Here is a 57,671-nt window from a genome sequence, read left to right as displayed (position 1 = left end):
CAGAGGCCCGCATCGGGATCATAGGGACCATCGGCGCGATAGCTGTAGCGTGCGCCTGCCCTCACACCCGCCGCCTCGACCCGCCACAGGCCATCGGCGTTGCGCGCCATCGGCAGGCGTGTTTCGCGATTTTCCGCGTCGAACAGGCAGAGCCAGAGCCGTTCCGCATCCGGTACCCAGACGGAAAAGCGCGCGCCCTCTCCAGTGAGCAGAGGCGCGCCCGGCCCCTCGCTCACGCCGCTGCGGCCAGCAGGGCGCGATAGAGCGTGGCATAGCGGATCGCGCTATGCCGCCAGGACACGTCCGACCGCATCGCCGCGCGCTGCATCGCCTGCCACACCGCCTTGTCGCGATACAGGTCCACCGTCCGCGCGAGCGCGCCGTGCAGCGCCAGCGGATCGGACGGCGCAAACATGACGCCCGTCGCCGCCCCTGCGCTCACCGCCGCCTCATTGGCGTCGATGACCGTGTCGGCGAGGCCGCCGACCCGCGCCACCACCGGCAGGCAGCCATAGCGCAACCCATAGAGCTGCGTGAGGCCGCACGGCTCGAAGCGGGAGGGGATGAGGATCGCATCGCCGCCGGCCTGCATCAAGTGCGACAACGGCTCGTCATAGCCGATCTGCACGCCCACTCGCCCGCGATGCCGGTCGGCCGCGCCCAGAAACGCGCCTTCCAGCGGATGGTCGCCCGACCCCAGCAGTGCCAGCTTCGCGCCCAGCCCGACCAGATGATCGATCGCCCCGATCATCAGGTCCATGCCCTTCTGCCAGGTCAGCCGGCTGACGATGATGAAGATCGGCGCATCGTCCCGATCCAGCCCGAACTTCTTTTCCAGCGCGCGGCGATTGGTGGTGCGTCCCGCCAGATTGCGCGCGCCATAGGTCTTCGCGATCAGCGGATCGGCCGACGGGTTCCAGATGTCGATATCGACCCCGTTCAATATGCCATGCAGACGGTCGACCCGTCCGTTGATCAGGCCGTCCAGTCCCATGCCATGGACCGGCGAGCGGATTTCCTGCGCATAGGTGGGGCTGACCGTCGTGATCGCATCGGCGGAGACAAGGCCGGCCTTCAGATAGCCGATGCCGCCATAATATTCGACGCCGTCGACGCCCCAGGCTTCGGGCGGCAGGCTCAGCCCCGCGAAGATGTCCGCGCCGAACCGCCCCTGAAAGGCGAGATTGTGGATCGTCACGACCTTGGGCACGTCCGCGGCCGGGCCGAAGCGCATATAGGCCGCGGTCATCGCCGCCTGCCAGTCATGGACATGGACGATGTCGGGCCGCCAGCCCTTGAGCGCCCCTTCGGCGATGTCCGCCCCGACTCGCGACAGCGCCGCGAAGCGACGCCAATTGTCGCCCCAGTCATTTCCGCCATGATCGCCATAGGGGCCGCCCTCGCGCGCGTAGAAAGCCGGCGCATCGAGTATCAGCAGGTCCAGCCCCTCGACCTTCGCCGCAAGCACCGATGCGGGCGCACCGAACAGATCGTCATAGCGGCGCACCGCCTTCGCCTTGCCCAGCCGCGACAGGACGGAGGGATAGCCCGGCACAAGCGTCCGGCTGGACACACCTTCTCCTTCCAGCGCGCCCGGCAGCGCACCGACGACATCGGCGAGGCCGCCGGTCTTGATCAGCGGATAGATTTCGGACGCGACCGACAGCAGCTTCATCGTCATGGGTCCGTTCAGGCCGCCAGCCGGTCGATCATCGCCTGCGTCACCAGGCACACCCCGCTGTCGGTCCGGCGGAAGCGTTGCGCGTCATATTGGGGATTTTCGCCGATGATGAGGCCGGGCGGAATGATGATGCCCGAATCCACCACGCATTTGTGCAGACGGGCGCCGCGCCCGACCTCGCAATCGGGCATGATGATGCTTTCGGTGACGGACGAAAAACTGTGGGTGCGAACGCCGGAGAAGAGCAGGCTGCGATGCAGCGAGGAACCCGAAACAATGCAACCGCCCGCGATCAGCGAAGACGTGGCGGAACCGCGCCGGCCATCCTCATTATGGACGAACTTGGCCGGCGGCGTGACTTCCGAATAAGTCCAGAGCGGCCAGCTCCGGTCATAGAGGTCGAGCGAGGGCACGACATCGGTCAGGTCGATATTGGCCTGCCAATAGGCGTCCACCGTGCCGACATCGCGCCAATAGGGCACAAGTTCGCTTTCCGCGCGCACGCAGCTGCTGGAAAAGCGATGCGCCACGGCTTTCCCATGCTTGACGATATAGGGAATGATGTCGCCGCCGAAATCGCGCTTGCTGTCCTTCTCATCGGCGTCGCGCAGCAGTTGCTCGATCAGGAAGCGGGTGCGGAAGACATAGATGCCCATCGACGCCAGCGCCATGTCGGGCTGGCCGGGGATGGACGGCGGATTCCTGGGCTTTTCAACGAAGTCGGTGATGATGTCCTGTTCGTCCACATGCATGACGCCGAAGCCGACCGCCTCCTCGCGCGGCACTTCCAGACAGCCGACGGTGACGTCCGCGCCGCTGTCGACATGCTGCTGGAGCATCAGCTCATAGTCCATCTTGTAGACATGATCGCCCGCCAGGATGACCATATATTCGGGCGCATAGCTTTCGATGATGTCGATATTCTGGAACACGGCGTCGGCCGTGCCCTCATACCATTGGCTTTCCGAAATACGCTGGCTGGCGGGCAATATGTCGAAACTCTCGTTGCGTTCGGGGCGCAGAAAATTCCAGCCGCGCTGGAGGTGCCGGATCAGCGAATGCGCCTTATATTGCGTCGCGACGCCGATGCGGCGGATGCCGCTGTTGAGCGCGTTGGACAGCGCGAAATCGATGATCCGTGCCTTGCCGCCGAAATGGACGGCGGGCTTGGCCCGCCGATCGGTCAGTTCCGCCAGCCGGCTGCCGCGTCCCCCCGCCAACACATAGGCCATGGCATCACGGGCGATCGGCTGATATTTGGTCTGCATCGAGCCTCTCCTCACTTCGCCCACGATCGCCTGCACGCGCCGTCGGTATTCAATAATCCAGTTCCAGCATCAAGGTTGCGAAGGGCGGAATGGTGATATTGGCCCAGCCTTCCTCGTCCGCCCGTACACTCCCCAAATTGCCGGCCCCGCTGCCGCCATAATCCTGCGCATCGCTGTTCAGTATCTCGCGCCAGCGTCCGCCCGACGGCAGGCGCATCCGATAATTATGCCGCAGCACCGGGGTGAAATGGCTGATGACCAGGACCGGCATGGCGCCCGGTGCGCGCCGCACCCAGGCGAAGACCGAGTCCGCCGCCGCATCGACCAGCACCCATTCGAACCCCTCCGCCTCGCAGTCGCGCGCATGGAGCGCGGGCCGGTTGCGATAGAGGCGATTGAGGTCGCACAGCAGCTTCTGGACTCCACGATGCGGTGCATGTTCCAGCAACTGCCAGTCGAGCGCGCGCTCCTCGCTCCATTCGGCGCGCTGGGCGAATTCCTGCCCCATGAACAGCAGCTTCTTGCCCGGATAGCCCCACATGAAAGCATAATAAGCGCGAAGATTCGCGAATTTCTGCCAATCGTCGCCCGCCATCTTGTGCAGCAGCGACGCCTTGCCATGCACCACCTCGTCATGGCTGAGCGCCAGCACGAAATTCTCCGTGAAGGCGTAGAGCAGGCCGAAGGTGATGTCGTCATGATGATGGACGCGATGCACCGGGTCGCGTTGCAGATAGCGCAACGTGTCGTGCATGAAGCCCATATTCCATTTGAACCCGAAACCCAGGCCACCGCTGTGCGCGGGGTGCGACACGCCTGGCCAACTGGTCGATTCCTCCGCGATCGTCATAACGCCGGGATGCGCGCCATAAAGCGCCTTGTTCATCTGTTGGAGGAAGCCGACCGCCTCCACATTTTCCCGTCCGCCATGGTCGTTGGGGATCCACTCCCCCGCCTTGCGCGAATAGTCGAGGTAGAGCATCGACGCGACCGCATCGACCCGCAGCCCATCGACATGATAGCGCTCGGCCCAGAAGAGCGCATTGTTCAGCAGGAACTGCGCGACTTCGCGCCGGCCGAAATTATAGATGGCGGTGTTCCAGTCGGGATGGAACCCCTTGCGCGGGTCGGCATGTTCGTAAAGCGCCGTGCCGTCGAAGCGGGCCAGGCCATGTTCGTCGGTCGGAAAATGCGCCGGCACCCAGTCGAGGATGACGCCGACGCCCGCCCGGTGCGCCCCATCGACGAAACGCGCGAAGCCCGCCGGATCGCCGAAACGCGCGGTCGGCGCATAGAGGCCCAGCGTCTGATAGCCCCAGCTCGGATCATAGGGATGCTCGCTGATCGGGAGAAACTCGATATGGGTGAAGCCAAGGCCCACGACATAGGGGATCAGCCGGTTGGCCAGTTCGTCCCAGCTCAGGAACCCGCCATGCTCGTCCCGCTGCCAGGAGCCGGCATGGACTTCGTAGATGGATATGGGTTCGCGGCGCGGATCGGCCCTGGCCCAATGTTCGGCATGGCGCGCATCGCCCCAGACATGATCCGGCGGCGGCGCGACGATCGAGGCGGTCGAGGGGCGCAGTTCCGCCGCGAACGCGAAGGGATCGGACTTGAGCGGCAGCACCTCGCCATCCGCGCCGACAATCTCATATTTATAGGGGCTGCCCGCTTCCACTTCGGGCAGGAAGATTTCCCACACGCCCGCATCTGCCCGGCGCCGCATCAGGCCGCGCCGCCCATCCCAGCGGTTGAAGTCGCCCACCACCGACACGCGCTTCGCATTGGGCGCCCAGACCGCGAAATGGGTGCCGGTTACGCCTTCATGGCTGATGACATGGGCACCCATCTTGTCGAACAGGCGGGCGTGCGATCCTTCGGCCAGGAAATAATCGTCCATCGGTCCCAGCACCGGGCCGAAGCCATAGGGATCGACCAGCGCATAGTCGCCGCCATCGGCATATTGCGCGACATAGCGCAGCGGCTGGCGCTTGCGCACCGCAACCTTGCCGAAGAACAGCCCGTCGGGGTGCAGCCGCTCCAGTTCGCCGACAGGCTTGCCCGCCAGCGTCTGCGCGGTGACACCGACCGCCTCGGGCAGCATCACGCAGGCGGTAAAACCCTTTTGCGCGGGATGAACGCCAAGCGTGGCAAAGGGATCGTCCTCGCGGCCCTGCACCAGCCGGTCGATCTGCTCCGGCGTCAGCACGCGCCTATTCTAGCCTCGCTCATCCACCCATCTTCCAGATATCATTCGCATATTCGCGGATGGTGCGGTCCGACGAGAACCAGCCCATGCGCGCGACATTGTGGATCGCCTTCTTCGCCCAGAGCGCCTGATCCTCCCATATCCGGTCCACCTTGCGCTGGGCGGCGGAATAGCTGTCGAAATCGGCGGCGAGCATGAACCAGTCATGGTCATAAATGCCCTGGATCAGCCCTTTGTAGCGGCCTGGATCATCGGGCGAGAAGACACCGCTTGCAATGGCGTCGAGCGCCTGCCCCAGTTCCCGGCTCCGCCCGATCACCTCGCGCGGCGCATAGCCATTGGCGCGACGTTCGTTCACCTCCTGCGCGGTCAGGCCGAAGATGATGATATTCTCCTCGCCCACATGGTCGCGCATTTCCACATTGGCGCCATCCAGCGTCCCGATGGTGAGCGCGCCATTGACCGCGAACTTCATGTTGCCGGTGCCGGACGCTTCCATGCCCGCGGTCGAAATCTGTTCGCTGAGGTCCGCGGCGGGGATCATCATCTCCGCCATGGAGACATTGTAATTGGGCACGAACTGGACCTTCAGCAGCCCCTGCACCGCCGGGTCATGATTGACCGCGCGGGCGACGTCATTCGCCAGTTTGATGATCAGCTTGGCATTATGATAGCTGGGCGCGGCCTTGCCGCCGAACAGCTTGACGCGCGGCACCCAGTCCTTTTCCGGGTGTGATCGTATCTGGTCGTAGAGCGACACCGCCTCCACAATGTTGAGCAACTGGCGCTTATATTCGTGGATGCGCTTGATCTGGATATCGAACAAAGCGGCCGGGTCGATCCGCGCGTTGACCCGCTTGCGCAGCAGGTCGGACAGCGCCGCCTTGTTGGCGCACTTCACGGCCCGGAACTTTTCCTGAAACGCACTGTCGTCGGCAAAGCGATCCAGATCGCGCAGCGCCTCAGCATCGTCCATGAACCGGTCGCCGATCGCTTCGCGGACAAGCATGAACAGGCCATGATTGCATTGCATCAGCCAGCGGCGGAAGGTGACGCCATTGGTCTTGTTGTTGATCCGCGCCGGATAGAGTTTGTGCAGATCGGCAAAGACCGTGACCTTCATCAGGTCGGTATGCAATGCCGACACGCCGTTGACGCTGTGCGACCCGGCAAAGGCCAGATTGCCCATGCGCACGCGCCGCCCACCATGCTCGTCGATCAGGGAGATCGCGCCGATCGCGCCGTCATCGAACTGCCCGGATCTCCGTGCCTCCGCCAGCAAGCGGCTGTTCACGGCATAGACGATCTGCATATGCCGGGGCAGCAGACGCTCGAACAGGGGCACCGGCCAGCTTTCCAGCGCCTCGGGCAGCAAGGTGTGGTTGGTATAGCTGAAGGTGCGCCGCGTGATCTCCCACGCCTCGTCGAAATCCAGCCCATGATCGTCGAGCAGGATGCGCATCAATTCCGCCACGGCAACGGCCGGATGGGTGTCGTTCAACTGGATCGCCGCCTTGTCCGGCAATGTCCTGATGTCGTCGAAATATTGGATGTGCCGCCGCACAATGTCCTGCAAGGAAGCGGAGGAAAAGAAATATTCCTGCCGCAGCCGCAATTCCTGTCCCGCCGGCGAAGAGTCGGCCGGGTAGAGAACGCGGGTCAGCGCCTCTGCCCTGTTGCTCTCCGCCAGCGCCCCCAGATGGTCGCCGGCATTGAACTTGTCGAGCAGGATCGGGTCGATCGGTTGCGCTTCCCACAGACGCAGCGTATTGACCCGCTTACCCCGCCAGCCCGCGATCGGCGTGTCATAGGGGGTCGCGATCACCCGCTCGCTGGGCTTCCAGAGCATCTGGTGCGCCCCGGCCTCCTCGCCTTCGGCCGGATCGACGCGCCCGCCAAAACCGACCTCATAGCTCGCTTCGCGCCGCTCGAATTCCCATGGGTTGCCGTGCGCCAGCCAGTTTTCCGGCAGTTCCACCTGCCAGCCGTCGCTGATCTCCTGCCGGAACATGCCGTTCACATAGCGGATGCCATAGCCATAGGCGGGCACATCGACCGTCGCCATGCTTTCCATGAAGCAGGCGGCCAGCCGCCCCAGGCCGCCATTGCCCAGCGCCGCATCCGGCTCCAGCGCGGCGATCAGGTCTAGGTCGACGCCCAGCGAGTCCAGCGCCGCCTGCAAATCGTCCAGCATCTCCAGATTGGACGCCGCATCGCGCATCAGCCGGCCGATCAGAAATTCCAGGCTCAGATAATAGACCCGCCGCCCCTGTTCCTCATAGGTCTTCTCGGTCGAGGCGATCCAGGCGTCGATCACCCGGTCGCGGATTTCGAGGATCACCGCGTGCAGCCAGTCGTGCGGCTTGGCGGCGGCGGCGTTCTTGCCAATGCGGTAGGTCAGCCGCTCGACAATCTCCTGCGCCAGCACTTCCGGGTCCACCTGTCTCGGGGCGGGCTTGGGAAGAATGGTCGGGCCTTGGAGAGTCATCGCGCGGTCCCCTCATGAGTCATCGCGAATGATGGCACAGGCTTTTCCCCTGCGCCATGGCGATTTTGCGATGCAGCAATGGCAAGCGCATCCGCTTTTCGATCCCGTCAGCCGAGCCGTTTCGCCACGATCGCGTCCGCCACACCCTGCCGCAATTGCGCACGCACGGGATAGGCGCTGGACGGCAGCAACTGGGTCATGAAGATGCCGATCAGCCGTTCGACCGGATCGATCCAGAAATAGGTCGAGAACACCCCGCCCCAATAATATTCACCGCCCGCCAGCCCCATGGCGAAGCCGAGGCCGAAGCCCACGCCCTGATAGTCCGCCTCGCTGAACATGCCGCTCGACATGGTGGACAGGTCGCCCCCGCCGGGCAACTGGTTGCTGCGCATCTGCGCGACCGTCTCCGGCTCCAGCAGCCGCGCCCCGTCCAGTTCACCACCGCGCAGCAGCATTCGCGCAAAGCGATGATAATCCGCCGCGCTGGACACAAGCCCCCCGCCCCCCGACAGGAAGCGTTCCCGCCGCCAGCCGCTGCGCGCGCCATGATCGCCGACGGTGCGAACCCCGTCCGGCCCAAGCCGCCAGGCGTCTGTCAACCGATCCGCCTTGTCGGGAGGCAGGAGGAATCCCGTGTCCACCATGCCGAGCGGCTCGAAGATGCGCGTGCGGAACAGGGTTTCGAGGTCAAGGCCCGTCAGCCGCTCCACGACCACGCCCAGCACATCGGTTGACACCGAATAATTCCACCGCTCGCCCGGCGAAAATTCCAGCGGCAGCGTGGCGATATCCGCGATGAACTGGTCCGATGTCCGCTTCTGCTGAAATTCGTCCAGCCCCAGCTTGCGATAGCGCGCATCGATCGGCGTCTGGCGTTGCAGGCCGTAGGTCAGGCCCGAGGTGTGGCGCAGCAGATCGATCATGAGCATCGGCCGCTTCGGTCGCGCCCGATTGGCCCGTCCGACTCGCAGGTCGGCAAATTCGGGGATGACCTCCGTTACCGGCGTATCCAGCGCGACCTTGCCCTGCTCGACCAGCATCATGAAGGCGACCGACGTTACCGGCTTGGTCATCGACGCGACGCGGTAGAGGGCATCGTTACGCAGCGTATCGCCCTTGGTGCGCGCTTCGCCGCGCGCCACCGACAGCAGCGGCACGTCATCGCGCGACAGCAGCAAGTGCATGTGCGGCAGCTTGCCGGAGGCGACGTAAGTCCGGTCCAGAAAGTCGACCAGCGCCTCCAGCCGGTCCGGGTCCATCCCCGCCGCCCGCGCCGCCACCCTGTCCAGACCTTCGATCATGTGCGCCTATGCTCCTGCCTTCCTCGCCCCGCGCTAGAGCAGCCATGCGCGCAGGTAAACAGCTTGCCGATTGCCAAGACCCCTCCCTCCCCTCTATGGCAACCCGCCTGATCGCCACGCATTGGACAAAGACAGGCATGGCCACCGGCCTTTCCGCGATATTCATGGCAAATCGTCCCGCCCTGCTGCGCTTCCTGCGCGCGCGCGGCGCGGGAGACGATGCGGAGGATCTGTTGCAGGATATGTGGATGAAGCTGGAGGCCAAGGATCTCGGCCCGGTGAGTGATCCGCTGCCCTATCTCTATCGCATGGCCAACAACCTCATGTTGGACCGCTACCGCTCCGCCACCCGGCGCGAGCGGCGCGAACAGGATTGGGCGGAGGGCGCGGGCGGGGTCATGGCCGACCCGACCGAGGACATCGCGATCGACGACCGCATGATCCTGAACCAGAAGCTGGATGAAGCGCGCGGCGTGCTGCGCGACCTTGGCCCCCGCGTCGAACTGGTGTTCCGCCGCTTCCGCATCGAGGGCGTCGGGCAGAAGATCATTGCCGCCGAACTTGGCGTCAGCCTGACCACCGTCGAAAAGGATCTGCAAAAGGCCTATCGTGCGATGCTGGCGCTCAAGCAGAAAATGGATACGGAATGATCGGGTCGGCGGCGTCAGGCTCTGTAAGGGGCAAGATATGAACAGGGCTGGAGCCATGATGGATCAGGAGGCGCTCGCGTGGGTCATTGCCACGCGCGACCCCCAATTTGACGACTGGGACGCCTTCACCCTCTGGCTGGAGGGCGATCCCGCACATGCGGCGGCCTATGACGCGCTGATGGCGGCGGACGCCGATCTCGATACGATCATTCCACCGGAATCCGTGACCATGCCGGTCGCGGCGAACGATGTCGCGCCGCGCCGCCGTCCGTGGCGCTGGGTCGGCGGCGGCGCGATCGCGGCGGCGCTGGTCGCGGCCGTCTCCATCGGCACATTCAACCGCGCCGACATCTATACCGTGACGACACGGCCGGGCGAGACGCGCAGCATCGCGCTCGACGACGGCACGAAGATCGAACTGAACGGCGGCACCAGCCTGCGCCTCGATCATAAGAATGCGCGCTTCGCCGCGCTGGACAGCGGCGAAGCGGCCTTCACCGTGCGTCATGACGCCGCCAATCCCTTCCGCGTGACGGTGGGCGACGCCGTGTTCGAGGATGCCGGGACGGTGTTCAACATCGTCCATGCCAGCGGCGCCACCCGCATCGGCGTGTCAGAAGGCAAGGTGATCTATAACCCGCAGGCCGAAGCCATCGCCCTCCCCGCCGGTCGGGGCCTTGCCGATGATGCCGACGGACTGCGCGTCATGGACGTCGCGCCCGCCGCCGTCGCCAGCTGGCGTCAGGGCAATCTGGTCTATGCCAATGCGCCGGTGAGGCAGGTGGGCGAGGATATCGCCCGCTCGCTCGGCGTCACCGTGCATTTCACGCCGCAGGCCGGAGCCAGCCGTTTCACCGGCACCATCCGCCTCGACAGGGACGCGGTGCGCTTCTTCGCGGGCGCCGCGCCGCTGATGGGCCTGTCCGCCGTGCGACAGGGCGATGCGTGGCTGCTGAAGGAAGGGCCAATCAAGGAAGGAAATGGGCCGCAGAGCTGAGCTTCTTCTTGTCACCGCCCTCATCATAGCGAGCACGACGCCCGCGCAAGCGGCGGACAGACAGATGATCCGCATCGCCCCCGGCCGGCTGGGCGAGGCGACGATCGCGCTCGGCCGTCAGACAGGCGTCAGCATCGGCATGTCCGATCAGTCATTGGCGGGTATCGCGACCGCTGGCGTCGAAGGCAAGTTGTCGGTCGACGCCGCTCTCAGGCGGCTGTTGAAGGGAACGGGCGCGACGGCGGTGCGGATCGACGCCACCACCTGGCGCATCGTCCGCGCGCGTCCCGCACCCACACCGATCGCCGCTGCCCCAGCGCCGATACCGGCCGCTCCCCCGCCCGATCCGCCGCCCGCCGAAATCATCGTCACCGCCTCCAAGCGCGATACGCCCCTGCTCCGCTATGCCGGCATGGTCGAGGCAATGGACAACCCCGCCTTCACCAGCGGCGAGGCGGCGAACGGCACCGCCACCCTGCTGGCGCGCATTGCCAGCCTCAGCTCGACCCATGCCGGCAATGGCCGCAACAAGCTGTTCATCCGCGCCATCGCGGATTCGGGCGTCGCCGGACCGACCCAGGCGACGACGGGCCAATATCTGGGCGACATGCGTCTGAACTATGCCGCGCCCGACCCGGATCTTAAGCTCTACGACATCGGCCGGGTCGAGGTGCTGGAAGGACCACAGGGCACGCTTTATGGCGCGGGGTCGCTGGGCGGCATCATCCGTATCATGCCCAACGCCCCCAATCTGGCCGAATATGGCGGGCAAGCATCGGCAGGACTGACCGCGACCCAGCATGGCGATCCCGGCGGCGATGTTTCGGCAACCCTCAATATCCCCATCGTCGCGGAAAAACTCGCGCTGCGGGTCGTCGGCTATGGCGTGCAGGAAGGCGGCTATATCGACGACGTCAATCGCGACAAGGACGACGTCAACCGGGTGCGCACCTGGGGCGGTCGCGCCGCGCTGCGCTTTGCGCCCGACGAGAACTGGACGATCGATCTTACCGGCGTCTACCAGCATATCGACGGCGACGATGCCCAATATGCGGCGCGCTCGGTCGGGCGGCTCCAGCGCGCATCGGCCGTCGCCCAGCCCTATCTTTCGGACTATCTGCTCGGCAATCTGCGCATCGAACGGCAATGGGACAATCTGCGCTTCGTTTCCTCGACCGGCTATGTGCGGAACGAACTGGCGGAAAGCTATGACGCGACCCAGCAGGACGGCGCACCTGCCCTTTTCCGCCAGACCAACAAGGTCGATATTTTTTCCACGGAAAACCGGCTGGTGCGCGATCTCGACAATGGGCTGGGCTGGATAGTGGGCGCCTCCTATCTGCAAAGCACCTCCCGGCTCAACCGCTCCCTTACCGGATTTGGTCTGGCCGCCGCCCAGCCGGAGGTCATTCCCGGCGTTCCGGTCTATGGCATGGGACGGCCCGCCACCGCGACCGGCGTGCGCAACAGCGTCAAGGAAGCCACCCTGTTCGGCGAAGCCTCGTTCGAACCGACCCGAGGACTCATCGCCACCTTCGGCGGCCGCCTTACCAACAGCCGCTTGTCGGGCGAAGCACTCGATCCCGTCGCCGCCCTTTCTTCCGCCGTGCTGGCACGGGCGGAGGCGCAGGCGGACCGCAGCGAGACGGTCTTCCTGCCCTCCGCCTCGCTGCTGACCGACTCCATTCCGGGCGTCACCCTCTACGCCAAGTTCCAGCAAGGCTTCCGCCCCGGCGGCCTGGCGGTCGACGATCAGCGTGTGCGGCGTTTCCAAAATGATCGCATCTCGACCTTCGAACTGGGCTTTCGCAAGGGAATTCCCGGCCGCGATACGCTCGCGATCAGCGCCAACGCCGCCTATACCGACTGGCGCGATATCCAGGCCGATGTCACCGATCGGATCGGCCTGCCTACCACCGCCAATATCGGCGACGGCCGCATCTACACGGTCGAGGGGCGCATCGTCGTCCGCCCGCTCCCGGCGTTCACCCTCGACGGCAGCTTCATCTACAATGACAGCCGCCTCAGCCAACCGGCCCAGTTCCTGCGCGCCCTGTCCTATGACGGCCGCTCGCTGTCCCTTCCCAATGTCGCCAATATCGGCGGCCGGCTCGCCTTCGACTATCGCGCGCCACTGGCCGGCGACCTCGATTTCCACCTCAATGGCTCTGCTCGCTATGTCGGCAAGTCGCGTCTGGGAGTCGGCCCGATCCTGGGCCAGACCCAGGGCAATTATGTCGACACCAGCCTGACCGCCAGCCTGACGCGCGGCCCGGTGCAATATTCGTTGTCGCTCACCAATCTGCTCGACAGCAATGGCAACCGCTTCTCGCTGGGCACGCCCTTCGACCTGCGGACCGATTATTACACCCCCCTGCGTCCTCGCACGCTGCGAATCGGGATCGATTTCGCTTTCTGAACAAAATCATCGCACTGCCTGACGGGATGCACCGCCGGGCGTCGTCCCAAACGCACGCGCGCACAGAACATTCAGCGCGACACGCAGAGGAGACATCATGCGACATCTACTGGCCTGCACGGCCATCGCCCCCGTGCTGGCGGCTCTGACGGTGGCCGACGCGGCCGCCGAAACCACGATCTCGACCGCCACCACCGCCGCCGTCAGGACGTCCACCATCGCCAGCGGCGCGGCCGATTCGATCAACATCACGTCGGCGGGATCGATCACGCTGACCAGCGGCGCGGCGGTGACGATGGACAGCAGCCATGCCGTCACCAATGCCGGCACCATCACCATCAACGATGCCGACAATGTCGCTGGCATCCTGGTCGCGCCCGGCACGAACGGCACCGTCACCAACAGCGGCACCATCACCCTGACCGAGGATTATACCGCGACCGACAGCGACAGCGACGGCGATGTCGACGGCGCCTTCGCCAGGGGGAGCGGCAAGACCGCCATATGGGTCCAGTCCGGCGCCGCCCACACCGGCGACATCGTCCATAGCGGCACCATCTCCATTGAGGGCAACCAGTCGGCGGGCATCCGCCTCGACGGCGCGCTGACCGGCAATCTGTCCACCAGCGGTTCGACCACGGTGGTCGGCGACAATAGCTATGGCGTCCTGGCCAATGACGTCACCGGCAATGTCACGCTGCGCGGAACCACTTCCGTCACCGGCGCCAACAGCATCGGCGCAGCGCTGCTGGGCGACGTCAGCGGCACGGTGAAGATCCAGGGCAGCATCGTCAGCACCGGCTATCGCACCACCACCCGCCCGAGCGACGTGACGAAGCTCGACGCCGACGACCTGCTCCAAGGGGGATCGGCCCTGGTCATCGCGGGCAATGTGGCGGGCGGCGTGATCTTCGACGTGCCGCCGACGCTCGACGATGACGACGACGATATCGACAATGACGGCCTGACCGACAGCACGGAAGGCAGCGCCACGGTCATCACCTATGGCAAGGCGGCGGCCGTGCAGATCGGCGCGGCCGATGCCGACACCGTGATCGGCGCCGTGACCGGCGACAGCACCGGCTATGGCCTGATCGTCAATGGCGGGATCGCCGGCTATGGCATTTATGACGGCGTTGACGCCAATGGCCTTGCCATCGGCGGCCTGGGCGGCGACGTGTCGATCGCCAAGGGCGTGCTGGTCAAGGGCACCGTGGCGGCCGTTTCCTATGACAGCAATGCCACCGCGCTGCGTGTCGGATCGGGCGCGAGCACGGGCACGGTCGAGGTCAGCGGCACTGTCGGCGCAACCGGATCGTCGAAGGACGGCACCTCGGCCCGCGGTCTGGTGATCGATGCCGGGGTTACTGTCGGATCGATCAAGGTCAGCGGCGCGATCAGCGCATCCGCTCTCAGCTCTGAAAAAGGCACTGCCATCGCGATCCTCGATTCGTCGGGCACCGTCTCCAGCCTGTCCAACACCGGCAAGATCACGGCGACCGGCGGCAAGGATGGATCGAACATCGCGATCGATCTCAGCGCCAACAGCAGCGGCGTCACCCTGACCCAGGCGCTTGCCTCCTCCACCGCCACCGCGCCGTCGATCGGGGGCGATATCCGCCTTGGATCGGGCAATGACGTGGTGACGGTGTCGGCGGGCACCATCACCGGCGATGTCAGCTTCGGCGCGGGCAATGACAGCCTTGCCCTGTCGGGCGCATCCAGCCTGACCGGTGACATCGCCTTTGGCGCGGGCAGTTCGACGCTCACCCTCGCCGACACCGCAAAAATTGCGGGCGCAGTCGATTTCGGCAGCGGCAGCGGTACGCTGACTCTGGGCGGCACCTCATCGCTGTCGGGCGCGCTCAGCAACAGCGGCAATGTCGCGGTCGTGCTGAATGGCGGCACGCTCAACGCCACCAATGCCGGCGCGGTGTCACTCGCCTCGCTGTCCGCCAGCGGCACCTCCACCATCGGCGTGACCATCGACGCGGCGAAAGATACGCACACCAGCTATGACGTCGCCGGTGCGGCGACCTTCGCCAGCGGTGCGAAGGTCAAGGTCAACCTGACCCAGGTCAGCGGATCGGAAGGCGACTATGTCATCGTCCGCGCCGGATCGCTGAACGGATCGCCGACTTTGTCGAGCACCACCACCGACCTGCCCTATATTTTCAAGGGCACGGTGAACAGCGACAGCGCGGCAGGCACCGTTACCCTCTCGATCGCGGCGAAGAGCGTATCCGACCTCGGCCTCAGCGGCTCGGTGGCACGCGCCTACTCCGCCATCTTCAATGCGCTCGACAATGACAGCGGCATTGCCGGCGCCTATCTAGCTATTGCGGACGGCAACACGCTGAACGCCAATCTGCGCCAGATGCTGCCCGACCATGCCGGCGGCACCTTCGAGGCGGTGACGGCGGGTTCGCGGGCGACCGCGCGCATCCTGTCCGACCCCAATGGCATCTACCGCACCAAGGACGGCCGCCTCGGCTTCTGGTTGCAGCAGGTCGCCTTCGGCAGCGCCAAGAGCGTGGGCAGCACCGCCTCCTACGACATCAACGGCTGGGGCGCGGGCGGCGGCGCCGAATATCTGACCGAACTGGGCGCGTTCGGCGGGTCGCTCGCTTATATCCACGGCAGCGATTCCTCTGGCGGCTCCAACAATGCGGTCGATTCCGACCAATATGAGCTGGCGGCGCACTGGCGCGGCCAATGGGGTCCGCTGCTGGCCTTCGCCCGCCTGTCGGCCGCGACGATCAACTTTTCGGGCACCCGCCATTTTGAGAATGGCGACGTCACCCGCACCGCCAACGGCAAATGGGACGGCAAGCTCTATTCGGCCACAGCCGGCGCGTCTTACCAGTTCCAGATGGGCCGCTTCGGCCTGCGCCCGGCGGTCGGCATCGACTATTATCGCCTGAAGGAAGACGGCTATGCCGAAACCGGCGGCGGCGACGCCTTCAACCTAACCGTCCTCGGCCGCACCAGCGACGAAACGACGGCCAACGGCACGGTGACGGCAGGCTATGATTTCGGCTCGCTCAACCCGGCCGATGGCTGGCTGCGCCTTGAACTGGAGGGCGGCCGCCGTCAGATCATCGGCGGGTCGCTCGGCGACACCACTGCCTATTTCAAGGGCGGCGATCGGTTCACGCTGGTGTCGGAAGATCGGACCAATGGCTGGACAGGCCGCGCGCGCCTCTACGGCGGCACGGACAGTTTCCGCATCGGCGGTGAATTCGGTGCGGAAGAACAACAAAATCACGTCGCCATCTCATTCAGGGCGACGGTTAACTTCATCCTGTGACGTCTGACTGATGAACAGGCGGGCCACACCCCACAGACCCTCCCGGTCCGCCTGCTCCGCTCCGGCAGCATACCCTCCCCAAGGGCGCCGGGCATGAAAGAGGGGCGTCGCTGGTCCCCCCGGCGGCGCCCCTTATTTGCGATTGCCGACTGTCAGCGTCTGATGGAGACCAACTGCGCGCTGGCGACCAGAGCCTGAGCCGCAGCCTCACCTGCATCGAAATAATGAATGACCGGCGCCTCATAGGTGATCATGTAGAGCTTGCCGTCGATGATCGCGCCGTCGGCCACACCCTTGCGCCGGACCTCCTCACCCTGCACCACGAAATTATAGGTGAAGTGGAAACCCGGCTTGCCTGCGAAGGTCGCCGGCTCGACCGTGTCGATCGCCATCAGCGACGTGCCATTGGACACGCGATAGCTGCTCTCGAACAATTGGGCGATATCCGGCACCAGCATGGTCGAGGAAAAGCGCGGAAGCGGATCGGTCTTCTTCTTGGCGTCCCGGAACAAGGTCGTGTCGTTGGCGATGCCGCCATAGAAAGTGACATCGTTCAGCGACAGCCCGTCCAGCGTCCAGCTTTCGGCATTGCGGCCCGGCCGCGCGCCCAGGCGGTTCCAGTCGATGCCCGGCGTCACCGTCAGGCCCGACTTAGCAACAGCGACCGCCATGTTCTTGGGCATCAGCTTGTAGCCGGCCATCGCCGGACTGCTGGCGGTCATGGCCAGAACCATCGCCGCCGTCCATCCATGTTTCGCGCGCATCTTCAATTCACTCCTGCCATCATGGCGATCATCGCCCGGTCCGGGGCGTCGGGTTTTCGGGTAAGATAGGTTTTCAGGGCGTCGCGGCCGCCATCGGCGTCTCCCGATCGCAACAGCGCCAGGCCAAGGCCGCGCCAGCTTTCCACCGGCGCTCCATCGTCCGCACAGGCCGTCCGATAATAGCCCGCCGCAGCCGTCAGGTCGGTCGCGGTCCCACGCGTGCGATACAGTTCGCCCCGCGCGTAGCTGAGCGCGGGCGTCCATCCCTGGTCGGCAAGATGACCGATCAGATATTCGGTCGCGCCGAAATCGTTGAGCTTGATCTGGTCGTCGATCAGCGACGGCCAGAAATTTGCGAGCGCCGTCCGATAGGCGTCGCGATTGACCCGATTGCCGATGGGGCCAGTCAGAGCCGCCGCCTGCGCGCGCAGCGCCGCGACGCGATCCGCACTGGGCGGGTGCGACGCGAACAGACCGCCGGTCCTATCCTTGCGGCTTTTCACCTTTCGCGCGGCGGCGGTGGCGTCCGCCTCGGCCCGAAACTGCTCCCAGATGCGGCTAGCCGCCATGGGATCATAGCCCGCCCTGGCCAGCAGCGTCACCGATCCGGCATCGGCCGCCGCCTCCTGGTCGCGGGAAAATTCCATGATGGCGGAAATCTGCCCCAGCGCCGCCAGTGCGCCGACCAGCCCGAACATGGCGAAGAAGGTGGCCGATGCCGCCTTGTCCTTCGTCTGCCGGAAGAGCTGGAGCGAATGGCGGTCGGCATAATGGCCATATTCATGCGCCAGCACGGCGGCCAGTTGCGCTTCGTCGCGGGTGCGCAGCAGCAGGCCTGACCAGAGCTGCATCATGCCATTGGGCGCGATGTTCGCGTTGAAATAGGGCGTGCGCATGATGTAGATGCGCACCTCCGCGCAGCGCGGCCCGACCGTACGGCAGAAAACGTCCCGGACATAGGCGTTGAGCGCCGCGTCACGGATCACGAAATTGGATGTCCTGAGCTTGCGCTCCTGCTCGTCCATCTGCATCCACAGGCCGCGTTCATCCTTGTCCTGCGGCTGGTAGGGACCAGCCGTGACGACGATGGGCGGTTGGATTGCGGGTTGTGCCGACGCGAACGGGATGGATTGCGTCAGCGTGGCGGCCAGGGTGGCCGCCTTCACCAGACGGCCGAACCTCATTTGCTGGCGCTCACCGGCGCGGTTGCGTCCGGGACCACGCGTCCGGGGAAGCCATCCAGCAATTGGCCGACGCGCTTGTCCGCCCCCCCGGCCGTCCGCACATCGCCGCCCATCTGCGGATCGGCGTTGAACCAGATCACGTCGCCGCTCTTGAGGTCCACCAGCCCAGCATAGCCGATATGGACGCCAGGTATGATCGCGACGCCAAACATCGCACCGAAAATCTGCGCCGTCTTGCGGCCCGCAGATCCATAGGCGTCATGGGTGAAGAAGAAGAGCGCATAATCGGCGCCGGTCATCTGCGCTATACGCTGCGTTCCCTCGCCCAGCGTCCAGTCGAACGTCTCGCGCTTGGTCGGCAGGCGCTGGCCGACGAACAGCTTGTGGATCTGGATCGACTGGGCGACCGCGCGGAACAGCGCGCGATACTCGGCCAGATAGGCGCCATCGTCGCCTTCTGGATCGGCGGCGAAGACGATCTTCGCGCCCGACACCGTATCGTTCCGGCGCATGGCTTCCTCGATCAGATTGCGCGCGCTGCCGGTCCAGTCCGCATTGGGTTCATCCACCCCGCCCGCCGTCAATGTGCCGACCTGCACTTCGGGCCGGAAGACCACGATGGTCGGCTGGCGATCGGTCGGGAACGCAAAGTCCGGCTTGATCGCGGACCGTTCCTGCGCTGCGCCAGCGGCAGACATGCAGAACAACAGGGCAGCCGCAGCCGCCCGAAAGGCACCTTTCATCCCTAAAAACCCCCCAAGAGACTCGGACGCCCCCCGGCGCCGCCCGCTCTCAAGTGGCTATCTTAAAAGGGAAAGTTCAGGCAAGCGCCTTTTTCACCAGTTCATTGACGACCTGCGGATTGGCCTTGCCCTGCATCGCCTTCATCGTCTGGCCCACGAAGAAGCCGAACAGGGCTTCCTTGCCGGCCTTGTACTGCTCGACCTTGTCGCCATTCTTCGCGAGCACGTCGGCCACCGCCGCCTCGATCGCGCCGGTATCCGAGGTCTGCTTCAGACCCTGTTCCTCGACGATCCTGCCCGCCTTGCCGCCGGTGTCGAGCATGATCTCGAACACCTGCTTGGCGATCGTGCCGCTGATCGTGCCATCGGCGACGAGCGCCAGCAATTCAGCGCCTTCCTCCGGGTTTACCGGACTGTCTTCGAGCGATTTCCCAAGGCGGTTGAGCGCACCATAAAGTTCGGACAACAGCCAGTTGGCGGACGCCTTGGCGACTTCGCCCTCGCTTTTCTTCTGGATGCGCGCGCCTTCGGCCAGCAGCGCCTCGAACCAGCGCGCCGTGTCGGCGTCAGCGGTCAGGGTCGCGGCATTATAGGCGCTGAGGCCCAGCCCCTGCTCATAGCGCTTGCGCTTCGCGTCGGGCAGTTCGGGCAGCGACTGGCGGCATTCCTCCAGAAAGGCGTCGTCCAGTTCCAGCGGCAGCAGATCGGGATCGGGGAAGTAGCGATAGTCATGCGCATCTTCCTTCGACCGCATCGAGCGCGTCTCGTTCCGGTCGGGATCGTAGAGGCGCGTTTCCTGCACTACCTTGCCGCCCGCCTCCAGCACGTCGACCTGGCGGCTCGCCTCATGCTCGACCACGGCCATGACGAAGCGGACCGAATTGACGTTCTTCGTCTCGGTGCGGGTGCCGAATGGCTCGCCGGGCTTGCGGACCGACACGTTCACGTCGGCGCGCATCGAACCCTGATCCATATTGCCGTCGCACGACCCGACATAGCGCAGGATCGTCCGCAGCTTCGACAGATAAGCCCCTGCTTCAGCGGGCGAACGCATGTCCGGCTTCGACACGATTTCCATCAGCGCCACGCCCGACCGGTTGAGGTCGACATAAGAGCTAGTGGGATGCTGGTCGTGCATCAGCTTGCCGGCATCCTGCTCGACATGGATGCGCTCGACGCCGATCGTCTTGGTGCTGGTTTCGGGGTTCTTTTCATCCAGCACGATCTCGATCTGCCCCTCGCCCACGATCGGGTGATAGAGCTGACTGATCTGATAACCCTGCGGCAGATCGGCGTAGAAATAATTCTTGCGGTCGAACCGTGACCATTTGTTGATCTGCGCGTCGATCGCCATGCCGGTGCGCACCGCCTGACGGATGCACTCGCGGTTCGGCACGGGCAACATGCCGGGCATGGCCGCGTCGACCAGGCTGACCTGCGTGTTCGGCTCCGCGCCGAACGCCGTCGCGGCGCCCGAGAACAGCTTGGCGTTCGACGTCACCTGCGCATGGACTTCCAGGCCGATCACGACCTCCCACTCGCCGGTTGCGCCCTGGATGCGATAGGTTGATTCAGTCATCTTCAAATCCTCAAGTGTTCCTGCGGAAGCAGGAACCCAGGGTGAATGCAGAGCCAGATGGCCCTGGGTTCCTGCTTTCGCAGGAGCACGGGTTCGTTACCACCACTTGTCCGGCCGCGCGGTGAAGCCGGCCCGCTCCTCGATGGCGAGGCTGGCGTTCAGCACGGTCTGTTCGTCCAGCGCCTTGCCGATGATCTGGAGACCGATCGGAAGACCCGCCGAATCCAGCCCGCCCGGCACCGCCATCGCCGGCAGCCCCGCCAGCGAGGCGGGCACGGTGAAGACGTCGTTCAGATACATGGCCAGCGGATCGGCCTGCTTCTCGCCTAGCGCGAAGGAGGCGCTCGGCGCGGTCGGGGTCAGCAGCAGGTCGCACTGTTCGAATGCCAGTTCGAAATCGCGCGCGATCAGCGCCCGCACCTTCTGCGCCTGTGTGTAATAGGCGTCATAGAAGCCCGCCGACAGCACATAGGTGCCGATCATGATGCGGCGCTTGACCTCCGGCCCGAAGCCGGCGGCGCGGGTGGCGGCATACATGTCCTGCAACCCCGCCCCATCGGGCAGGTCGCGCTGGCCGTAGCGCACGCCGTCATAGCGGGCGAGGTTCGAAGACGCCTCGGCCGGGGCGATGATATAATAAGTGGGCAGCGCATACTTTGTATGCGGCAGCGATACATCCACCACTTCGGCGCCCGCGTCCTTGAGCCATTCGATGCCGCGATCCCACAAAGCGGAGATTTCGGCATTCAGGCCATCAGGGCGATATTCCCTGGGAATACCGACCTTCTTGCCCTTGAGATCGCTCGACAGATTGGCTTCCCACTGCGGCACGGCCAGATCGAGGCTGGTCGAATCCTTGGGATCGAAGCCCGACATGACCTCCAGCAGGATCGCATTGTCGCGCACCGTCCGCGCCATCGGCCCGGCCTGGTCCAGTGACGAGGCGAAAGCGACGATGCCCCAGCGCGAGCAGCGGCCATAGGTCGGCTTGATGCCCGAAATGCCGGTGAAGGCGGCAGGCTGGCGAATCGATCCGCCCGTGTCGGTGCCGGTCGCCGCCGGGCACAGCCGCGCGGCAATGGCCGAGGACGAGCCGCCCGAAGACCCGCCGGGCGCCAGCGCGGCGTTGCCGCCGTCATTCCGCCGCCAGGGCGAGATCACATTGCCATAATAGCTCGTCTCGTTGGAGGAGCCCATGGCGAACTGATCGAGGTTGAGCTTGCCCAGCATCCCCGCGCCCGCTGCCCACAGCTTGCCCGACACGGTCGATTCATAAGTGGGCGTGAAGCCTTCCAGCATGTGCGACGCGGCAGTGGTCTGGACACCCTGGGTGCAGAACAGGTCCTTCATGCCGATCGGCACGCCGGCGAGCGGCTTCAACGTCTCGCCCGCGGCTTTCGCCGCGTCGGCAGCGTCCGCGGCTTCCAGCGCCTTTTCCGGCGTCTCGACAATGAAGGCGTTCAGCGCCTTGGCGGCGGCGACATTGGCGTTGAATGCCTCCGCCACCTCGCGCGCCGAAAAATCTCCGCCACGGAAGCCATCGCGGATTTCGGCTACGGTAAGATCAGTCAGGTTGGTCATTATTCGATCACCTTGGGCACCGCGAAGAAGCCATGTTCGGCCTGCGGCGCATTGGCCAGCACCTTGTCGCGCACATCGCCATCGTTGACGACATCGTCGCGCAGGCGTTGATGGTTGGGGATGACGGCGGTCATCGGCTGCACGCCGGTCACGTCCACCTCGCCCAGTTGCTCCACCCAGCCAAGGATGTTGTTGAGTTCGGGCACCATGGCTTCCGCTTCGGCATCCGTCACCGAAATGCGCGAAAGGCTGGCGATCTTTTTCACGGTCTGAAGGTCTATCGACATGGGCCGCCGCTACCACCCGTGCCCATCCGCTTCAAGCGGCTTTAGCGCCCCTTGCGCGCGCCCGTGCCATGCGCCAGACAAGCAGGACAATTTCGGAGAGTGTGGGTGGCGCGCAAATTCCTCTATGTCATCGCGACCTTGGTGGTGCTGGTGATCGCCGCGCTGCTGGTCTACCGCGTCTGGGGCACGCAGCTGATCCGCATGGTGATGGTTCCGCGCGAACCCTTCACCCAGCTCCAGCCCCTGCCCGCCGACGCCTATGTCGACGCCGCGATGTGGATCGCCCGGCCCGACATCGAAAAGGACAATCCGGCGCTCTGGATTCCGGCCGGGGCAACGACGCCCAAAGCCGCCCGCAAGGCCGCGATCTTCTTCATCCATCCGACCAGCTACATCACCACCTTCGGCGATTCCCACTGGAACGCCCGGCTGGATGACAAGGATGCGGATAGCACCGCCCGCCGCTTCGTCATGAGCCAGGCCAGCGCCTTCAACGCCGCGGGCACGGTCTGGGTGCCCCGCTATCGCCAGGCCAATTATGGCGCGTTCCTGACCGACAAGCCGGCGGGCGAGCAGGCGCTGGCCGCCGCCTATCGCGACGTGGCGCAGGCTTTCGCCGCCTTCCTCAAAGCCAACCCCACCGGCCCGCTGATCCTGGCCGGGCATAGCCAGGGGTCGCGCCACCTGCTGCAGCTACTGCGCGAACAGGTGGCGGGCAAGCCGGTCGCCGACCGCGTCGCCGCCGTCTATGCCGTGGGCTGGCCGGTGTCGGTTGAGGCGGACCTGCCCGCGCTCGGCCTGCCCGCCTGCGCGCGGCAGGATCAGGCGCATTGCATCGTCAGCTGGCAAAGCTATGCCGAACCGGCCGATCCGTCCGCCGTGGTCGAAAGTTTCGAGCGCAAGACCGGCTATACCGGAAAACCGCGCAAGGGCACGCACATGCTCTGCACCAACCCGATCACCGGGGCCTTCAATGGCAAGGCGTCGGCCAGCGCCAATATCGGCACGATCGACGCGCGTGAGGAGGGCAAGCCGCCCAGGCTCGTCACCGGCGTCGTCCCCGCCCGGTGCGACACCAGCGGCGTGCTGATGATCGGCGATCCGGTCGACATGGGACCGTTCACCCTGCCCGGCAATAATTACCATGTTTATGACTATAGCCTCTTCTGGGGCAATGTGCGGCAGGACGCGCAGAAAAGGCTGGCAGCCTTCACCGGCAAGTGACTCCGGTCCAAAGAAGTGGCAGGGGCTTTCGCCATGACATTGGTAACAACGGATCGCGTGGCCTTTCGCGAAGCGCTGCCGCAGGGCGGGCGGCTGATCGGCATGGATGTCGGCACCAAGACGATCGGCCTTGCCCTGTGCGACGCCGCCTGGACCATCGCCAGCCCCGCCTACACCGTCACGCGCAGCAAGTTCAGCAAGGACAAGCCTGCGCTGGCCGCCTTCATCGAGCAGCAGCAGGTGAAGGGCATCGTCATCGGCCTGCCGCTCAATCTCGACGGCAGCAATTCGCCGCGCAGCCAGGCCAGCCGCGCCTTCGCCCATAATGTCGCGGACCTTGGTTATCCGGTGCTGCTCTGGGACGAGCGCTGGTCGACCCAGGCCGTCACCCGCACCCTGCTGGAAGCCGACGCCAGCCGCGCCCGTCGCGACGAACTGGTGGACAAGCTGGCGGCCAGCTACATATTGCAAGGCGCGATCGACGGGCTGGTGGCGGGGCTGGAGTGATCTGAACATGCCGCACCGAAAATTTCTCCGCGCCGCCGCGCTTGCCGCCTGCGGACTTTTCCCCGCCGCGGCCCATGCCGGCTTCTACACCGGCGATGAACTGTACGCGGTCTGCACGACCGAAAAGGGCGGCAAGGATTATTTCGAAAAAACCTATGAATGCCTTGGCTATATCAGCGGCGCGGTCGATGCGTTCAACACGACGCGGGAAGCCAACAAGCTCAAAAGCTGCATCCCCAGCGACGTGACGATCAGCCAGCTCCGAAACGCCACGGTCGACTATCTGGGCAAGAACCCGATAGATCGCGCAAAGTCCGCCTCCTCGCAGGTCTTCGCCGCGACCCGCAAGGCATGGCCCTGCCCCAAGAGCAGCAGCAAGAAGGCGACAACGAAACAGACAATCAAAGGGCGTCGAACGCGGCGATGATCGGGCATGGCCCGTCCTCGCTCGCATGGCATTGCCGGGCCAGTCGCTCCAGCGCGGTGCGGGCCGCCTGCAACTCGGCGATCTTCACGTCGAGCGCCGCGATCCGTTCCGCCGCCAGTTCGCGCGCACGCGCCCGATCCTGTCCCGCGTCGAGGTGCAACAGTTCGCCGATCTGCTCCAAGGTGAAGCCCGCCCCCTGCGCCGATCGGATGAAGCCCAGCCGCCGCGCATCCGCTTCGCCATAGCGGCGGATACCGCCCCTTCCTCCGGCGCCCCGCTCCGGCGTGTCGAGCAGGCCGCGCCGCTGATAATAGCGCACCGTCTCCACCCCGACCCCGCCGGCATGGGCCAGCGCAGAAATCGTCATGTTCATCCCTTGACTCCGTACCATGGTACAGACCCTATATGGGCTGCATCCAGACACATGCCAAGGATGCGACGATGACCAGCCCAGCCCGCAAAAGCGCCAGCCTTCACCGCATGGTGATGCCCGGCCATGTCTGTCCTTATGGCGTGAAGGCGCGCTGGCTGCTCAAGCGCCATGGCTATGAGGTGGACGATCTCTGGCTGACGACTCGCGCGGAAACAGACGCCTTTAAGGCGCGGCATGACGTGAAGACCACGCCGCAAATCTTCGTCGATGGCCAGCGGATCGGCGGCCATGACGATCTGCGCCGCTATCTGGGCCTCAAGGTGAAAGATCCCACGGCGACCAGCTATGTGCCGGTTCTTGCCGTCTTCGCCGTGGCGGCCTTGCTGGCGCTGGCGGTCAACTGGCTGACCTTCCTGCCGCTGATCTCCTTCATGACGCTGGAGCGGTTCGTCGCCATCGCGATGATGCTGCTCGCGATGCTGAAATTACAGGATGTCGATCGGTTCGCGACGATGTTCCTGAACTATGACCTGCTCGCCCGCCGACTGCCGCCCTATGGGCTGGCCTATCCCTTTCTGGAACTGGGGGCGGGCGCGCTGATGCTGACGCGGGCTTTGGACTGGCTGTCCATCCTGGTCGCGCTCTTCATCGGCGGCATCGGCGCGGTGTCGGTGTTCAAGGCCGTCTATGTCGAGAAACGCGAACTCAAATGCGCTTGCGTCGGCGGCAACAGCAATGTGCCGCTGGGCTTTGTGTCCCTGACCGAAAATGTGATGATGGTGGCCATGGCCCTGTGGATGCTGGCTGGCATCCACTAGAATGTGATGACTTCACATTGATCCACCCCGTCATTGCGAGCGCAGCGAAGCAATCCATCGGAGCGCCAGTGGATTGCTTCGCTGCGCTCGCAATGACGATTCAAACAAATGTCATCCCGCTCTAAACCATTAAATCTGGATGCTGGCGGGGGTTGCCATTGAACCAGTTCTCCCGTTCGGGCTGAGCTTGTCGAAGCCCTTCACTCAATTTTGAAGAAGAAAAGCCCTTCGACAGGCTCAGGGCGAACGGTTTGAGTAAATCGCTTCACTCCCCGTCCCGCCCATAGACATCCGGCAGGAACTGCACACCCTGCGCGGTGGGCACCGCCGTCAGATAGGTCAGATAGACCGGCACCGGCTGGGGCAAGGGCACATGCTGCTCGGGCTTGTCACCCTCCGCGCTGGGCGTCTTGCCGAAGAACCAGCGACCCAGCCGCTGCGCATCCTCCAGCCGGACACAGCCATTGCTGAAGTGACGGTCTTCCTTGGCGAACAGATTTCGCTGCGGCGTGTCGTGCAGATAGATGCCAAGATCGTTGGGGAACATGAACTTGACCTTCCCCATCGCATTGTCGCTGCCCGGCAACTGGCGCAACCGCACCTCCTGCCGCCCGCCCGCCACCGCGCTCCAGTCGATCGCGCTCTGGGCCAGCGGCGCGGGATTGGCGCTCCAGTCGGCCAGCGCCTCATAGCGCATGGCCTTGAGCGAGCCGCCGTCGAGAATCTTGGGCGCGACCTTGCGCTCCACCAGATCGGGCGGAATGTTCCAATAGGGGTTGAGCGTCGCATAGCGGATCATCCCCGCCATCAGCGGCGTCTGCGTTTCCTTCGCGCCGGCGACGACCTTCATCGTCCCGTCCAGCGACCCCTTGCTATAATACCAGAGCCGGGCCGAGGCGGCGTCCACCACCACATGGCGCGTCCAGGGTCCGGGCAGCAGCCGCGCCCGCTCCAGATTGAGCGCCAGCAACCGCGCATGAAGCTGCGGCCCCTGGTTGAGGGCGACGATGGTCATCGCGCCCGCAACGCCATCGGGCTTCAGGCCATGGTCGGTCTGGAAAGCCTTCACCCTGGCGACCAGCGCCTTGTCATAGGATATGCCGTCCGCCAGTCCCAGCCTTTGACGAAGCGCGGCGATGTCCGCGCCCTTGCCGCCCGGCCGCATCCTGACGCCTTCGGGCACGAGGACGTCGGGCAGATCGCCCCATTTCTTGAGATAGCCGGCCCGCGCATTGCGCAATTTCATATAGAGCGGGCTCATCCAGCCGGCGCTCTGGACATAGTCGGTCAGCGATGGCGCCAGCGCGGCCGATCGCAATATGTCCGAGGGATCGGCATCGCGCGGTTCGACTTCCTTGTCGAGATAACGGATCTTCACGCCCCTGGCCGGGCGGCGCATGTCGGACACCAGGCGGGCGAAGCTGCGGGACAGGGCGAGGTCCGCGCGCGCCAGCGCCTTGGGCGTCGCGGAGGCGTCCGCCTCCTCGATCAGGCGCTTGAGATCGCGGGGATCATAGTCGCGGGGATCGAGACCATCGGCCTCGCTCTTGTCGATCAGGGCGAGCAGCGCATCGGCCTGCGGCCCGACCCGCCCCTTTTCCACCCATAGCGGCCAATAGCCGCGCGGTGCGTAGAAATCCTTGTATTTCCCACCCACCTGCGCGCGAATTTCCGCGCCGATGCTCGATTTGGCGGCCTGTTCGGCGTTGGGCTGCGCCAATACCGCCTGCGGAGACGCGGCGGCGGCGATCAGCAGGCAGGGGATCAGGGAAGCGCATAGTGAAAGGGCGCGGCGGATGTGCCGCGCCCGAAAGACTGCGTGGATCAGCCGCGTTCTCCCGAACGGGGCGGCGGCGGCGGAGGCGGCGGCGGGCAGGGCGGACCCTGGATCGCATGATAGATGCCGTCGGCGGTATAATAGCCGTCGGCGATGCCGTCGCCGTCGCGATCGGCGGCCACGGTGCCCGCAATGGCGCCGGGGCCGACCGGCGGCGCGGTCGTGACCGGGGCCTCATTCTTCGCGCAGGCGCTCAAGGCCAGCAGCCCGGCGGCGGCCAAAGCCATATATCTGATTTGCATAACCTCTCCCTGGACGCGGAACGGAAAACCGCCCGACGCCGTTAGACCTCTCTCACCGCTGGATAGGCGGCGGAAGGCCAACGTTTCACTTTGCGAAACGAATCCATTACCCGATCGAAATGACGGTGAATGGTGCGTTAAGGGCGATAGGCCGTTATTCCGTCACCCACTGCGCCGAGGCGATCCCCTGTGCGTAAAGCAGCACCGACAGATCGCCATGGACGATTTCCGCGGCGGCGGCGGCGCGGGTCCTGGGCTTGGCATGATAGGCGACGCCCAGCCCCGCGCCCTCGATCATCGGAATGTCGTTGGCGCCGTCGCCCACGGCCAAGGTCAGCGCCCGATCGATGCCGCCCGCGATCGCCGCCTCCAGTTCGGCCCGCTTGCGCGCCGCATCGACGATCGGCATGGTGACGGTGCCCAGCAGCGCGCCATCGGCGATTTCCAGCACATTGGCGACCGCCGCGTCGAAGCCGATCTCCTGCGCCACCGGCCCGGTGAAACGGGTGAAGCCGCCCGACACCAGCAAGGTCTTCGCCCCCCGCGCCTTCATCGTGCGAACCAGCGCCCTGGCCCCGCCCATGATGACCACCCGCTCGGTGCGGCACTGGTCGATGGCGCTGTCCGCCAGACCCTTGAGCAGCGCGACCCGCTCATGCAGCGCGCCGGCGAAGTCCAGCTCGCCACGCATCGCCCGCTCGGTAATCTCGGCGATCTGGGGCTTGATGCCCGCATAGTCGGCCAGTTCGTCGATGCACTCGACAGTGATCATGGTCGAATCCATGTCGGCGATCAGCAGCTTCTTTTGGCGATTGGCGGACGGCTGGACGATGACGTCGATGCCCTGCCCCAGATCGGTCAACGCCGCGCGGGCCTTGACCGGATCGGCGGCGAAGAAGAGGTCGGCCGCCTTGTCCGCGTCGAGCCAGGCGGCTTCGCCCGGCTGGCAGCCCGCGTCGCGCAGCCGGTCGGCGGCCTCGGCAATATCCCCCTGCCCGATCGAGCCACTTGCCACTAAGGTCGCGACGAACATGAACACTCCTGAACCAACATCCGAAACGGGTCGGGGCGAATCCCGCCCGCGCGTCGCGCTTATTGCCGGGCCGACCGCCAGCGGCAAGAGCGCGCTCGCTTGTCGCCTCGCCAGGGCGGCCGACGGCATCGTCATCAATGCCGACGCCAGCCAGGTCTATACTGACCTTGCCATCCTGTCCGCCCGCCCCTCGCCGGAGGAAATCGGCGATGTGCCGCATCGCCTGTTCGGCCATATCGACGGGGCGGAAGCCTGCACCGCCGCGCGCTGGGCGGCGGAGGCGAAGGCGGAGGTGAACGCCGCCCATGAAGCGGGCAAGCTGCCGGTGCTGGTCGGCGGGACCGGCCTCTACATCCGCACCTTGCTGGACGGTATCGCCCCGGTGCCGGAGATCGATCCCGATGTCCGCGCCGCCGTCCGCGCCATGGCGGTGGCCGATGCGCATGAGGCGCTGAGCCGCGAAGACCCGGAAGCCGCCGCCCGGCTCGCTCCGGCCGACACGACCCGCGTCGCCCGCGCGCTGGAGGTGGTGCGGTCAACCGGCAGACCGCTCAAGCAATGGCAGCAGCATAAGGAAGGTGGCATCGGCGACCGCATCACCCTGTCGCCAATGATCCTGCTGCCACCGCGCGACTGGCTGATCGAGCGGTGCGACCGGCGCTTCGTCATGATGATGGAGGGCGGCGCGATCAAGGAGGTCGCGGCGCTCCTGACCCGAAACCTTCCCCCGGACCTGCCGGTGATGCGGGCGATCGGCGTGCCCGAGATCGCGGCGTTCCTCAAAGGCGACAGCGACCTGGACAATCTCATTGCGAAGGGCAGCCTTGCCACCCGCCAATATGCCAAGCGGCAATATACCTGGTTCTCCAACCAGCCGCCGCCCAAATGGCCGCGCGAAAGACGAGAGATTAATGACAAAATTATCGATGAATTAGCAATTAAATTACAACATTAATGCTTGACCTGTCATTTTCTGTCCACTAGAGGCAGGCGCCTTGCCATCAAAGGCGTAGGGGCGCAAAGCACCCGACTTGCATCAACGGAGGAGTATCATCGTGGCCGAAAAGAGCGGCGCGGACATATTGGTCGAATGCCTGGTCGATCTGGGCGTCGAAGTCGTGTTCGGCTATCCGGGCGGCGCGGTGCTGCCCATTTACGACGCGCTCTACAATCATCCCACGATCAAGCATGTGCTCGTCCGCCACGAACAGGGCGCGACCCACATGGCGGAGGGCTATGCCCGTTCGACCGGCAAGCCCGGCGTCGTGCTGGTCACGTCCGGCCCCGGCGCCACCAATGCCGTCACCGGCATTACCGACGCGCTGATGGATTCGATCCCGATGGTCGTCATCACCGGGCAGGTTCCCACGCAACTGATCGGCACCGACGCCTTTCAGGAAGCGGACACGATCGGCATCACCCGCCACTGCACCAAGCATAATTATCTGGTGAAGACCCCCGGCAAGCTGGCCGAGGTCATTCATGAGGCGTTCCATATCGCCACCACCGGCCGCCCCGGCCCGGTCGTCATCGACATTCCCAAAAATGTCCAGATCGCGACCGCGCCCTATGCCCGGCCGGAACTGAAGGTCCATGCCAGCTATCACCCGCAGACCAAGGCGGACGCGGCCGCGATCGATGCGGCGGTCGAAATGCTGGCCGCGGCCGAGCGCCCGATCCTCTACACCGGCGGCGGCGTCATCAACGCCGGCCCGCAGGCGAGCGCGCTGCTGCGCGAACTGGCGGCGCTGACCGGCGCGCCCGTCACGTCGACCCTGATGGGCCTGGGCGCCTTCCCCGCATCGTCCGACCAGTGGGTCGGGATGCTGGGGATGCACGGCACCTATGAAGCCAATTGGGCGATGAACCAGGCGGACCTGATCCTGTGCGTCGGCGCCCGCTTCGACGACCGCGTCACCGGCCGGCTCGACGCCTTCGCCCCCCATGCGCGGAAGATCCACATCGATATCGACCGCAGTTCGATCAACAAGATCGTCGATGTCGATGTCGCCGTCGTCGCCGACGTCGCCAGCGCGCTGGATGACATCATCGCCCTGTGGAAACTGCGCAACCACCAGAAGGTCGACCTTTCCGAATGGTGGGCGCGGATCGCGGGCTGGCGCGCGCGCAAGAGCCTGGACTATGCCGAAAATGGCGTGGACATCATGCCCCAGCGCGCGATCGCCGACCTCTATGCAGCGACCAAGGCGACCGGCAAGGACGTCATCATCACCACCGAAGTCGGCCAGCACCAGATGTGGGCGGCCCAGCATTTCGGGTTCGAGGCGCCGAACAAATGGCTGACATCGGGCGGCCTGGGCACCATGGGCTATGGCTTCCCGGCCGCCATCGGCGCGCAGATGGGCAATCCAGACAGCATCACCATCTGCATCGCCGGCGACGCCTCGGTCCAGATGAACATCCAGGAAATGGGGACCGCGACCCAGTATCGCCTGCCGGTCAAGATCTTCATCCTGAACAATGAATATATGGGCATGGTCCGCCAGTGGCAGGAACTGACCTATGAAAGCCGCTATTCGAACAGCTATTCCGACAGCCTGCCCGACTTCGTGAAGCTGGGCGAAGCCTATGGCTGGACCGGCATCCGCATCGAAGGCCCGCAGGAACTGGAGGCCGGCATCCGCCAGATGCTGGAAACCCCCGGCCCGGTGATCGTCGATTGCCGCGTGGCGAAGCTGTCCAACTGCTTCCCGATGATCCCGTCGGGCGCGGCCCATACCGAAATGCTGCTCGATCCCAGCCAGGTCGAAGGCGTCATGTCGGACGAGGCGAAGGCGCTGGTGTGAAGGTGCGTCAATGAGGACCGAGATGTGACGCAACATCTGAAGCTGCGCATCCATGTGACGGAGCCGTGGGATTTCGAACGCATCGCGGGAACGGCCGACCTGAGCGGCTGGACCACCGATCATGCCGACCCGGACAATGGGGAATGGGAAGTGCATCTGGACCAGGGCTTCGAGTTTCACGAGCGGCATATCGGCACGCTGCTGGCCAGTCCCCGCTATGTCGGCGAACGGCTGGACCGGATGTTCGATACGGTGACGGGCTTTCCGGTGCGGCTTGCCCATCGGCTCGACGGTGAATGGCATTACGCCTTCACCGCCACGATTTCGCGGCGCCACGATAAAGAAGAGCGCGAAGAACAGGATAACGGGGCTATCTGATGCATATCCAGGAAGAATTAAGCCAGCGGCACGTGCTGTCGCTGACCGTTTCCAACGAAGCGGGCATATTGGCGCGCATCGCGGGCCTGTTCACCGCGCGCGGCTATAATATCGACAGTCTGACCGTGGCGGACATCACCGACGATCATGCGATCAGCCGCATCACCATCGTCACCAGCGGCCCGCCCAAGGTGGTCGACCAGATCATCGCCCAGCTCGACCGGCTGGTGCCGGTGCACAAGGTCACGGACCTGACCGAGAATGGCCCCTTCGTCGAGCGCGAGCTGGCGCTGGTCAAGGTCGCGGGCGTGGGCGAGGACCGGATCGAGGCGCTGCGCCTGGCCGATGTGTTCCGCGCCAAGGTGGTCGACACGACGATCGAAAGCTTCATCTTCGAGATCACCGGCACGACCGAGAAGATCGACAATTTCGTCGGCCTGATGCGCCAGATCGGCCTGGTCGAGGTCGGCCGCACCGGCGTCGTCGGCCTGATCCGGGGCAAGGAGTCGAATTGATTTAGACCCCTCTCCCGGCGGGAGGATGAGGGCAACAGGCCTCCCGCATCATTATACCCATCACCATCAATCTAAGGCTCCGCAAGGCGCCAATCGGACTGAAAGAAGGAACGTCAAATGAAGGTTTATTACGACCGCGACGCGGACATCGGCCTGATCAAGGGCAAGAAGGTCGCCATCCTGGGCTATGGTTCACAGGGTCACGCCCATGCGCAGAACCTGCGCGATTCCGGCGTCGCCGAAGTCGCGATCGCGCTCCGCGCCGGTTCGGCCAGCGCGAAGAAGGCCGAAGGCGCCGGTTTCAAGGTGCTGCCGAACGCCGAAGCCGCCGCCTGGGCCGACGTCCTCATGATCCTGGCGCCCGACGAGCATCAGGCCGCGATCTACGCCGCCGACATTCACGATAATCTGCGCCCCGGCGCCGCGCTGGCCTTCGCCCACGGCCTCAACGTCCATTTCGGCCTGATCGAACCGCGCAAGGACATCGACGTCATCATGATCGCGCCCAAGGGGCCGGGCCACACTGTCCGCTCCGAATATCAGCGTGGCGGCGGCGTCCCCTGCCTGATCGCGGTCTATCAGGATTCGACCGGCAACGCCCATGACATCGCCCTGTCCTATGCCAGCGGCGTGGGCGGCGGCCGTTCGGGCATCATCGAGACCAATTTCCGCGAGGAATGCGAAACCGACCTGTTCGGCGAGCAGGCCGTGCTGTGCGGCGGCGCCACCGCGCTGGTCCAGGCCGGGTTCGAAACGCTGGTCGAAGCCGGCTATGCCCCGGAAATGGCCTATTTCGAGTGCCTTCACGAACTGAAGCTGATCGTCGACCTGATGTATGAGGGCGGCATCGCCAACATGCGCTATTCGATCTCGAACACCGCCGAATATGGCGACATCAAGACCGGCCCGCGCATCATCACCGAGGAAACGAAGAAGGAAATGAAGCGCGTCCTGGCCGACATCCAGTCGGGCCGCTTCGTCAAGGATTTCGTCCTCGACAACCGCGCCGGCCAGCCGGAACTCAAGGCCAGCCGCATCGCGGCGCAGCGCCATCCGATCGAGGAAACCGGCGCCAAGCTGCGCGCGATGATGCCCTGGATCAGCGCGAACAAGCTGGTGGATCAGGAAAAGAACTGACGGCCACGCATTGGCCGTCACCCCGGCGAAGGCCGGGGTCCAGAGCGGCTTGATGCCTGGTTTTGGGCGAACCGGAAATGGAACGAACCGTTTCCGGTTACGGCTCTGGAACAATCGGGGGGCGCCGCATATTGTTGCGGCGCCCCTTGAACGTTTTGGGAGAGTCTTTCTCATGCGCAATTATCTGATTCCCGCTGCCGCCATCATCGCCCTTGCCGGCGGCTCCGCTCTCGTCGCCCAGATGCCTACGGCCGCGCCCGGCACCAAGGACGTCGCGAAGGTGACTGGCGGCGCCTATAAGGTCGATCCCGGCCATACCCAGGTGGTCTTCGCCTGGGACCATATGGGCTTCACCAATAATGCCGGCACCATCGCCGAGCCGACCGGCACGCTGACGCTGGACAAGGCCAACCCCGCCGCATCCAAAGTATCGGTCACGTTCCCCGTCGCCAACATCCGCACCGGCGTCGCCAAGCTGGACCAGCATCTCATGACGGCGGACTTTTTCGACGCCGCCAAATTCCCCACGGCGACGTTCGTGTCGACCAGCGTCAAGCCCACCGGCACGACGGGCGCGGACATCAGCGGCAACCTGACCATCAAGGGCGTGACCAAGCCGGTGACGCTGGACGCCGAATTTTACGGCGCGGGCGTGCAGCCAATGAGCAAGAAGGAAAATGTCGGCTTCGTCGCCACCGCGACGATCAAGCGCAGCGATTTCGGCATGGGCTATGGGGTGCCGGTGGTGGGCGACGCCATCGAACTCAAGATCATCGCCGGTTTCGAGAAGCAGTAATCGCCGACGCGATACGGAAAATGATGAAAGAGAGAGGGTCGGCTTGCATGTCGGCCCTCTTTTGCGTTAAAGCGTCAAATCATGCAGAGCCGCGCGCTTCTTACCCTGCTACGACTTACACGCCCTTAGGCGTGGCTTTTGTGCTGCCTTCCGGCTAAGGGCAGCGTTGATCCGCCTAAGGGCATCCATCACAGTCAAGTCGTACACCGGAGCGCCCCCATGCGCCCCGACCGTCAAGAAGTAGTCTGATCCCATGATGCTGACCGATCCCTCGCTGAAATATCGCGCCTTCCCGCAGGTGGACCTGCCCAACCGCCAATGGCCGTCGAAGGTCATCACCAAGGCGCCCCGCTGGCTGTCCACCGACATGCGTGACGGCAACCAGTCACTGATCGACCCGATGAACGCGGAGAAGAAGCGCCGCTTTTTCGACCTGCTGGTCAAGGTAGGCGTCAAGGAGATCGAGATCGGCTTCCCCAGCGCGGGCGCGACCGAGTTCGACTTCATTTCCGGGCTGGTGCGCGAGGGCGCGATCCCTGACGACGTGATGCCGCAGGTGCTGACCCAGGCGCGCGCCGACCTGATCGCGACGACCTTCGAATCCTTACGCGGCGCGAAACAGGCGATCGTCCATGTCTATAACGCCGTGTCGCCCGCCTGGCGCAACATCGTGTTCCAGATGGATCGCTCGCAGGTGCGCGAGATCGCGGTCAACGCCGCCAGGCTGCTGCGCGACCATGCGGCGAAGCAGCCCGACACCGACTGGCATTTCGAATATTCGCCCGAAACCTTCTCGACCGCTGAGCTGGATTTCAGCCTGGAATGCTGTGAGGCGGTGATGGAGATTTTGCAGCCGACACCCGATCGGCCGCTGATCCTGAACCTGCCCGCCACCGTCGAGTGCGCGACCCCCAATATCTATGCCGACCAGATCGAATGGATTTGCCGCAATATCAGCAAGCGCGACAGCGTGGTGATCTCGCTGCACACCCATAATGACCGGGGCACCGGCGTCGCGGCGGCGGAACTGGGCATCATGGCCGGCGCCGACCGCGTCGAAGGCTGCCTGTTCGGCAATGGCGAGCGCACCGGCAATTGCGATCTGGTGACGGTCGCGCTCAACATGTACACGCAGGGCATCGACCCGGAACTGGACTTCAGCGATATCGACGAAGTCATCCAGACCGTCGAATATTGCAACCAGCTGCCGGTCCATCCGCGCCATCCCTATGCCGGCGAACTGGTGTTCACGGCTTTCTCCGGTAGTCATCAGGACGCGATCAAGAAGGGCTTCGCCGCGCAGGAAGCGCGCAACGACCTGATCTGGAACGTGCCCTATCTGCCGATCGACCCCAAGGATCTGGGCCGCGACTATGAGGCGGTGATCCGCGTCAATTCGCAGTCGGGCAAGGGCGGCGTCGCCTGGGTGCTGCAGCAGGACAAGGGCTATAAGCTGCCCAAGCGGATGCAGGCCGACTTTTCGAAGGTGGTGCAGGCGCTGGCGGACCAGTCGAGCCGCGAACTCAACGCCGCCGATATCGGCGAGGCGTTCGAGGCGCATTATTGCCTTACCGGCGACCAGCCCTATGCCCTGATCGACTATCATGAAGGCGGCGCGGCGGGCGACCGCATCTTCACCGGCAAGATCGCGCACAAGGGGGGTGAACGCTCCCTTTCCGGGCGCGGCAACGGCCTCATCTCCTCGGTGCTGGCGGCGCTGCGCGACGAGCTGGGCGTGGAGCTGGAAATCGCCGACTATAATGAACATGCCATCGGCGCGGGCAGCGACGTGAACGCCGCCGCCTATGTCGAATGCCGCACGCCCGACGGCCGCACCGTGTTCGGCATCGGCACCGACAGCGACGTCGCGACGGCATCGGTCAAGGCCGTGCTGTCGGCCGCCAACGGGATCGCGGTGCGGGGGTAAGCAACATCCGTTCGCTCCGGGCGTGTCGAGAAGCGTTTGCACGATGTTTCTCGACTGCGCTCGAAACGAACGGCAACGGCGCCTATTTCGCCAGCGCCCGGACGAGTCGGTCCCACTGCTCCAGCGAGTCCCGGATGCCCGCGACCGGCACCCGTTCATTGAGGCCATGGGCGAAGCCGTCCTCCGCCTTCATGAACAGGCTGGACACGCCATAGCTGGGCACGCCCAATGCGCGGAAATGAAGGCTGTCGGTCGCGCCCGCCGACATGCCCGGCATCACGGTGACGCCCGGCGCCCGCGCCGTGACCGCTTCCCTGACCGCCTGCATGACATCGGCCCGGAGCGGTGAGGCATCGCTGGCGGTCGGTTCGCCCAATGTCGACACCGTCGCACCGGGATCATCGACAATCTTCACCAGCTGCGCCCTGACATCCGCGATCGCCACACCGGGGAAGATGCGGCAATTGACGCTGACCCTGGCGCTTTGCGGCAGGGCGTTGAGCGCATGACCCGCCTGCGCCATGGTCGCGACGCAGGTGGTGCGCACCTGGCCGATGAATTCCGGGCGGGTCGAAAGCAGGTCCGCCGACGCCTGATCGCCGGTTTCCGCATAGCACCGCATCGCTTCGCCGATCTCGCCCTTCATCCGGTCGGCCGACAGCGCCAGCGATGCCCTGGTCAGTTCATTGCGCATCGGCGGGAATTGATAGGCCGCGATCCGGTCGATCGCCTTCGCCAGGCGATAGATGGGATTGCCCGGCGTCGGCGCGCTCGAATGGCCGCCCGCGTCGGTGAAACCGATCTCGAAATCGGCATAGGCCTTCTCCCCTGCCTGCAACTGATAGAGAACCGGCTTGCCATCGTCGTTGAGCAGTCCGCCGCCGCCATCACCGTTGAGCAGCAATGCGATGTCCTTATATTGCGCCGCCAGCGCCCTGGTCGTGACCATATTCGTTTCTTCATCGCCCGACAGCAGCAGGATGACGGTGCGACGCGGCTTCCAGCCTTCCTTCTTCAACTGCGCCAGGGTCGCGACCATCATCGCGACGTCATATTTATTATCCTCCGACCCGCGCCCGAAAATATAGCCATTTTCCTCGACCGGCACGAAGGGATCGCGGGTCCAATCGGCGCGGTTCGCCGCCACCACGTCCATATGGCCGATCAGCGCAAGCGGCTTGAGCTTCGGGTCGCTGCCCCTGATGGTCGCGGCCAGCGTCGCCGTCTCGCCCATCGGCGTGATGACGATGTCCGCATCGGCAAAGCCCGCCGCCTTCAGCACCGAAGCATAATAGGCGGCCAGCCGGGGCACCTGCCCTTCGCCCTGCACGGTCTTGAAGGCGATGGAACGCATCAGAATGTCCTTCGCCACCCCCGAATCCGCGGCTGCCTGAGCGCCCTGCGGCGCGGCCAGCAGCGCCATCCCCAAAAATGCGCCCCTTATATCCATATATTTGCACTCCCCGATGGACCGATAGTGCATCTGTGGCATAGCGGATCGGCCCGGCCAATGCGTTGAATGGGCAGAAGCGTGGAAAGAGGGCCACCTCATCCGCGTTGCAGTGATTGGATGGTGTCCATTCATCTCGATTCATTATTGCGAGCGCAGCGAAGCAATCCATGGAGCGACAATGGATTGCTTCGCCGCGCTCGCAATGACGAGAAAAGTTGATGGCAACTTGCTTGAAAGAATTGCTTGCGCGCAATCGGACGTAACGCATTCGATATAAAGCGCCGGTCGCCCAGAGGAAAAAGTCATGGCCCTCCACTATCGCAGTTTCGGATTTCAGGTGCTGGCCGGCATGGTCGTGGGGCTGGCGCTGGGCCTTGTCGCGCGCCAGATCGGTAGCGGACCGGACGGGGAGCTGAACTGGCTTGCCACGACGCTCAAGACCACGGGATCGATCTTCGTATCGCTGTTGAAAGCCGTAGTCGCGCCGCTGGTCTTCGCCGCCATCGTCGCGTCGATCGCCAATCTGCGCGCGCTCGACAATGCGGCGCGGCTGGCCGGGCAAACCTTGCTGTGGTTCGCCATCACCGCACTGATCGCGGTCAGCATCGGCCTTGCCATCGGCCTGATCGTTCAACCGGGCGCCGGTCTGCATGGCACGGCACTCGCCATCGGCAAGCCCGACTCCATGGGCGGCTGGCTCGATTTCCTCAAAGGGCTGGTGCCGGGCAACAGCCTCGCCCTGTCGGGAAGCACCAAGATCACGGACGGAGCGGCGACCACGACGGTCGGCTTCAACATCCTGCAACTCCTGGTCATCTCGATCGCGGTCGGCCTCGCCACGCTCAAGGTAGGGGACAAGGCGGAGCCGTTCCTGGCCTTCGTCCGGTCGCTGCTTGCCGTGGTGCGGGCGATCCTGGGCTGGATCATCCGTCTCACCCCGATCGGGTCGGCCGCGCTGATCGGCACCGCCATCGCCACCTATGGCTGGAGCGCGCTGGCGCAGCTCGGCGCCTTCACCGCCGCCGTCTATCTGGGTCTCGCGCTGGTGCTGCTGGTGGTCTATCCGACCCTGCTGATTGCCAATGGGCTGAAGCCCGGCCCCTTCTTCGCCAAGGCATGGCCCGCGATCCAGCTCGGCTTCGTCTCGCGCTCCTCGGTCGGCACCCTGCCCGTCACCGAAACCGTGACCGAGCGGCTCGGCGTCGACAAGGGCTATGCCGCCTTCGCCATACCGCTCGCCTCCACCACCAAGATGGACGGCTGCGCCTCCATCTATCCGGCGCTGGCGGCGATCTTCGTCGCGGGCTTCTACGGCATCCCGCTGCACTTCATCGATTATGTGCTGATCGTCTTCGTGTCGGTGATCGGATCGGCGGCCACAGCGGGGCTGACCGGCGCGATCGTGATGCTGACGCTGACGCTCTCGACCCTGGGCCTGCCGCTGGAGGGCGCGGGCCTACTGCTCGCCATCGATCCGATCCTGGACATGGGCCGCACCGCGGTCAATGTCGCGGGTCAGGTGCTGGTCGGCACGATCGTCGCCAAGCGCGAGGGCATTCTCGACGAGCGCGCTTATTATGGCAAGGATGAGGGGGAGATATTGGCGGTCGCCTGACCCGCCTCTCCCCCCTGCACCGCGCCGGTCCGCCGGCGCGCCTGTCAGTTCATCGCCAGGATCATGCTCCGCACCTGCGGATAGACCTGCTTTTCCCACTTGCTGCCGGAAAAGACGCCATAATGGCCGACGCCCGGCTGGAGATGATGGCGCTTGAGGTGCGGGCGCAGACCCGTGCAGAGCGCGTGCGCGGCGGATGTCTGGCCCACGGCGCAGACATCGTCCCGCTCGCCTTCGACCGTCAGCAGCGCCGTCTTGTGGATCGCGCCCGGATTGACCTTGCGGCCGCGCACCGTGAGTTCGCCCTTGGCCAGCAAGGCGCGCTGGAACACCATGTCGACGGTTTCGAGATAAAATTCCTTGGTCATGTCGAGGACCGCGAAATATTCCTCATAGAAGGTCTTGATCTTGTCGGCCTCGACCGTCTTGCCGTCGGCCAGCAACTGATAGAGTTCGCGATGTTGCGCCCCGTGCCGCTCCATGTTCATGGACATGAAGGCGGATAGCTGGAGGAAGCCCGGATAAACCTCCCGCCCGCGCCCGGCATAGCGGAACGGCACGACGGAAATCAGATTGTCCTCAAACCATTCGATCGACTTTTCATTGGCCAGATCGTTCACCGCGGTCGGCGCGGCATTGGGATCGATCGGCCCGCCCATCAGCGTCATCGACCGCGGCGTCGCCTTGTCCTTGTCCTCCGACATCAGCGCGACGGCGGCCATGGCCGGAACGCAGGGCTGGCATACCGACACCAGATGCGCCCCTTCGCCCAGTTCTTGCATGAAGCGGATCAGATAATCGACATAGTCGTCGAACCCGAACCGCCCCGCCTCCAACGGCACGTCGCGCGCATTCTTCCAGTCGGTGATGTAAACGTCATGGTCGCGTAGCAATGTTGCAACCGTGCTGCGCAGCAAGGTCGAGAAATGGCCCGACATGGGCGCCACGACCAGAACGCGCGGCTGGTCGACTTCCACTTCGTCCTTGGCGAAATGCAGAAGGTCGCCAAAGGGCAGGTCGAGCACAATTTCCTCACGCACCGACACCTGCGCATTGCCGCTGGTGACGGTGTGAATGTCATAGCCGGGGCGCTTGTGCGTCAGTTTCGCGCCCTGAAACACGTCCATCAGCGCGAACATGCGACGGGGCATCGCCCAGTCGGCCATCGGTCCCATCCTGTCCCTCATGCGCAGCGCCCATTGCGCGCCCAGGCGCGCCGGCGTCAGCATGTCGTTCCAGGCCTGATAACCGCTATAGAGCATCCGCATATTCGCAAACTTGCCTTATATAAATCCTGTAAACCGAATCGGTCCTTTGCTGAAACGCTATACAGGCTTTTTGTGTTGCACCGCATCATCATTAATGTGAGTTTGGCCTAAAGCAGGAGGGTGCCATGGCCGTCGCGGAACTTACTCTTTCCAGCAAGAATTATTCTTCCTGGTCGTTGCGCGGCTGGCTGCTGTGCCGGCTGGCCGGCTTGCGGGTCGTCGAAAAAACGATCGCACTCGATGATCCTGAAAATCGCGCGGAACTGCTGCTCCTGTCCCCATCGGTGCTGGTGCCCCGGCTCACCCATGAGGGCGCGAGCGTGTGGGACACTTTGGCGATCGCTGAATATCTCCACGAACTCTATCCGCAGGCCGGCATGTATCCGATCGACCGGATCAGCCGCGCCCATTGCCGGTCGGTGTCGGGCGAAATCCATTCCGGCTTCACCAACCTGCGCTCCGCGCTGCCGATGAACCTGAAGGTCCGCCATGCGCGTTTCCCGGTCTTTCCCGGCGCGCGCCCCGATATCGAGCGGGTAGAAACGATCTGGGCCGAATGCCTGGACAATCATGGCGGCCCCTGGCTGTTCGGCGGCAAGCCGACGGTCGCCGACGCCATGTTCGCCCCGGTGGCCCAGCGTTTTCTGACCTATGCCGTGCCCGTGTCGGAAAAATCCGCCGCTTATTGCCAGACCATCAACAGCTGGCCGCTGATGCGCGAGTGGATCGACGCGGCGCGGGCCGAACCGGACGAGCTGATCGAACTCGAAACCGAATTCTGACGCCCCTTCCCCCTGCGCGGGTGCGGGGTTAAGGCAAGGAAATGACATTGCGCATCCTTGCCCTGGCCCTTGGCCTGACCGCCGCCCCTTCCCTCCTTCCTTCGGCCGCCCATGCCCAGACCGTCGAGCCGAAGCGCCTGGAGCAGTCGGTCCGCACGCTGGCCTCCGACCTGTTCGAAGGCCGCGCGCCCGGCACGATCGGCGAGGAACGGACGATCGGCTATCTCGTCGCGCGGTTCGAGGCGCTGGGGCTGGAGCCGGGCGGCCCGGACGGCCAATGGGTGCAGACCGTGCCGCTGCTCCATACCCGCCTCGGTCAGGCGGAGGGCTTGCAGGTTGCGCAGAATGGCGCGGCCACGCCCTGGACCTTTGGCAAGCACGTCTATCTCTCGACCCTCCAGCCCAAGGACAAGGTTGCCGTCGCCAGCGCGCCGATGGTCTTCGTCGGCTATGGCGTCTCCGCCCCCGAACGTGGCTGGGACGATTTCAAGGGCGTGGACCTGAACGGCAAGGTCGCCGTCTTCCTGATCAACGACCCGGATTTCGAGGCGGCGAAAGGCGAAGACCCGTTCGGCAAGTTCGGGGGCAAGACCATGACCTATTATGGCCGCTGGACCTACAAGTTCGAAGAAGCCGCGCGACGCGGCGCGATCGGCGCGCTGATCGTGCATGACACGCCGGGTGCGGGCTATGGCTGGAACGTGGTCGTCAGCCCCGGCGGGGAGAATTACGATCTCGTCCGCTCCACCGACAGGTTGACGAGCCTTCAGGTGCAGGGCTGGATCGAAGGCGACGCCGCCAACGCATTGTTCACAGGCGCGGGGCAGGATCTGGCGGCACTGCGCAAGCAGGCCCGCTCGGCGAAGTTCAGGCCGGTGGAACTCAAGGGCGCGACATTTTCCGCCGCCTTCCCGGTCAAACAGGAAGTCGTGCAGAGCGCCAACGTCCTCGCCCGCATCCCCGGCGCCACGCGCCCTGACGAAACGGTGATGTATGGCGCCCATTGGGACGCCTATGGCAAGGGCGCGCCCGACGCGCAGGGCCGCGTCTATCGCGCCGGCGCCAATGACGACGCGCTGGGCATTGCCGGCCTGTTCGAGATCGCCCGCGCCTTCAAGGCCGCCCCCGCACCCGACCGATCGATCGTCTTCGCCGCCTGGACGGCGGAGGAGCGCGGTCTGCTCGGTTCCGAACATTATGCCCAAAACCCGGTCTATCCGATCGACAAGACGGTCGCCAACCTGACTATCGACGTGCTCCAGACCGCAGGCAAGGCGAAGGACGTGATCCTGATCGGCAAGGGGCAGAACAGTCTGGAAGATGACCTCGCCCGTTTCGCCACGAAGCAGGGCCGCGTCATCACGCAGGAAAGTCTGCCCGAACGCGGCCTTTTCTACCGCGCCGATCATTTTTCCATGGCCAAGCGCGGCGTACCCGTGCTGCTGATGATGGGCCTCGCCGGTGCATCCGATCTGGTCGATGGCGGCCGGACAGCGGGTCAGGCGTGGATCGATGCCTATACCGGAAAATGCTATCATCAGGCGTGCGACGCGGTGGACGACACATGGAAGCTCGACGGCGCGGCGCAGGATGTCGACCTGATGCTGGAGATCGGCCGTGACCTGGCGAACTCGACCCGCTGGCCGGAATGGAAAGCCGGATCGGAGTTCAAGGCGGTGCGCGACAAGAGCGCGGCGGTGCGGAAGTAATCCCCTACTCCGCTCGTTTCGAGCGAAGTCAGGAAACGGGAAGCACCACTACCGGCCCGCCGCCCCCGAGATCGCACAGCTTGATGCCGACATCCTGCGGCTCATCGCCGGTGTTGAACAGGGCGACGTCAGGCTGTTTCAATTCCCGCCAGCCACTCGCCGATCATCGCGCGTCCAGCCGCGACGGCGAGCGGACCGTGTAGAGTATGATCTTCGCGCAGGGCGATGCCGCATTGCTGCGCCACGTCGAGATCGGCCCAGAAATGGGTCAGCCATTCCTCGAAACGCGGGTCTTGTCCCATTTCGGCGTGGAACTGGAGCGCCAGCAGATTGGGACCACGTCGGAACGCCTGGTTCGCATATCTGGATGTCGACGCCAGCAGCTCGACATTGTCCGGCAGGTCGAACGTATCGCTATGCCAGTGCAGGATCGGCACATCATCGATATGTCGCAGGGGCGACGCCGCCCCCGCCCGGTTGACAGTCACCGGCGCGAAACCCAGTTCCATCGCTCCGCCCGGATAGACGCGCGCGCCGAGCGCCGCCGCGATCATCTGGCTGCCCAGACACACGCCCAGGGTCGGCCGGTCCGCCGCCAGTCGCGCCGCCAGCTTCGCGATCTGGACGGGTATCCAGGGATGGATATCCTGTTCATAGACGCCCATCGGGCCGCCCATCATGATCAGCAGATCGGGATCGCACAGGTCGACATCCGCGAAATCGGGGCTGGCCACATCGATACGATCGATATGATAGCCCGCCGCCTCGATCGGCTGGAGATACCCCGCCGCGCCTTCGCGCGGCACATGACGAACAATCAGTGCTCTTTTCATTGCTGATTCGGACGGTAGACAATCATGCGGGGCGCGGCCACCCCAGCCTTTCTTGGCGCGCAAAAATAACCGCTATCGCCCTTGGCCGCTGCACAAAGCCATGATTTAACCGGCGCATGACAGGCTTTCCCATCGCCCGCGCGCTTTTCGCCGCCAGCCTTCTTGCCGGCACCGCCCTCCCCGCCCAGCCGCCCGCGACCGATCCGGCAGATGCGGTCGATCCCTTCATCGGCACGTCGGGCGAAGGCCATAGCTTCCCCGGCGCGGTCGCGCCCTTCGGCATGGTGCAGCTGTCGCCCGACACCCATGTCGGACCGGCGCGCCAGACCTATGACTGGGCGGCCGGCTATCGCCATGAAGACCCGTCGATCCTGGGCTTTTCCCACACCCATTTTTCCGGCGCGGGCCATAGCGACCTTGGCGATTTCCTGGTGATGCCGGTCGCGGGTGACAGCGTGCCGCTGGAGGCGGGGACGCCCGACAAGGCCGGCTACCGATCGCGCAAGGCCGACGAGCTGGCCTCACCGGGCTATTATGCCGTAACCCTGACCGACCCGGGCGTGCGGGCGGAAATGACGGCGGGCACGCGCGTCGGCGTCCATCGCTATGCCTTCCCGGTCGGCAAGGCCGCGCATCTGCTGCTCGACCTGCGTAGCATCATCTACGACTATCCGGGCAAGATTCTCTGGTCGTCGGTGCGCATCCGGCCGAACGGCACGATCACCGGATCGCGCGAAGTGCGCGGCTGGGCGGCCCCGCGACGCCTCTTCTTCGCCATGCGCTTTTCCGCGCCGCTGACCGAGCATCACTTCGTCAGCACCGAAAAGGACATTCTCTACAAGGGGTTCAAGGGGCCGGGCCGTGGACCGGAGACACTGGACGCGCTGTCCGGCCGCGCGCTGGTGGCGCAGTTCGACTTCGGCGCGCTGACGAAGCCGCTGGAAGTGAAGGTCGCGCTGTCTGGCGTGGACGAGGATGGCGCGATCGCCAACCTCGCCAGCGAACCGGGCGATTTCGACGCGATCCGCGCGAAGACCCGCGCCGCATGGAACGACGCGCTCGGCGCGGTGAAGATCGATGCGCCGAGCGCCATGCGCACCAATGTCTACACCGCCCTCTATCACAGCCTGACGGCGCCCGGCGTCTGGAGCGATGCCGACGGACGTTGGCGCGGGCCGGACGATCAGGTGCATGAAGGCGCCGGTTTCACCATGCACTCCACCTTTTCGCTGTGGGACACGTTCCGGGCCGAGCATCCGCTGCTGACGCTGATCCAGCCGGAGGCGAAGAACGCCGATTTCGTGAACTCGCTGGTCGCCAGCCAGAAGACCAGTCCCTTCGGCATCCTGCCGGTCTGGCAGTTCGCGGGCAAGGAAACCTGGACGATGATCGGCTATCATGCCGTGCCGGTGATCGCCGATGCCTGCCTGAAGGGGATCAGGGGCATCGATTGCGCGGCGGCGCTGAAAGCCATGGTCGCGAGCGCCGACTATGCGCCCTATGGCGGCCTGGGCGACTATGTGAAGCTGGGCTATGTCCCCATCGACCGGGAACCGGAAGCGGCGTCGAAGACGGTCGAATATGCTTATGACGACTGGACCATCGCCCGCCTCGCCCGACAGTTGGGGGACATGCCCACGGCCGCGCGGTTCGAGAAACGGGCGCAATATTGGCGCAACAGCTTCGACGCGAAGACCGGCTTCCTGCGCGCGCGCAAGGCGGACGGGTCGTTCCGCACGCCCTTCGATCCGACCGCGATCAACTATGGCAGCGACTATACGGAGGGCAATGCCTGGCAATATAGCTGGTTCATGCCGCAGGATCAGGGCGGCCTGTTCCGCCTGCTGGGCGGCGATGCCAAGGCGGTGGCGAAGCTGGACGCCATGTTCGATTATGACAACAGCAAGATCGACTATAGCCATGCGGAGGATATAGCGGGCCTGATCGGCCAATATATCCATGGCAACGAACCCAGCCACCATGTCGCCTATCTCTACAGCTATGCGGGCCAGCCCTGGCGCACGCAGGAGCGGCTGAAGCAGATCGTCGAGAGCCAGTATAAGCCGACGCCCGATGGGCTGGCGGGCAATGACGATCTGGGCCAGATGTCCGCCTGGCTGGTGTTCACGGCGCTCGGCTTCTATCCGGTCGCGCCGGGCAGCAACCAATATGTGATCGGGCGGCCCTTCGTCGACCGGGCGGAGATGGCGCTGCCGGGCGGCAAGCGCTTCACGGTGGCTACGGAGGGGCTGTCCGACGCCAACCGCTATGTCGGCACGGTGACCCTGAACGGCAAGGCGCTGGAGCGCGGCTATGTGACCGACGCGGAAATCCGGGCGGGCGGCGAACTGCGCTTCACCATGCAGGCGACACCGAACAGGAGATGGGCAACCGGGGTCAAGGCGCGGCCCTTTTCGATGACGGGTTATGGGGAATAGGAGGATGCGCTGATATTTAGAGTATGATGACATTTGTTTGAATCGTCATTGCGAGCGAAGCGAAGCAATCCACCGGCGCTCCCATGGATTGCTTCGCTTCGCTCGCAATGACGGAGGGAATCAATGGGAAGTCATCCCGCTCTAGGAATGGCAGCAGCCAGTCATGGCTGCTCGATCCACAGCATTGTCCCACACTCTTTTAACAAGGCGATCTCAATTCCGGCCTTGTTACATCGTGTAACCAGACGACGGGCCAATACTTCGGCATATACGCTATGGGGCATCGCCACGGCATGGCGGGCACCATCCTCTTCCATCGCCATCGCCTGCCCAACCAGTTCGGCTAAACCACTACGTATTTGTGACTTTTTACCAGAATGGTTGGAATTGATCGTGCTGCCCTTGCATTCGATCCTGATTATACGTCGATCAAGGGACGAAACAACATCCCCCCGACCGTGCGCCGATTTGGGATTAACGATCAAACGACGGTTACCGTTCTGGTATTCGCCTCCATAGGAAGTAGTGCCCATAGGAGAAATACGGATATATCCCCGGCTCTCCAGACAATCACGGATTGCGTATCGCTTCCCATGCTCACCGTCTGGAAATATTTCGGCCCATCCATCGCAAAGTGGATTATCCAATAAAAAAAGAGCGGTGGCAATTTGCACCGCTCCTTCCGAAAATTTTCTTTCGATGCCGTCCGTCACAAATCTGGCCCGCTTTTCCGGCGCTGCGTAATCAGTGACGAACGGCAACATTGTAATCAGGCGGCGAGCTTGCGCAGGACGTACTGGAGGATGCCGCCGTTCAGGAAATAGTCCAGTTCGTTGACGGTATCGATGCGGCAGAGCGCGGTGAAGGTGAAGGTCGAGCCGTCGGCGCGCTTCACGATCACGTCCACGTCCTGGCGGGGCTTCAGGTTCGCGACGCCCTGGATAGTGAAGGTTTCGTCCCCCGTCAGGCCCAGCGTGTCCTTGTTCTGGCCGTCCTTGAACTGGAGCGGCAGCACGCCCATGCCGACCAGGTTCGAGCGGTGGATACGCTCGAAGCTCTCGACGATGACCGAACGGACGCCCAGCAGGTTGGTGCCCTTCGCCGCCCAGTCGCGCGACGATCCGGTGCCATATTCCTTGCCGCCGATGACGACCAGCGGGGTGCCGTCGGCCTTGTGCTTCATCGCCGCGTCGTAGATCGGCATGACTTCGCCTTCATAGCGGGTCATGCCGCCTTCGACGCCGTCCAGCATCAGATTCTTGATGCGGATGTTGGCGAAGGTGCCGCGCATCATGACTTCATGATGGCCACGGCGTGCGCCATAGCTGTTATAGTCGGCCTGGCTGACCTGATGCTCGCTCAGCCACTTGCCCGCGGGCGAGCTGGCCTTGATCGAGCCGGCCGGCGAGATGTGGTCGGTGGTGATCGAATCGCCGAAGATGGCGAGCGGCTTGGCTTCCACGATGTCGGTGACGGGCGCCGGGGTCATGGTCAGCCCTTCGAAATAGGGCGGGTTGGCGACATAGGTCGAACCGGCGCGCCAAGTGTAGGTATCCGAACCTGTGACGTCGATCGCCTGCCAGCGGGCATCGCCGGTGAAGACGGTCGCATAGCGGGTTTCGAACATGGTGCGGGTCAGCGCGCCGTCCATGACCGAGCGGACTTCGTCGTTCGAGGGCCAGATGTCCTTCAGATAGACGAGTTCGCCGTCCGAGCCGGTGCCGATCGGGGTTTCGACAAAGTCGGTCGTGACGGTGCCCTTCAGGGCATAGGCGACGACCAGCGGCGGCGAAGCGAGGAAGTTGGCGCGCACGTCGGGCGACACCCGGCCTTCGAAATTGCGGTTGCCCGACAGGACCGAGGCGGCGACGATGTCGTTATTGTTGATCGCGGCGCTGATCGGCGCGGCCAGCGGGCCGGAATTGCCGATGCAGGTGGTGCAGCCATAGCCGACCAGGTTGAAGCCGACTTGGTCGAGATAGGACTGGAGGCCGGCCTTTTCCAGATAGTCGGTGACTACCTGGGAACCGGGCGCGAGCGAGGTCTTGACCCAGGGCTTGGGCTTCAGGCCCTTTTCGACCGCCTTCTTGGCGACGAGGCCGGCGGCGACCAGAACGCCGGGGTTCGACGTGTTGGTGCAGCTGGTGATCGCGGCGATGACGACGTCGCCGTCACCGATATCATGATCCTTGCCCTCGACAGCGACGCGGGCCGGGGCCGCCTTCTTATAGACCTTTTCGAGGTCGGCGTTGAACACATTGTCGACTTCGGTCAGCACGACCTTGTCCTGCGGACGCTTCGGACCGGCGAGCGACGGGACGACCGTCGCCATGTCCAGTTCCAGAACGTCGGTGAAAACCGGATCGACCGAGGCGTCGAGCCAGAAGCCCTGTTCCCTGGCATAGGCTTCGACCAGCGCGATATTATCCTCGCTGCGGCCGGTCAGGCGCATATAGTCCAGCGTCTTGTCGTCGATGCCGAAAAAGCCGCAGGTCGCGCCATATTCCGGCGCCATGTTGGCCAGCGTCGCGCGGTCAGCCAGCGACAGCGAGGCAAGGCCGGGGCCGAAATATTCGACGAAGCGGCCGACCACGCCCTTGGCGCGCAGCATCTGGGTGCAGGTCAGCACCAGGTCGGTGGCGGTGATGCCTTCCTTCAGCTCGCCGGTCAGCTTGAAGCCGACCACTTCGGGGATGAGCATCGAGACGGGCTGGCCCAGCATCGCGGCCTCGGCCTCGATCCCGCCCACGCCCCAGCCAAGCACGCCCAGGCCGTTGATCATGGTGGTGTGGCTGTCGGTGCCGACGCAGGTGTCGGGATAGGCGACGGTGTTGCCGTCCGCATCGACCGACGACCAGACCGCCTGGGCGATATTTTCCAGATTCACCTGATGGCAGATGCCGGTGCCGGGAGGAACGACCTTGAAATTGTCGAGGCTCTTGCTGCCCCATTTCAGGAAATCGTAGCGCTCCATGTTGCGCTGATATTCCAGCTCGACATTGTCCTCGAACGCCTTGGGCGTGCCGAATTCGTCGACCATGACCGAGTGGTCGATGACGAGGTGGACGGGCACCTGCGGGTTGATCTTGCTGGCGTCGGCGCCCAGCGCGGTCATCGCGTCGCGCATGGCGGCGAGGTCGACGACGCAGGGCACGCCGGTAAAGTCCTGCATCAGCACGCGCGCGGGGCGATACTGGATCTCGCGCTCGGCCTTGCCCTTGTCATTCTGCCAGTCGACGATCGCCTGGATGTCGGCGGTGGTGACGGTGACGCCATCCTCGAAGCGGAGCAGATTCTCCAGCAGCACCTTCATCGAGAAAGGCAGGCGCGAAATGTCTCCAAGCTTCGCTGCGGCCTTCTTCAACGAATAATAGGCAATGTCCTTGCCGCCGACATTGAGCGTGTCGCGCGTGCCGAGGGTGTCCTGTCCGATGGCGGTCATAAGTCGTGCGTCTCCTCGCATGGCCTCGGCCAGAGGATGGCGCGTTTCCACCAGAAGCCTACCGAACGGCGATAGGAGACCGGACGGCAAGGTGGCAGGGATGCGCCCCAACCAATGGTCGAAGCAGGTATGTCCCGATGCTGCAGCGCCATAACATTTGCGGTGTTCAAGTCAAATGGCGCCGCAGCCTGCAACGCCTATCTAGGGATCCGTTTCCTCCCTTTAAACGTTGCGTGGACAGAAAAGGGGAGACACCCATGGACGCATATTCTTCGCCCGCTGAATCCGCGTTAATTGCTATCAATCCGCAATATTACCAAGGATGGGGAAATGCCGTGTCCTGGACTGCGGTGGCAGCCAGTGGATCGTGGGGCGTTTGGTGGCGGAGTGCGCCCGGTGTGACACACCATTGCCCCTTGCTGCATCGCAACATCATGGGCGGATCAATGGCCGTTTCTGATGCCGTCGAAACGCGATAATGTTACGCGTTTCCGGTCGCCTTGTCAGACGGCAGGAGTATCATGAACGCATGAACGACAATGCCGCCGCTGCTCCCCCCATTGCGGAGAGCGCAGCGACGGCATCCCTTACGAAGTAACTGCCGTCCTATCGATCAATGCGCGGCCGGGGGCGCGAACTTTGTCAGATCGATGCCGACGACGGCGCTCTTATACTCGTCCATATTCGGCGTGCGGCCGAGAATGGTCGACAGCACCACGAGCGGGGTCGAAGCGAGGAGCGATTCACCCTTCTTCTCGGCCGTGTCTTCCACGACGCGCCCCTGGAACAGACGGGTCGAAGTGGCAAGGACGGTGTCGCCCTTCGCAGCCTTTTCCTGATTGCCCATGCACAGGTTGCAGCCCGGACGTTCGAGATAGAGCATATTTTCGTAGCTGGTGCGGGCAGCGGTCTTCGGCGCGACGTCGTCAAACTCGAAACCGGCATATTTCTTCAGCACGTCCCAGTCGCCTTCCGCCTTCAACTCGTCGACGATGTTGTAGGTCGGCGGAGCAACGACCAGCGGCGCCTTGAACTCGACCTTGCCTTCGGTGGCCTCGATATTCTTCAGCATTTGCGCCAGGATCTTCATGTCGCCCTTGTGCACCATGCACGAGCCGATGAAGCCCAGATCGACCTTCTTCGTGCCGCCATAATAGGACACGGGGCGGATGGTGTCGTGGGTGTAGCGTTTGGACACGTCCACATTGTTGACATCCGGGTCGGCGATCATCGGTTCGTCGATCAGGTCGAGGTCGACGACAACTTCGGCGAAATATTTTGCATTGGCATCGGGCGCCAGGGCGGGCTTTGCACCCGAACGAATCTCGGCGATGCGCGCGTCCGCCTTGGCGATCAGGCCGCGCAGCGTGCCGGCGGCGTTTTCCATGCCCTTGTCGATCATGATCTGGATGCGCGACTTGGCGATTTCCAGCGACTCGATCAGCGTTGCGTCTTCGGAAATGCAGATCGACGCCTTGGCCTTCATTTCGGCCGTCCAGTCGGTGAAGGTGAAGGCCTGATCGGCCAGCAGCGTGCCGATATGGACTTCGATGATGCGCCCCTGGAAGACGTTTTCGCCGCCGAACTGGGCAAGCATCTGCGCCTGGGTCGCGTGCACCACGTCGCGGAAGTCCATATAGGGCTGCATCTTGCCCTTGAACGTCACCTTGACCGACTGCGGGATCGGCATGGTCGCCTCACCGGTGGCAAGAGCGAGAGCAACCGTGCCCGAGTCCGCGCCGAAGGCCACGCCCTTCGACATGCGGGTGTGGCTGTCGCCGCCGATGATGATCGCCCAGTCGTCCACGGTGATGTCGTTCAGCACCTTGTGGATCACGTCCGTCATCGCATGATAGACGCCCTTCGGGTCGCGGGCGGTGATCAGGCCGAAATTGTTCATGAAGGACATGAGCTTCGGAATGTTCGCCTGCGCCTTCTTGTCCCACACCGACGCGGTGTGGCAGCCCGACTGATAGGCGCCGTCGACGATCGGCGAGATGACGGTAGCCGCCATCGCTTCCAGTTCCTGCGCGGTCATCAGACCGGTGGTGTCCTGCGAACCGACGATGTTGACCGTGACGCGCACGTCCGAACCGGCGTGCAGCACCTTGCCCGGCGTCACGCCGACGGCATTGCGGTTGAAGATCTTCTCGACCGCGGTCAGACCCTGGCCTTCGACCGTGATTTCCTTGTTGGCGGCAAATACCGGGGTCGCCTCGACGCCGAGGGTTTCGGCGGCGAAGGTCTGGAGCTTCTTGCCGAAGACGATGGCGTAGGAACTGCCCGCCTTCATGAATTCCATCTTCTGCGGCGTGAAGGCCGAAGCGACGTCGACCAACTCATTGCCGGCTTCGTCGGTCAGCTTCCGGTTCTTGACGTCGATCTTCAGGACGGTGCCGGTTTCGACCGAAAACTTCTCTTCAAGCACGGGATTGCCGTCATTGTTGAGGATGGCCTTGCCGTCCGGGCCGGTCATCTTAGTCCAGTTTTTCAGGTTGATGCCGATGCCGCCGGTCACGTCGACGGTGGTCGCGAAGATCGGCGAGATGCCATTGGTGCCCGCTACGACCGGCGCATAATTGACGAAGGGAACATAGGGACTCTGCTGCTTGCCGGTCCACAGCGCCACATTGTTGACCCCCGACATGCGCGACGAACCCACGCCCATCGTCCCCTTTTCGGCGATCATCATCACGCGCTTGCCGGGGTGCTGCGCCTTGAGCGCGACAATCTGCTGCTGCGCTTCGGGGGTGATCATGCACTGGCCGTGCAGTTCGCGGTCCGAGCGCGAGTGCGCCTGGTTGCCGGGCGACAGAAGATCGGTCGAGATATCGCCTTCGCCGGCGATGAAGGTCACGACCTCGATCTCGTCCTCGACCTCTGGGAGCTTGGTGAAGAATTCGGCCTTGGCGTAGCTTTCCAGCACGTCCTTGGCGACCGCATTGCCCGCCTTGAACGCGTCGCGCAGGCGGAACATGTCGGCGTCGTAGAGGAAGACCTGAGTCTTGAGGACTTCGCCCGCCTGGACGGCCAGCGCGGCATCATCGCCCAGCGCGATGTCGAGCAGCACGGAAATCGAGGGGCCACCCTTCATGTGGCTGAGCAGTTCGAGCGCGAAGGCCGGGGAGATTTCCGCGACGGTGACGTCGCCCAGCACGATCTTCTTGAGGAAGTCCGCCTTGACGCCCGCGGCGCTCGTGGTGCCCGGCAGCGTGTTGTAAATGAAGAAATTCAGGGCATCGGCGCGATGTTCGCTGCCACCATCCTGGATCAGGGCGATGATATCGCCGACGAGCGCGCCATCGTCGATCGGCTTGGGCGCGAGTCCCTGAGTCTTACGGCTTTCGATTTCGGCCAGATAATCCAGGTAAATGCTCATCTCGTTCCCAACGTCATAAAAGTGCACGGAGTCGACGCGCAGCGCCACTTGCCGACTTTTATGCCCGGTCTGGGAGCTGACGCGGCCCCGGTACGTCAGAAGACGCAAATTGGCAAGTCGCCGCAACGCAGCAAAATATTGCCGCGAACAGCGCAAACCGCCCGAAAACTGTGGCTTTCGCCATTACTCTGAGTAAAGAATGGACCTAAGTAGAACGGTTATCCCTTGGCCTTCTCCGCCGCGATCCAGTTGTCGATCTGGCTTTCCAGCACGGTCAGCGGCACCGCCCCCTGCGACAGCACCGCGTCATGGAAGCGGCGCAGGTCGAATTTCGGTCCCAGCGCTTCCTCCGCCTTCGCACGCAGTTCGCGGATCTTGATCTCGCCCAGCTTGTAGCCCAGCGCCTGCCCCGGCCAACTGATATAGCGATTGACCTCCGCATCGATATTGGCGTCGGAGAGCGCGCTGTTGGTCTTCATGAAGGCCACCGCCCGCGCCTTGTCCCAGCCCTTGGCATGGATGCCGGTGTCGACCACCAGACGGCAGGCGCGCCACATTTCGTAGGACAGACGGCCCATCATCTTTTCGGGCGTGTCGTAAAGGCCCATCTCCTCGCCCAGATATTCGGTGTAGAGCGCCCAGCCTTCCACATAGGCGGTGAAGCCGGCCAGATATTTGCGGAAGGGCGGCAGCGGCAATTCCTGCTGAAGCGCGATCTGGTTGTGATGGCCCGGCACCGCTTCATGCGCGGTCAGCGCCGGCAATTCCCAATAGGGGCGCTGGTCGAGCTTCGAGGTATTGACCCAATAGGTGCCGGAAATGCCCGCCTCCGGCGCGCCGGGACCGTAATAGGCGGTGGTGGTGCCTTCCGCTTCGGCCGCCGGAATGGGCTTCAGCCCATAGGGCAGGCGCGGCAAGGTGCCGAAATAGCGCGGCAGCAGCCCATCGATCGCCTTCGCCTGCCGCGCAGCGACGCGCAGCAATTCCTCCGGCGTCTTCGCATAATAGGACGGGTCGGTGCGCAGATGCTGGATATAGGCGGCGCGGCTGGGATAGCCGGCCTTGGCCGCGATTTCGTCCATCCGCTTGCCGATGCGGGCGACCTCATCCAGGCCGATCCGGTGGATCTGGTCGGGCGTCAGGTCGGTGGTGGTGTGCGCCTTCACGCGGCTGGCATACCAGGCCGCGCCGCCCGGCAGGGATGAGGCACTGTCGCTCTTGCGGCAATGGGGCAGATAGTCCTTCACGAACAGGTCGTGCCATTTGCGATATTCGGGCGTCAGCACGTCGCGGATGACCGTTAGCGCCTGCGCCTGCATCGCGGTCCAGTCCGCATCGCTGATATCGCGGGGTCTGGGGCGCTTGAACGGTTCGTAGAAGCGCGTGTCCTCCGGCTTGCCGTCGACGATCCCACTGATCGTGCCGGCATAATTTTGGAGCACGGAACAGGGCTGGACATAGCCGCCCTCGATCGCCTGCCGCGTTATGGCGAGCGCGTCGCCATTCTGCTTCGGATAGAGCGCAAGCCGCTTGAGGTAGCTGTCATAGTCGGCGCGGTTGTAGAAGGGCAGGCCGTCGGCCATGCCGGAAAAACCCTGATGCCAGCCATAATAGGTGGTGAAGAGCATCAGCCGCTCGGCAGGATGCCGGTCGCTGTCGATATCGTCGCGCAGCATCCAGAGCAGCACGTCGCGGTTGACGCGGTCGGCCGCGTCCAGTCCCTGCGCGGGCACGGCTTCCAGCCTTGTGACGAAGCCCTTCTCCGCCCAGATCTGCGCATCGCGGGCGGCGAGCGAGATGTCGTAGATGCGATCGTCATAGTCGCGCACGCCGCGTGCGGTCGCATCGACCGGATGCGTGGACAGATACCAGGCCCAATGATCGTCGATGACCTTGGTCAACTGGGCATGGGGTGTTTGCGCCTGGGCCGTGACCGGCGCAGCGACTAGAAGCATCAGGGAAAGAATCTTGCGCATGGGCGCAATGGATCGCGCGCCCAGATGTTTTTGGCAAGAGGGGTCAGGCCCCAAGAATCAAGCAGCGGCCACGCCTTCCGCCTCGACAACATCATCGCCGGCGTAGAAGCCGCGCACCCGGACGCGCTTTTCGACATGATCGACCGGCACGCGCAGCAGGACGAGACGGTAGCTGCCGCCCAGGTCACGCTGGAGCAGGAAGCCCGCATCGTCGCGCAGCAACCTGCCGGTTTCATCCACTCCAGCGCCAATCTCGGTCATGGGCGTCAATCTATCGCGTCCTTGACGCCCTTGCCAGCCAGGATTCCCAGAACGAGAAAGATGACGAACAGGGCAATGGCCACAAAGAAGAGAATCTTGGCGATGCCGACAAAGGCGCCGGCGGCGCTGCCGAATCCCAGCAGCGCCAACACCGCTGCGATGACGAGCGAAATGATCGCGAGCCTGATCATGAATATGCCCTTTCCTTGGACGAGATGAGATGGACATATCAACCGACGATGGGGTGGCTTGTTCCAGCTGCGCGGCGATCATGGATAAGGCGTGATTAAGGTCGAATATCAGATGCCCGGTTGAACCATCGGCGGCGATAGGCGCTTGTTACCCGATCGAAAGGAGACGCCGATGTCCAACAATCACGCCGTCAGCAAATTGGACGACCTGATCACCACGCTCATCGACAGCGTGAAAGGGTATGAACATAGCGCCCACAAGGCGAAATCGCCCGAATTTCAGGCGCTGTTCCGCGATCTGGCGATCGAGCGCAACAAGGCAGTCGAATTGCTGCAGGAACGCAGCCAGGCGCTGGGCGGAAAGCCGAACAGGTTCGGATCGGCGGCCGGCACGGTCCATCGCCGACTGGAGGATATATTGGTGGCATTGGGCGGCGGCGATAAGGCGGTGATCCAGGCCGTCGATCGTGGCGAGGATTATCTGCGCGAGGAGTTCGAGCGGGTGTTGAAGGACGATGCGATCGACGAGGAAACGCAGGTCGCGGTGCGCACCGCTTATGGATCGGTGGCCCATGGCCGTTCCGTGGTCGAAAAGCTGAAGCAGCAGTCGGCCGCGGCCTGACCCGTCAGACCCAGCCTTCGAGCACCTGGTTGGGCGGGCGATGGCCGTCGACCCAGGTGCGGATATTGGCGATGACGCGCGCACCGGTGGCGTCGCGGCCTTCGAACGTCGCCGACCCCATATGCGGCAGCAGAGCGACGTTGGAGAGCGACAGCAGGCGCGGGTCGACGGCCGGCTCATGGGTGTAGACGTCGAAGCCTGCGCCAGCGATCCGCCCTTCTTCGAGCGCGGAGATCAGCGCCTCCTCGTCGGTCACTTCGGCCCGCGAGGTGTTGATAATATAGGCGTCCGGCCGCAGCAGGGCGATGCGCCGCGCGTCGATCAGGCCGCGGCTGTCGGCGTTGAGCGGGCAGTGAATGGAAAGAATGTCACTGCCGGCCAGCAGCGAATCCAGCTCGCCATGCCATTCCGCCTCCAGTTCCTGCTCCACCTCGAAAGGCAGGCGATGGCGATTATGATAGGCGATCGACAGGCCGAAGGCGCGGGCGCGGCGGGCGACGGCGCGGCCGATACGCCCCATGCCGATGATGCCCAGCTTCTTGCCGCCGATGCGATGGCCGAGCATACCCGACGGGCTCCAGCCGCGCCATTGCCCAGTGCGGACCAGCTTTTCCCCTTCGGCCAGACGGCGGGGCACCGACAGGATCAGCGCCATGGTCATGTCGGCGGTATCCTCCGTCAGGACGCCCGGCGTGTTGGTGACGATGACGCCCTTCTTCCGCGCGGCGTTCAGGTCGATATGATCGACGCCGCTGCCGAAGCTGGCAATCAGTTGCAGCCGGTCGGGCGCGCCCTGGATCAGGTCGGCGTCGATCTGGTCGTTGATGGTGGGCACCAGCACGTCGCATTGCGCCATGGCGCGCGCCAGTTCCGTGCGGCTCATCGCGACGTCGCCGACGTTGAAGCTGGCGTCGAACAGTTCGGCCATGCGCGCCTCCACATTGGGCGGCAGGCGGCGCGTGACGATGACGCGCGGCTTGGCGGGGCGCGGTTGAGTCTTGCGCGGTTTCTGGGCCATGAACTAGGCCGCTATTCCCCCCTTCGGCATCGGTCAAGCGGATATACGGAATAGTCCCCATCGAAGGACTGTCGCATGTCCGCGCAAATGGTTATGGGATGATCATGGGTGACATGGGTGACGGGTTTCAGATGAAGCGGTTCTGGTTGGGAGCTGGCGCTGCGGCGGCGCTGACGGCGGCGGGCGCCGCGCTGGCGGC

General features: G+C 64.2%; 46 protein-coding genes (1 of these 46 cut by a window edge). 20 read left to right on the top strand and 26 right to left on the bottom strand.

Annotation, left to right across the window (positions count from 1 at the left end; all coding sequences use genetic code 11):
- From glgX to AC58EF_RS12030, 6 genes are all read right to left on the bottom strand, one after another.
- Positions 1-236, bottom strand: the beginning of a protein-coding gene (gene glgX / locus AC58EF_RS12055; protein WP_497276513.1) for a glycogen debranching protein GlgX. The gene continues 1,645 nt to the left of window position 1, outside the view; the window shows 236 of its 1,881 coding nt (coding positions 1-236); its start codon is at positions 234-236; the stop codon falls past the left edge of the window.
- Positions 233-1,681: a glycogen synthase GlgA gene (gene glgA / locus AC58EF_RS12050; RefSeq protein WP_497276511.1), complete on the bottom strand. Its 1,449-nt coding sequence runs from the start codon at positions 1,679-1,681 to the stop codon at positions 233-235. Before glgA ends, glgX begins: the two co-directional genes overlap by 4 nt.
- An 8-nt stretch (positions 1,682-1,689) precedes the next feature.
- A complete protein-coding gene (glgC, locus tag AC58EF_RS12045; protein WP_497276509.1) occupies positions 1,690-2,949 on the bottom strand; it encodes a glucose-1-phosphate adenylyltransferase in 1,260 nt (419 codons plus the stop codon).
- 49 nt (positions 2,950-2,998) lie between these two features.
- A complete protein-coding gene (gene glgB, locus AC58EF_RS12040) occupies positions 2,999-5,158 on the bottom strand; it encodes a 1,4-alpha-glucan branching protein GlgB (protein WP_497276508.1) in 2,160 nt (719 codons plus the stop codon).
- Positions 5,159-5,177: 19 nt separating this feature from the next.
- Positions 5,178-7,646 (bottom strand): glycogen/starch/alpha-glucan phosphorylase, encoded by a 2,469-nt coding sequence (locus tag AC58EF_RS12035; RefSeq protein ID WP_497276506.1) that lies wholly within the window; start codon positions 7,644-7,646, stop codon positions 5,178-5,180.
- A 107-nt stretch (positions 7,647-7,753) separates the two neighbouring features.
- Positions 7,754-8,950, bottom strand: a complete 1,197-nt coding sequence (locus AC58EF_RS12030; protein ID WP_497276505.1) for a serine hydrolase domain-containing protein — start codon at positions 8,948-8,950, stop codon at positions 7,754-7,756.
- 137 nt (positions 8,951-9,087) lie between these two features.
- Here AC58EF_RS12030 and AC58EF_RS12025 point away from each other — a divergent pair, with 137 nt between their 5' ends.
- The 4 genes from AC58EF_RS12025 (at position 9,088) to AC58EF_RS12010 (ending at position 16,326) form a co-directional block, all read left to right on the top strand.
- Positions 9,088-9,600 carry an RNA polymerase sigma factor gene (locus AC58EF_RS12025; protein WP_497276575.1) on the top strand — a complete coding sequence of 171 codons (513 nt, stop codon included), beginning with the start codon at positions 9,088-9,090 and terminating at the stop codon, positions 9,598-9,600.
- Between the two features lie 55 nt (positions 9,601-9,655).
- Positions 9,656-10,597: a FecR family protein gene (locus AC58EF_RS12020; RefSeq protein ID WP_497276574.1), complete on the top strand. Its 942-nt coding sequence runs from the start codon at positions 9,656-9,658 to the stop codon at positions 10,595-10,597.
- Complete coding sequence (locus AC58EF_RS12015) at positions 10,581-13,016, top strand: TonB-dependent receptor (RefSeq protein WP_497276503.1); 2,436 nt, start codon at positions 10,581-10,583, stop codon at positions 13,014-13,016. Before AC58EF_RS12020 ends, AC58EF_RS12015 begins: the two co-directional genes overlap by 17 nt.
- Before the next feature lie 97 nt (positions 13,017-13,113).
- Positions 13,114-16,326, top strand: coding sequence for an autotransporter outer membrane beta-barrel domain-containing protein (locus AC58EF_RS12010; protein WP_497276501.1), 3,213 nt, complete (start codon positions 13,114-13,116; stop codon positions 16,324-16,326).
- Positions 16,327-16,478: 152 nt separating this feature from the next.
- On the opposite strand, the gene AC58EF_RS12005 is transcribed toward AC58EF_RS12010, so the two are convergent.
- The 6 genes from AC58EF_RS12005 to gatC all read right to left on the bottom strand — a co-directional run bounded on the left by AC58EF_RS12005 (position 16,479) and on the right by gatC (position 22,464).
- Positions 16,479-17,090, bottom strand: a complete 612-nt coding sequence (locus AC58EF_RS12005; protein WP_497276499.1) for a hypothetical protein — start codon at positions 17,088-17,090, stop codon at positions 16,479-16,481.
- Positions 17,091-17,092: 2 nt separating this feature from the next.
- Positions 17,093-18,274: a M48 family metallopeptidase gene (locus AC58EF_RS12000; protein WP_497276497.1), complete on the bottom strand. Its 1,182-nt coding sequence runs from the start codon at positions 18,272-18,274 to the stop codon at positions 17,093-17,095.
- On the bottom strand, positions 18,271-18,972 hold the full coding sequence (locus tag AC58EF_RS11995; protein WP_497276496.1) for a hypothetical protein: 702 nt from the start codon (positions 18,970-18,972) through the stop codon (positions 18,271-18,273). Before AC58EF_RS11995 ends, AC58EF_RS12000 begins: the two co-directional genes overlap by 4 nt.
- Positions 18,973-19,093: 121 nt before the next feature.
- Complete coding sequence (gene gatB, locus AC58EF_RS11990) at positions 19,094-20,596, bottom strand: Asp-tRNA(Asn)/Glu-tRNA(Gln) amidotransferase subunit GatB (RefSeq protein WP_497276494.1); 1,503 nt, start codon at positions 20,594-20,596, stop codon at positions 19,094-19,096.
- Between the two features lie 96 nt (positions 20,597-20,692).
- Positions 20,693-22,177, bottom strand: a complete 1,485-nt coding sequence (gene gatA / locus AC58EF_RS11985; protein ID WP_497276492.1) for an Asp-tRNA(Asn)/Glu-tRNA(Gln) amidotransferase subunit GatA — start codon at positions 22,175-22,177, stop codon at positions 20,693-20,695.
- Positions 22,177-22,464 (bottom strand): Asp-tRNA(Asn)/Glu-tRNA(Gln) amidotransferase subunit GatC, encoded by a 288-nt coding sequence (gene gatC / locus AC58EF_RS11980; RefSeq protein ID WP_497276491.1) that lies wholly within the window; start codon positions 22,462-22,464, stop codon positions 22,177-22,179. Before gatC ends, gatA begins: the two co-directional genes overlap by 1 nt.
- Positions 22,465-22,569: 105 nt before the next feature.
- Between gatC and AC58EF_RS11975 the strand changes: the two genes are divergently transcribed.
- Genes AC58EF_RS11975 through AC58EF_RS11965 form a run of 3 tightly spaced genes read left to right on the top strand, consistent with a single transcriptional unit; the run spans position 22,570 to position 24,622 of the window.
- Entirely contained in the window at positions 22,570-23,688 is a 1,119-nt protein-coding gene (locus tag AC58EF_RS11975; RefSeq protein WP_497276489.1) for a DUF3089 domain-containing protein, read from the top strand.
- A gap of 33 nt (positions 23,689-23,721) precedes the next feature.
- Positions 23,722-24,195, top strand: coding sequence for a Holliday junction resolvase RuvX (gene ruvX / locus AC58EF_RS11970; protein WP_497276488.1), 474 nt, complete (start codon positions 23,722-23,724; stop codon positions 24,193-24,195).
- A gap of 7 nt (positions 24,196-24,202) precedes the next feature.
- The gene (locus AC58EF_RS11965; RefSeq protein WP_497276486.1) at positions 24,203-24,622 is read left to right on the top strand and encodes a Rap1a/Tai family immunity protein; all 420 of its coding nucleotides are present in this window, start codon (positions 24,203-24,205) and stop codon (positions 24,620-24,622) included.
- On the opposite strand, the gene AC58EF_RS11960 is transcribed toward AC58EF_RS11965, so the two are convergent.
- On the bottom strand, positions 24,597-24,995 hold the full coding sequence (locus AC58EF_RS11960; protein WP_497276485.1) for a MerR family DNA-binding protein: 399 nt from the start codon (positions 24,993-24,995) through the stop codon (positions 24,597-24,599). The two genes, AC58EF_RS11965 and AC58EF_RS11960, sit on opposite strands and share 26 nt — an antisense overlap.
- A 68-nt stretch (positions 24,996-25,063) precedes the next feature.
- On the opposite strand from AC58EF_RS11960, the gene AC58EF_RS11955 reads away from it, so the two are divergent.
- Positions 25,064-25,813, top strand: coding sequence for a MauE/DoxX family redox-associated membrane protein (locus AC58EF_RS11955; protein WP_497276484.1), 750 nt, complete (start codon positions 25,064-25,066; stop codon positions 25,811-25,813).
- Positions 25,814-26,078: 265 nt separating this feature from the next.
- Here AC58EF_RS11955 and AC58EF_RS11950 read toward each other — a convergent pair whose 3' ends face one another.
- The 3 genes from AC58EF_RS11950 to serB form a co-directional block, all read right to left on the bottom strand.
- Complete coding sequence (locus AC58EF_RS11950) at positions 26,079-27,533, bottom strand: L,D-transpeptidase family protein (RefSeq protein ID WP_497276482.1); 1,455 nt, start codon at positions 27,531-27,533, stop codon at positions 26,079-26,081.
- Positions 27,534-27,637: 104 nt separating this feature from the next.
- Positions 27,638-27,892 carry a hypothetical protein gene (locus tag AC58EF_RS11945; protein WP_497276481.1) on the bottom strand — a complete coding sequence of 85 codons (255 nt, stop codon included), beginning with the start codon at positions 27,890-27,892 and terminating at the stop codon, positions 27,638-27,640.
- A gap of 154 nt (positions 27,893-28,046) precedes the next feature.
- Positions 28,047-28,925: a phosphoserine phosphatase SerB gene (gene serB, locus AC58EF_RS11940; protein ID WP_497276480.1), complete on the bottom strand. Its 879-nt coding sequence runs from the start codon at positions 28,923-28,925 to the stop codon at positions 28,047-28,049.
- Between serB and miaA the strand changes: the two genes are divergently transcribed.
- The 7 genes from miaA (at position 28,924) to leuA (ending at position 36,485) form a co-directional block, all read left to right on the top strand.
- Positions 28,924-29,880 carry a tRNA (adenosine(37)-N6)-dimethylallyltransferase MiaA gene (gene miaA, locus AC58EF_RS11935; protein WP_497276478.1) on the top strand — a complete coding sequence of 319 codons (957 nt, stop codon included), beginning with the start codon at positions 28,924-28,926 and terminating at the stop codon, positions 29,878-29,880. The genes serB and miaA overlap by 2 nt on opposite strands.
- Positions 29,881-29,980: 100 nt before the next feature.
- Positions 29,981-31,732, top strand: coding sequence for an acetolactate synthase 3 large subunit (locus AC58EF_RS11930; RefSeq protein WP_497276477.1), 1,752 nt, complete (start codon positions 29,981-29,983; stop codon positions 31,730-31,732).
- Between the two features lie 24 nt (positions 31,733-31,756).
- Positions 31,757-32,110, top strand: coding sequence for a hypothetical protein (locus AC58EF_RS11925; RefSeq protein ID WP_497276476.1), 354 nt, complete (start codon positions 31,757-31,759; stop codon positions 32,108-32,110).
- Positions 32,110-32,625 (top strand): acetolactate synthase small subunit, encoded by a 516-nt coding sequence (gene ilvN, locus AC58EF_RS11920; RefSeq protein WP_497276475.1) that lies wholly within the window; start codon positions 32,110-32,112, stop codon positions 32,623-32,625. The genes AC58EF_RS11925 and ilvN overlap by 1 nt, the downstream gene beginning before the upstream one ends.
- 117 nt (positions 32,626-32,742) lie before the next feature.
- Entirely contained in the window at positions 32,743-33,762 is a 1,020-nt protein-coding gene (gene ilvC, locus AC58EF_RS11915; protein ID WP_497276474.1) for a ketol-acid reductoisomerase, read from the top strand.
- 172 nt (positions 33,763-33,934) lie between these two features.
- The gene (locus AC58EF_RS11910) at positions 33,935-34,558 is read left to right on the top strand and encodes a YceI family protein (RefSeq protein ID WP_497276473.1); all 624 of its coding nucleotides are present in this window, start codon (positions 33,935-33,937) and stop codon (positions 34,556-34,558) included.
- Between the two features lie 253 nt (positions 34,559-34,811).
- Positions 34,812-36,485, top strand: a complete 1,674-nt coding sequence (leuA, locus tag AC58EF_RS11905) for a 2-isopropylmalate synthase (protein WP_497276472.1) — start codon at positions 34,812-34,814, stop codon at positions 36,483-36,485.
- 82 nt (positions 36,486-36,567) lie between these two features.
- Here leuA and AC58EF_RS11900 read toward each other — a convergent pair whose 3' ends face one another.
- Positions 36,568-37,935 carry a M20/M25/M40 family metallo-hydrolase gene (locus tag AC58EF_RS11900; protein WP_497276471.1) on the bottom strand — a complete coding sequence of 456 codons (1,368 nt, stop codon included), beginning with the start codon at positions 37,933-37,935 and terminating at the stop codon, positions 36,568-36,570.
- 307 nt (positions 37,936-38,242) lie between these two features.
- Between AC58EF_RS11900 and AC58EF_RS11895 the strand changes: the two genes are divergently transcribed.
- The gene (locus AC58EF_RS11895) at positions 38,243-39,553 is read left to right on the top strand and encodes a dicarboxylate/amino acid:cation symporter (RefSeq protein WP_497276469.1); all 1,311 of its coding nucleotides are present in this window, start codon (positions 38,243-38,245) and stop codon (positions 39,551-39,553) included.
- 44 nt (positions 39,554-39,597) lie between these two features.
- On the opposite strand, the gene AC58EF_RS11890 is transcribed toward AC58EF_RS11895, so the two are convergent.
- On the bottom strand, positions 39,598-40,821 hold the full coding sequence (locus AC58EF_RS11890; protein WP_497276468.1) for a polyhydroxyalkanoate depolymerase: 1,224 nt from the start codon (positions 40,819-40,821) through the stop codon (positions 39,598-39,600).
- A 125-nt stretch (positions 40,822-40,946) separates the two neighbouring features.
- On the opposite strand from AC58EF_RS11890, the gene AC58EF_RS11885 reads away from it, so the two are divergent.
- Positions 40,947-41,603, top strand: coding sequence for a glutathione S-transferase (locus AC58EF_RS11885; RefSeq protein WP_497276467.1), 657 nt, complete (start codon positions 40,947-40,949; stop codon positions 41,601-41,603).
- A gap of 41 nt (positions 41,604-41,644) precedes the next feature.
- Positions 41,645-43,312, top strand: coding sequence for a M28 family metallopeptidase (locus AC58EF_RS11880; protein WP_497276465.1), 1,668 nt, complete (start codon positions 41,645-41,647; stop codon positions 43,310-43,312).
- A 128-nt stretch (positions 43,313-43,440) separates the two neighbouring features.
- Here the strand turns inward: AC58EF_RS11880 and AC58EF_RS11875 are convergent, their stop codons facing one another.
- A complete protein-coding gene (locus AC58EF_RS11875) occupies positions 43,441-44,145 on the bottom strand; it encodes a glutamine amidotransferase (RefSeq protein WP_497276464.1) in 705 nt (234 codons plus the stop codon).
- Positions 44,146-44,261: 116 nt separating this feature from the next.
- Here AC58EF_RS11875 and AC58EF_RS11870 point away from each other — a divergent pair, with 116 nt between their 5' ends.
- Positions 44,262-46,583: a GH92 family glycosyl hydrolase gene (locus AC58EF_RS11870; RefSeq protein WP_497276463.1), complete on the top strand. Its 2,322-nt coding sequence runs from the start codon at positions 44,262-44,264 to the stop codon at positions 46,581-46,583.
- A gap of 161 nt (positions 46,584-46,744) precedes the next feature.
- Here the strand turns inward: AC58EF_RS11870 and AC58EF_RS11865 are convergent, their stop codons facing one another.
- The 6 genes from AC58EF_RS11865 to AC58EF_RS11840 all read right to left on the bottom strand — a co-directional run bounded on the left by AC58EF_RS11865 (position 46,745) and on the right by AC58EF_RS11840 (position 55,832).
- Positions 46,745-47,347, bottom strand: a complete 603-nt coding sequence (locus AC58EF_RS11865; RefSeq protein WP_497276462.1) for a hypothetical protein — start codon at positions 47,345-47,347, stop codon at positions 46,745-46,747.
- A gap of 5 nt (positions 47,348-47,352) precedes the next feature.
- Positions 47,353-50,025 carry an aconitate hydratase AcnA gene (gene acnA, locus AC58EF_RS11860; protein WP_497276460.1) on the bottom strand — a complete coding sequence of 891 codons (2,673 nt, stop codon included), beginning with the start codon at positions 50,023-50,025 and terminating at the stop codon, positions 47,353-47,355.
- A gap of 613 nt (positions 50,026-50,638) precedes the next feature.
- Positions 50,639-53,404 (bottom strand): bifunctional aconitate hydratase 2/2-methylisocitrate dehydratase, encoded by a 2,766-nt coding sequence (locus tag AC58EF_RS11855; RefSeq protein WP_497276459.1) that lies wholly within the window; start codon positions 53,402-53,404, stop codon positions 50,639-50,641.
- 218 nt (positions 53,405-53,622) lie between these two features.
- A complete protein-coding gene (locus AC58EF_RS11850) occupies positions 53,623-55,380 on the bottom strand; it encodes a DUF885 domain-containing protein (RefSeq protein WP_497276458.1) in 1,758 nt (585 codons plus the stop codon).
- A 57-nt stretch (positions 55,381-55,437) separates the two neighbouring features.
- Entirely contained in the window at positions 55,438-55,641 is a 204-nt protein-coding gene (locus tag AC58EF_RS11845) for a DUF5818 domain-containing protein (RefSeq protein ID WP_497276456.1), read from the bottom strand.
- A 5-nt stretch (positions 55,642-55,646) separates the two neighbouring features.
- Complete coding sequence (locus AC58EF_RS11840; RefSeq protein ID WP_497276455.1) at positions 55,647-55,832, bottom strand: DUF1328 domain-containing protein; 186 nt, start codon at positions 55,830-55,832, stop codon at positions 55,647-55,649.
- A gap of 172 nt (positions 55,833-56,004) precedes the next feature.
- On the opposite strand from AC58EF_RS11840, the gene AC58EF_RS11835 reads away from it, so the two are divergent.
- Positions 56,005-56,454: a ferritin-like domain-containing protein gene (locus tag AC58EF_RS11835; protein WP_497276454.1), complete on the top strand. Its 450-nt coding sequence runs from the start codon at positions 56,005-56,007 to the stop codon at positions 56,452-56,454.
- Positions 56,455-56,458: 4 nt separating this feature from the next.
- Here the strand turns inward: AC58EF_RS11835 and AC58EF_RS11830 are convergent, their stop codons facing one another.
- Positions 56,459-57,472 (bottom strand): 2-hydroxyacid dehydrogenase, encoded by a 1,014-nt coding sequence (locus tag AC58EF_RS11830; RefSeq protein ID WP_497276452.1) that lies wholly within the window; start codon positions 57,470-57,472, stop codon positions 56,459-56,461.
- Between the last annotated feature and the right edge of the window lie 199 nt (positions 57,473-57,671).

Source organism: Sphingobium sp. WR1 (genome assembly GCF_059693745.1).
The sequence above is the reverse complement of the archived record's forward strand: the minus strand, read 5'-3'. Positions and strand labels throughout refer to the sequence as shown.

Coding starts and splice junctions, on each gene's coding strand:
- glgA (WP_497276511.1), bottom strand. CDS start 1,681: ATGACGATGAAGCTGCTGTCGGTCGCGTCCGAAATCTATCCGCTGATC.
- glgC (WP_497276509.1), bottom strand. CDS start 2,949: ATGCAGACCAAATATCAGCCGATCGCCCGTGATGCCATGGCCTATGTG.
- AC58EF_RS12035 (WP_497276506.1), bottom strand. CDS start 7,646: ATGACTCTCCAAGGCCCGACCATTCTTCCCAAGCCCGCCCCGAGACAG.
- AC58EF_RS12030 (WP_497276505.1), bottom strand. CDS start 8,950: ATGATCGAAGGTCTGGACAGGGTGGCGGCGCGGGCGGCGGGGATGGAC.
- AC58EF_RS12025 (WP_497276575.1), top strand. CDS start 9,088: ATGGCCACCGGCCTTTCCGCGATATTCATGGCAAATCGTCCCGCCCTG.
- AC58EF_RS12020 (WP_497276574.1), top strand. CDS start 9,656: ATGATGGATCAGGAGGCGCTCGCGTGGGTCATTGCCACGCGCGACCCC.
- AC58EF_RS12015 (WP_497276503.1), top strand. CDS start 10,581: ATGGGCCGCAGAGCTGAGCTTCTTCTTGTCACCGCCCTCATCATAGCG.
- AC58EF_RS12010 (WP_497276501.1), top strand. CDS start 13,114: ATGCGACATCTACTGGCCTGCACGGCCATCGCCCCCGTGCTGGCGGCT.
- AC58EF_RS12005 (WP_497276499.1), bottom strand. CDS start 17,090: ATGCGCGCGAAACATGGATGGACGGCGGCGATGGTTCTGGCCATGACC.
- AC58EF_RS12000 (WP_497276497.1), bottom strand. CDS start 18,274: ATGAGGTTCGGCCGTCTGGTGAAGGCGGCCACCCTGGCCGCCACGCTG.
- AC58EF_RS11995 (WP_497276496.1), bottom strand. CDS start 18,972: ATGTCTGCCGCTGGCGCAGCGCAGGAACGGTCCGCGATCAAGCCGGAC.
- gatB (WP_497276494.1), bottom strand. CDS start 20,596: ATGACTGAATCAACCTATCGCATCCAGGGCGCAACCGGCGAGTGGGAG.
- gatA (WP_497276492.1), bottom strand. CDS start 22,177: ATGACCAACCTGACTGATCTTACCGTAGCCGAAATCCGCGATGGCTTC.
- gatC (WP_497276491.1), bottom strand. CDS start 22,464: ATGTCGATAGACCTTCAGACCGTGAAAAAGATCGCCAGCCTTTCGCGC.
- ruvX (WP_497276488.1), top strand. CDS start 23,722: ATGACATTGGTAACAACGGATCGCGTGGCCTTTCGCGAAGCGCTGCCG.
- AC58EF_RS11965 (WP_497276486.1), top strand. CDS start 24,203: ATGCCGCACCGAAAATTTCTCCGCGCCGCCGCGCTTGCCGCCTGCGGA.
- AC58EF_RS11960 (WP_497276485.1), bottom strand. CDS start 24,995: ATGAACATGACGATTTCTGCGCTGGCCCATGCCGGCGGGGTCGGGGTG.
- AC58EF_RS11955 (WP_497276484.1), top strand. CDS start 25,064: ATGACCAGCCCAGCCCGCAAAAGCGCCAGCCTTCACCGCATGGTGATG.
- AC58EF_RS11945 (WP_497276481.1), bottom strand. CDS start 27,892: ATGCAAATCAGATATATGGCTTTGGCCGCCGCCGGGCTGCTGGCCTTG.
- miaA (WP_497276478.1), top strand. CDS start 28,924: ATGAACACTCCTGAACCAACATCCGAAACGGGTCGGGGCGAATCCCGC.
- serB (WP_497276480.1), bottom strand. CDS start 28,925: ATGTTCGTCGCGACCTTAGTGGCAAGTGGCTCGATCGGGCAGGGGGAT.
- ilvN (WP_497276475.1), top strand. CDS start 32,110: ATGCATATCCAGGAAGAATTAAGCCAGCGGCACGTGCTGTCGCTGACC.
- ilvC (WP_497276474.1), top strand. CDS start 32,743: ATGAAGGTTTATTACGACCGCGACGCGGACATCGGCCTGATCAAGGGC.
- AC58EF_RS11910 (WP_497276473.1), top strand. CDS start 33,935: ATGCGCAATTATCTGATTCCCGCTGCCGCCATCATCGCCCTTGCCGGC.
- leuA (WP_497276472.1), top strand. CDS start 34,812: ATGATGCTGACCGATCCCTCGCTGAAATATCGCGCCTTCCCGCAGGTG.
- AC58EF_RS11900 (WP_497276471.1), bottom strand. CDS start 37,935: ATGGATATAAGGGGCGCATTTTTGGGGATGGCGCTGCTGGCCGCGCCG.
- AC58EF_RS11895 (WP_497276469.1), top strand. CDS start 38,243: ATGGCCCTCCACTATCGCAGTTTCGGATTTCAGGTGCTGGCCGGCATG.
- AC58EF_RS11890 (WP_497276468.1), bottom strand. CDS start 40,821: ATGCGGATGCTCTATAGCGGTTATCAGGCCTGGAACGACATGCTGACG.
- AC58EF_RS11885 (WP_497276467.1), top strand. CDS start 40,947: ATGGCCGTCGCGGAACTTACTCTTTCCAGCAAGAATTATTCTTCCTGG.
- AC58EF_RS11880 (WP_497276465.1), top strand. CDS start 41,645: ATGACATTGCGCATCCTTGCCCTGGCCCTTGGCCTGACCGCCGCCCCT.
- AC58EF_RS11875 (WP_497276464.1), bottom strand. CDS start 44,145: ATGAAAAGAGCACTGATTGTTCGTCATGTGCCGCGCGAAGGCGCGGCG.
- AC58EF_RS11870 (WP_497276463.1), top strand. CDS start 44,262: ATGACAGGCTTTCCCATCGCCCGCGCGCTTTTCGCCGCCAGCCTTCTT.
- AC58EF_RS11865 (WP_497276462.1), bottom strand. CDS start 47,347: ATGTTGCCGTTCGTCACTGATTACGCAGCGCCGGAAAAGCGGGCCAGA.
- acnA (WP_497276460.1), bottom strand. CDS start 50,025: ATGACCGCCATCGGACAGGACACCCTCGGCACGCGCGACACGCTCAAT.
- AC58EF_RS11855 (WP_497276459.1), bottom strand. CDS start 53,404: ATGAGCATTTACCTGGATTATCTGGCCGAAATCGAAAGCCGTAAGACT.
- AC58EF_RS11850 (WP_497276458.1), bottom strand. CDS start 55,380: ATGCGCAAGATTCTTTCCCTGATGCTTCTAGTCGCTGCGCCGGTCACG.
- AC58EF_RS11845 (WP_497276456.1), bottom strand. CDS start 55,641: ATGACCGAGATTGGCGCTGGAGTGGATGAAACCGGCAGGTTGCTGCGC.
- AC58EF_RS11840 (WP_497276455.1), bottom strand. CDS start 55,832: ATGATCAGGCTCGCGATCATTTCGCTCGTCATCGCAGCGGTGTTGGCG.
- AC58EF_RS11835 (WP_497276454.1), top strand. CDS start 56,005: ATGTCCAACAATCACGCCGTCAGCAAATTGGACGACCTGATCACCACG.
- AC58EF_RS11830 (WP_497276452.1), bottom strand. CDS start 57,472: ATGGCCCAGAAACCGCGCAAGACTCAACCGCGCCCCGCCAAGCCGCGC.